The sequence below is a fragment of the Tenacibaculum crassostreae genome (assembly GCF_964512405.1).
In the GTDB taxonomy this organism is placed as follows: domain Bacteria; phylum Bacteroidota; class Bacteroidia; order Flavobacteriales; family Flavobacteriaceae; genus Polaribacter; species Polaribacter crassostreae.
Genome location: NZ_CAZELE010000007.1, coordinates 403,699 through 461,369, shown reverse-complemented (window position 1 = coordinate 461,369; position 57,671 = coordinate 403,699). Strand labels below are relative to the sequence as shown.

The window sequence follows — 57,671 nt, the reverse complement described above, 5'->3', positions numbered from 1 at the left end:
GTTAGCGGTTTTATTAAAGGTACATTTTAAAGAATAATCAATAGTTGTTGATTTGGTTTGAAAAAAGGCTAAAAACTCAATTGTTTTTAGCCTTTTTAGTTGTTCAGCATTTTACTAGCCAATTCTGTTTGTTTTCAAACAAAACAAGCTGTTTTTGTTTAATTTATTAATTGCAAAATTATTCGTAGTTTTGAACTTTGATTTTAAATAACTAAAATAACAAAACAAAATGGCAGATTTTGGTATTAAAGAAGCTTTAGCTCAATTAGGCTTAAAAGATATAAACAACGGAACATCAACAGGTTCGGTAAACTTCGCTAACGGAGAAATTATCGAAAGTTATTCACCAGTAGATGGTAAGTTAATAGGTAAAGTAGTAGCAAGTACTAGAGAAGATTATGATAAGGTGATGGAAGCAGCTACTTCAGCTTTTAAAACTTTTAGAGCGATGCCTGCTCCACAAAGAGGTGAGATTGTTCGTCAATTTGGTAACAAATTAAGAGAATTAAAAGCTCCATTAGGTAAGTTAGTTTCTTACGAAATGGGTAAATCTTACCAAGAAGGTTTAGGTGAGGTTCAAGAAATGATTGATATCTGTGATTTTGCTGTTGGTTTATCGCGTCAGTTAAACGGACAAGTTATTCCTTCGGAAAGACCAGGACACGTTATGCGTGAACAATGGCATCCGTTAGGAGTAGTAGGTATCATTTCTGCATTCAACTTCCCAGTAGCGGTTTGGTCTTGGAACACTGCTTTAGCTTGGATTTGTGGTAACGTATGTGTATGGAAAGGATCTGAAAAAGCGCCTTTATGTTCTGTAGCATGTCAAAACATTATTGCAGAGGTTTTAAAAGAGAATAACTTACCAGAAGGTATTTCTTGTATCGTAAACGGAGATTACAAAGTAGGTGAGTACATTACTGAAGATACACGTATTCCTTTAGTATCTGCAACAGGCTCTACAAGAATGGGACGTATTGTTGGTGCAAAAGTTGCTGAGCGTTTTGGTAAATCTTTATTAGAATTAGGAGGAAACAATGCAATTATCATTACTCCAACTGCTGATTTAAAAGTTGTTGTTCCTGGTGCTGTATTTGGAGCTGTCGGAACAGCAGGACAACGTTGTACTTCAACGCGTCGTTTAATTATTCACGAATCTGTTTACGATAAAGTAAGAGATGCTATTGTTGGTGCTTACGGACAAATTAGAATTGGAAATCCATTAGATGAAAATAATCACGTTGGTCCATTAATCGATAAAGATGCGGTAAATACTTATTTAGCAGCAATTGAAAAAGCTAAAACCGAAGGAGGTAAAGTATTAGTAGAAGGTGGCGTTTTAGAAGGAGAAGGATACGAAAGTGGATGTTACGTTAAACCAGCAATCATTGAAGCAGAAAACCATTTCGAAATCGTTCAACACGAAACATTTGCTCCAATTTTATATTTAATGAAGTATTCAGGAGATGTTGAAAACGCTATTGAAATCCAAAACGGAGTAGCTCAAGGATTGTCTTCTTCAATCATGACAGCTGAAATGAAAGAAGCTGAAAAATTCTTATCATTTGCAGGATCTGATTGTGGTATTGCAAACGTAAACATTGGTACTTCTGGTGCAGAAATCGGTGGGGCTTTCGGTGGTGAAAAAGAAACAGGTGGAGGACGTGAGTCTGGATCTGATGCTTGGAAAGTGTACATGCGTCGTCAAACAAATACTGTAAACTATTCTGACGAATTACCTTTAGCACAAGGAATTAAATTCGATTTATAAGAAAACATAGTTTTCAAAATATAAAAAAGTCTCATCATTTCGATGAGACTTTTTGTTTTTATAATAAGTTGGTTTTATTATTTTTCTAAAGCATTAGCAATTACTTTATAAGATTCATGCGCTTTCGACATTTTAGCATACTCTAAAGCAGTAAATCCGTTATCAGATTTCACTTTTAATTTAGCTCCTTTGTCAATTAACAATTTTACAATGTCTGTTTTGTTATATCTAGCAGCAAACATTAGCGGAGTTAATCCTGTAGATTTTCTGTTAATATCTGTTCCGTTTTCAACCATAGCTTTCACAGCTTCAAAGTTTCCAGCTCTAATTAGTTTACAAAAAGTGCTCACATTGTCGTATTTAACAATAGTTTTTACAGGAGCATCTAAAGAAGTTGATGCAGTAATAGTTCCGAAAGATAAAGCGATTGCTAAAGCAGTAAATACAAATTTTTTCATGATATAATGTTTTTATTTTAAGATTAGGTTACAGCTAAAAGACGCTACTTAAAATAAAACGTTTCAAGAAAAACACAGACTTAACAGTTATTTAAGATAAGCTCTTAAAAAAAACTTAACAGATTAAGTATTTTTTAATAAATTAACATTCAATTAATTAACTAATAAAATAATGAGTAAAAAATCAACTTACTTATTAGGCATTTTGTTAACTATAATTATTGGTACTTTGTTGTATTGGTATTTATGCTGCAGTATTTGTTGTAACAAACAAAGCTGTGAAGTAAATAAAAACGAACAAGAAGTTACTAGTGATTTAAGTACAGAGCCTGATGTAAAAGAACCAACTTTTTTTCCATTTAGTATTAAAGATGCAAATGGCGACCTCTCACTTTCTTTTGATGAAAGTTTTAATTTCGAAAAATCGAAGTTTATAATTCTCGACTCTATTTCAACAGAATTAAACGATGTAATAGTTAACATTAAAGAATATTTTGATGCTAACGGAAACAAACGATTTAATATAACAGGATTTTATACCAGTGATGAAATCAACAATTCGGCGTTTCCTAATTTAGGGTTAGCAAGAGCGAATTCTGTTAAGAATTATATGGTTTCTAAAGGAATATCATCTAAACTCATCAATATTTTTGGAGAGTTGAACGACGAAATGGTAACGGATGCCAATAATGTTTTTAACGGACCCGTTAAGTTTGATGTTTTTACAAGAACAGAAGAATCTTCAGCTAAAGATGAAGAGTTAAAAGCTGCTTGCGAAGCAATCAAAGAAAATCCGTTAATGTTATATTTTAAAACCGGAGCCGCTTCTATCAACTTAACTGCAGAACAACGCCAAAAGTTTGCAGACATTGCTCGATGTGTTGATAAACTTGACTTAAAAATACAAGTAGTAGGTCATACCGATAATACGGGAACTCCAGAAGGAAATATGACTTTAGGTCAAAACCGAGCAGATTTCGTGAAAGATTACTTAGTAAGCAACGGAATTTTACAAGAAAACATTCAAACTTCTTCTGAAGGTCAAAATCAGCCTATTGCAGATAACGTAACTGAAGAAGGAAGAGCAAAAAACAGAAGAATTGCAGTAACTATCAACTAAAAAACAAAAATAAAATTATGAATTGGTGTATATTAATCCCACTATTAGTAGGTCTTATCTCAGCTATTTTAGGCTATTTGTTAGGTAAATTATTAAGCAAAGGAAGCGAGAATAACGATGAGGTAACTATTTTAAAAAATAAAGTCGCATCGTTAGAAGCTGCGTTAAAAACTTGTAGAGAAAGCAAAGTTAATTTAGAAGAAGATTTAAAATTAGCAAAGTCTAATTTAACGTCATCATTTGCAGCTACGACTCTTATTCCTTTTAATGCCGATGCCGCAAAAGCTGCTTTTGGTAAAAAAATAAAAGAAAACGATTTAAAAATTGTAGAAGGAATCGGTCCTAAAATTGAAGGATTGTTCCATAATTTTGGAATTAACACTTGGAAAGCTTTAGGAGAAGCTTCGGTAGAAAAATGTCAAGAAGTTTTAGATAGTGGAGGAGAACGTTATAGAGTTCATAAACCTACCACGTGGCCACAACAAGCGAAACTAGCTTATGAAGGTAAGTGGGAAGATCTTGTAAAATGGCAAGATGAGTTAGATGGCGGAAAATAAAAGCGAATTTTACTTACACAAAAGAAAACCTCACATTTTGTGAGGTTTTTTACTTTAATATCTTTTCTATCATATAAGTTTAGTTTGATTCTTAAACTTTAAAACGATAATTTCGCTATCGCAACGATATCAATTATTAAAACGACGGATATTTTAACGTTAGGCAACATTTGAGAAATGAGTAACGCAATCAAATTTGGAATACTGAATTCAATTATCGGACTTATACTCGGAATTTACATTGCTTATTCAGCAATTGGAAACGGATATTGGATTTTGGCAATTGGAGCACCAATATCAGCTTTTATTTGCGGATTTTACTTTTGGAAACTGATTTTTAAAAAATCAACTGAAAATCATAATGGAAAACTGATTTTAATCGGACTTTTGACTGGAACTGTTTCTCATTACTTGTGTTGGATTTTACTGAATGTCGGAATGAATATTTGCTATTGGGCTACTGGAAATTGTACGGGTTCATTAGGAGAACCACCTGTACAAATATGGGAAATGCTGATTTTCAGAATTGCAACGACTGGTTGGAGTCTATTGTTTTATGGCTGGATAACAGTCCCAAGTTCAATCGGAATCGGATTTTTAGTTGACCGAACAAATAAAAAAATGTTGCCTAACAACGTATAAAAATAATGCGTAGTTTAGTGCTTAATCAAGAGTTAGTGCAATTTTGTTACGTCTGATTTTCCGAAGGAAAATCCTCGCACACAAAACCGCACTATTATTATACAAGACCGATAGCGAAACCTTTTAATTATATTTCACTTTACGCAACACTCGTATTGCTTCTTTGTATTTTATGTAGGTAGTTTTATCCTCAAGGTTTTTAATATAATTTTTTGCTTTTTTAAGTTGTAAAGGCGCATTTAAAAAACCATTTAGATAACAAATTAAATAGGATGTAGGCATTCTGTACACATCTTCGTGTTCAGTAACCGATAGGGGCTTGTCTTTTACAATTTTTGCAACAATACAGTTGTTGTTATTGTAAATGTGTTGTAAAATGTTTTTGTCGTACTGAGGGGCTTCAAACAAAAATTCGGTAACGATATCATGCTTTCCGTTATCTTTAAAGTTGATAATCGTTTTTTCTAATGGATAACGTTTTTCACTCTTATCAATTCCTAAAACAATATATTCGGTAATAATAAACGATTGCTTGTTGTAGCTTATTTGCACATCATCTAACGAAGAAAAAAACAAACGAACTTGTTCGTTTATCAGTTCAATATCAACTCGAGTAAAAAAGGCTTCATCGTTAATGAGTTTCTTTTTTCCTGCCCAACATAACACGAATTGCTCGTTAAAAACTTTGTATTGCGGATTGTATTCTGGTTTATGTCTGTTTATAAAGTCAAAAACACCATCTAACGTAAGTTTAATGTTGTTGCTGGCATTTTTCTCAATAGCTTCAACAATAGATTTATTGATGTTTTTTAACTCAAAATTACCTTCAGCAGGCATAGAGTTACTTCCTCTGCGGTAAAATATAGTTCCTTTACGATATTTCCATGCATTTTTTGCTAAAGATGTAATTTGGTTATTGGGATAAATTGTTACCAACCCAATTACTTTATGACGTTGTAAACGAGGAAACGGAACATTTTCATATTCTATTTTAGGTGGATTATTCAAATAGGCATTTACCAAATTTTGTATTTTACTATCGTCGTAAAAATCTACCCCAACTATTCTATTTTCTTCATCTTCAACACCAATAACAATGTAGGAATTATTGGTTGGGTTCGAGTTAGAAAGCGCACAGACATGTTTTATAAATTTTGCTTTTCCTTCTTTTGAACCGAATGATAACTTTTGCTTTTTATCATAAAAACTATTCTCATCGTTATGAGACAGCAAGTTTTTAATTAAAAGACGTTTGTTAATCACAACTTAGGCGTTTTTATTTACAATCGTAGCACTTGCTTGTGCGGTAGGATATACAATTAAATCTTCAATATTTACATGATACGGACGCGTAACTACAAAATGAATAATATCTGCAATATCTTCTGGTTGCAGCGCTTTGTATCCTTGATACACTGTTTTAGCTCTTTCAGCATCTCCTTTAAAACGAACATCTGAAAATTCGGTTTCTACCAACCCTGGATGAATTGCACATACGCGAATGTTATGCTGATTCAAATCAATACGCATTCCTTTGTTTAAAGCGTTTACAGCAAACTTTGACGCACAATACACATTTCCGTTAGGATATACATCTTTACCAGCAATAGAGCCGATATTTACGATAAAACCGTTGTTTCTTTCCACCATTTGCGGAATGATACTTTTTGAAACGTATAAAAATCCTTTTACATTTCCGTCAATCATAGCATCCCAATCGTCAATATTTCCATTTTGTATGCTGTCTAATCCGTGTGCATTACCCGCGTTGTTAATGAGAATATCAATGTGTTTAAAATCGTTTGGTAAACTGTTTATTGCGTTTTGAACTTCATCATTATAACGAACATCAAATTGTAGTGTATGTACTTTGGTAAATTGTGATAATTCTTGTTGTAGTTTTTGAAGCTTTTCTATACGCCTACCACAAATAATTAAGTTGATGTTGTTTTTAGCAAAAAGTTGAGCGGTTGCTTTACCAATACCTGAGGTTGCACCAGTAATTAAAGCCGTTTGTTGCATGTGTTTTGTTTTTTATAAAGGTAGCTTTTTTTATGTTAAGCAATTATTATAAAATGAAAAACCGCCCCTCAAGGGGCGGTTCCTTTTAGTTGGCTACTACACCAACCAAAAATCAACTAACCAAACTTTATTTTTATTTCCTTTTCGGAACTGTTTCTCTTTCTATTTTAGTACGTTTTCTACCGTTATTCCTTACAGCAGGTCTGGTACTACTTGTTTTTTCTCCTTTTTTGTATTGTATAAATCCTCTACCTGAAAAAACATAGGTTGTATTGGAGTTTACGTGATATAACTTTATGGTTTCATCATTAATAACGGTTAAATCAAACTCTTCGGTATCTCCGTTATCATAATTAAGTGTTAAATATTTTAGGTTATCTTCACCTGCCACATTTTTAACAATATAGCCTCCAATATAATCCCAACTAATTCTTGCAATATCTGTGCCAAAAGGATCGTGAGATGAGTAGAATGTTACATCATTTTCTGGTGTGAACCTTAAGAAATTCTCATTATCAAAAGGGTTTGGAGTTCCACCAGCTTCATCTGTTCTTTCCCAAGCTTCAAATTCTTGTAAGAAATATTCTATATTATCGTAAAACAATTTATCATAATCAAAACTGTTTCTTTGGTATCCTATTAGATAGTAACTCACATTTTGTGATAAATCATCTATTCTAATTTCATTACTTGAAAGTTGTACAACATCAAAGTCATATCGTCCATCAATATCATGGCGTGTTTCTAAAACTGTTCCGATTGTATTGTAGTTTCCAACTGCAATTCCTAATCCGTTTCCTGTATGACCAATATCAACTATGTTATTGTTTGCATACATGGTTCCGTTTAAAAAAGAGATTGTAAAAGCTCTTGATAAAAATGGAACGTCGCCCGATCCGGTTGTTCTATGATAATCTACATACCATAAATCATAACTAGAAATGTATTGATGTAACGTTTCACTATCATCAACAAAATCATTTGTTACAACACACGACGTAAGTGTTACACTACTAACGAGTAGTACTAAAAGTAATTTTATACGTTTCATAAGCATTCATTTTATGGTTATGCTTATAAGTTTTCAAATTACGTGCCAAAAATAAAAAAACGCCTTTTTAAAGGCGTTCTTGGTTTGATTGAGGTTTAGCAGAGGGCATTCTAACCGACTCTCCTTTAACTATGTTTTCAATTTTAACATAATAAATTTTATCGCCTTTAGCATAAGAAACTATGGCTTCATTTTCTTTCAGTTCGAAAGGAAAATTTTCTAAAGGTGTGTTTCCGTACTCTTGTTTTGGATCTGAGTGCAAAACAAGATCTTTTCTATCATCATCAGAAGAAGTTCTATAACGAGCTGCAATATATTGTTTATCTCCTTTTTGTTCAATTACAGCTTTTGTAATTCTGTTTTGAAAATACACATCTTTAAAATCAACTACTTCAGGAGACGTAAACTGAATCATTAAATTAAGTGTACTATTTCCTGGCATACCACCCGTTACATGGTTATAAGTAGCTGCTTCTACTTTAAAAGGTGGATTTTTTTCCATTTTTACGCTAGCACATTGGCTAAAACTCAAGGCTAGTACTAAGATTCCGATTAGTTTCATAGTATTACTTTTTTAATGTTTAATTTTAGGCATTCAAGTAGTGTGCCAAGTCACAAATATAATCAGATTTATATGAAATTGAATTTCAGTTATTGGGAGTTAAAAGAGTGGTTTACAAATGTAGATTTTACAGTAGTAGGGAGTGGTATTGTAGGGTTAAACTGTGCGTTGCAACTACGAGAAAGGTACCCATTAGCAAAAATTATAATTCTTGAAAAAGGAATTTTACCTCAGGGAGCAAGTACTAAAAATGCAGGATTTGCTTGTTTTGGAAGTTTATCAGAACTGATAGACGATTTAAATACGCACACCGAAGAAGAAGTTGTTAGTTTGGTAAAAAAACGTTGGGAAGGATTGCAACTTTTGCGAAATACCTTAGGTGATAAAAACATCGATTTTCAACAAAATAATGGATATGAATTGTTTTTAACAACAGAGTTGTACGAATCGTGTTTAGAGCAAAAATCGAGAATTAATAAATTACTAAAACCATTATTTTCTTCTGACGTATTTACTGTTGATAACAATAAGTTTAGGTTTAAAAACATTCACGAAAACTATATTACAAATCAGTTTGAAGGACAAATTGATACAGGTAAAATGGCTGCAAAACTGTTAGAAAAAGTGTTGTCATCAGGAATAAAAATCATCAATAACATTCAGGTTCAAAGTTTTGTTGAAAACAACGAACAAGTTGAGGTAGTAACCAATCAAATAAATTTTAAAACAACCAAATTATTTGTTGCGACTAACGGATTTGCAAGTCAACTATTAAACGAGAACGTTCAACCAGCAAGAGCTCAGGTTTTAATTACCAAACCAATTAAAAATCTACAGATTAAAGGGACATTTCATTTAGATAAAGGCTACTATTATTTTAGAAATATTGATGATAGAATTTTATTTGGAGGAGGTAGAAACCTAGATTTTAAAGGAGAAGAAACTACCGATTTTGGACAAACAGCAATTATTCAAAATAAACTAGAAGAAATTTTAAAAACAACAATTTTACCCACCACAGAATTTGAAATAGAACATCGTTGGAGTGGAATAATGGGGGTAGGAAATCAGAAAAAAGCAATTGTAAAACAAATTTCAAACAATGTTTTTTGTGGTGTTCGTTTAGGCGGAATGGGTGTAGCCATTGGTAGTTTGGTAGGAAAAGAATTAGCTGAATTAGCAGAGTAATAAGTTTGTCAAAAAATGAATATAAAAGAAGAATTATACAAACAGTGTGAGTTGTATGTAAACAAACGTTTAGAGACTGTTGAAAAAACAATAGCATCTCATCAAAAGGCATTGCAATCTGAAACGAAAAGTTCTGCAGGAGACAAGCATGAAACTGGGCGTGCAATGTTACAGCTAGAAATGGAAAAAGCTAGTCAGCAATTAAGTGGAATTGCCCAAATGAAAGAAACCTTAGCAAAAATAAATACAAATTCTACTTCTGAAGTAGTTCGATTAGGCAGCGTAGTTGAAACAACCTCAGCCAATTATTATATAAGTATCAGCGCAGGTCTTATAACTATTGGTAAAACAAAATACTTTGCAGTGTCTTCTTCTTCACCTATTGGTAAACTTATTTTAGGAAAAAATGAAGGAGAATCCTTTGATTTTAATGGAACAAAAAGCATCATCAAAAAAAAATTTTAAAAAAAGGTAGGGTAAATTAAAAAACAACTGTTTTATGTTCAGGAAAGGTTGTTATTAAAAACCCTCACAGAAAAAGAAACCATAATACACTTTTATCTTTTGGTGTTTAAACGGTAAGAGTGTATTTTTTTTAAGACAAAAATTTATTTTAAGATAGTTGAGTAATAATTATGAGATAGTTATTATTGGTTTAAACAGTCTCTTTTAATTTTAAAAGAGACTGTTTTTTTATGCGCTATTTTTTCTGTGTGATTTATGAAAACCGACTGATTTTTATAAGAAACTTCAATTAACCAATAATTTCCTCTAAAATAAGATTGTAAAACTACTCCCTCTAAACTTGATTGACCTTGTATTATTTCTAGTTGATTAGGATATAACAATACGTTCTCTTCGTTTATCAACATTTCATTTACATCATCAAACAACGAAGCAATATATTTTTCTCTAGGATTTTTGTATAAGTTGAAAGGACTATCATAAGCAAGCATTTGGTGACTTCTAATAACCATCATTGTATCAGCAAATGACAGCGCATCGTTACCGTCGTGAGTAGCAACTATACACGCAATGTTTTTCTTTTTTAAGTATGCAAACAAGCGTCTACGCAACGAGTTCTTTTTAAAGTTATCTATTTGGCTAAAAGGCTCATCAAGTAACAATAATTCAGGTTCTTTTGCCAACGCCCTAGCAATAGCCACACGTTGTTGTTGACCACCACTTAAGTTTTTTACTTTTTCGTTAGCAAAATCAGTCATTTCAATAACTTCTAAAAGCTCTTGGGTTCTTTCTTCGGCTTCTTTTGGATAAAATCGAGATAAAAACTTTTTAATATTTTCACTTACCGAAGTAAAAGGCATTAAATCGAAATCTTGAGCAACGTATTTAAAAAACTCCATTCCAGGAACTAAATGATGCTTAGGTCCTAGAATTTGTATGTCATCCCAAAATAATTCTCCTTTATCAACATCTAGTAAACCATAAATAATTTTTAAAAGTGTCGATTTACCACAACCGCTTTCACCCATAACACATAAATGTTCCCCTTTTTCTAATTTAAAACGAATGTTTTCAAGGGTTTTGTTTTTTGATGGATAGGTAAAGGAAATAGTATTTACTTGTAGCATGGTTGCAAAAGTAACGGATTCGTAACAAACAAAAAACCGATGCTTTTGCATCGGTTTGTATAGTTAAGCACTTCTTTCTACGTATCGAATAATACTTTTTGCAATGTCTTTTCCGGTGGCTTTTTCAATGCCTTCTAAACCAGGTGAAGAGTTTACTTCTAAAATTAACGGACCTCTATCCGATTGTAACATATCAACTCCAGCAACACCTAAACGCATAGCTTTGGCAGCTTTTAAAGCAGCATTTTCTTCTTCATCAGTCAACTCAATAATTTCTGCAGTACCACCGCGGTGTAAGTTCGATCTAAATTCACCTTCTTTTCCTTGACGTTTCATCGCACCAACCACAACACCATCAACCACAAAAGCACGAATATCGGCACCTTTTGCTTCTTTAATATATTCTTGAACAATTACACGAGCTTGTAAGCCGTTAAATGCTTCTAAAACTGATTCAGCAGCTTTTTTTGTTTCAGCTAAAACAACACCTAGTCCTTGTGTTCCTTCTAGTAATTTTATAATTAATGGGGCACCACCAACTTTTTTAATAATTTCTGAAGTATCTTTAGAGTAATTAGTAAAAACTGTTTTTGGTAACCCTAAATTAGCTCTCGATAATACTTGTAAACTACTTAGTTTATCTCTTGAACGGACTAAGGCTTGTGATTCTACAACCGAAAAAACTTTCATCATTTCAAACTGACGTACTACAGCAGTACCATAAAAAGTAACCGAAGCTCCAATACGTGGTATAATAGCATCTACATCGGTAATTAATTCATGATTGTACACGATAGCAGGTTTCTTTTTCTCTATAATTAAATCACATTTTGTGTGGTCTAACACCAACATTTCATGTCCTCTTTTTTCACCAGCCTCAACTAAACGTTTGGTTGAGTATAATTTTGAGTTTCTTGAAAGAACAACAATTTTCATTTTTTATGCTTCTTTTTGTGTGATGTTTTTTTTCGAAACATCTACTATAAACTTTTTGTTTAAAAACTTTCTACCGATTAAAACAGGATATGTCATTTTTCCTCTATCAGATAAAGATAGTTTTATTTTATATTTTTTTTCGTAAAAAAGTACAGATGTTGAAACTATATATCTTTTTTGCTTTTTTCCGTTAGAACTTCTAATGCTTTTTACTTGATATTTAGTGGTTTGTAATAACTTGTTATTATACTTTTCGGTCTTTGGACATAAGAGTATAAATTGTAATACGCCATCTACCTCTTCAATGTGTTTACAATGAATAGCAGAAGTATAAGCACCAGTATCTATCTTTGCTGGTAAATCTTCAATATCCCATTTTAAAAAGGATATTTTTTCAATCCTTCCTATTAGTTTCATTTTTCAAAAATTAAGGCTGGCGAATTACTCACTATTTTTTGATATATACAACATCTATAAATAAAATTTTGTAATAAAAAAACCAGAGCTTAAGCTCTGGTTTAAAGGTATTTATTTTTTGACAGAAATTACCAAATTCTTACACGATCTTCTGGTTTTAAATACATGTTATCACCTTCTTTAACATTGAAAGCTTCATAAAAAGCATCTACGTTTTTAAGTGGCATGTAAGCTCTGTACTTTCCAGGAGCGTGAGGATCTGTCATAATTTGATTTTTCAAAGCTTCATCACGAATCTTAGTTCTCCAAACAGTAGCCCAAGAAAGGAAGAAACGTTGTTCTGGAGTGTATCCATCAATATTTTCTGGACGCCCATTTTTATTTAAGAAAATTTGTAACCCTTCATAAGCAGCTTGAACACCACCTAAATCACCAATGTTTTCTCCTAAAGTAAACTCTCCGTTTAAGTGCATGCTGTCAATAGCAACAATGTCACTGTATTGTTTTATTAATTTAGCCCCAGCTTCTTTAAATTTCTCAGAATCTTCTTCTGTCCACCAGTTTTTAAGGTTTCCGTCACCATCAAAACGAGCACCTGAATCATCAAAACTATGAGAGATTTCGTGACCAATAACTGCTCCAATTCCCCCATAATTTACAGCTTCATCAGCTTTGTAATTGTAAAAAGGTGGTTGTAAAATTGCTGCTGGGAACACGATTTCGTTGTTTACAGGATTAAAGTAAGCATTTACAGTCTGTGGAGACATTCCCCACTCAGATCTGTCAACTTCTTTACCTAATTTAGCGATGTCTTTTTCAAAGTTCCACTTGCTTACATTTATTGCATTATCAAAGTAAGTACCTCCTTGTTTTAAACCTTTTACTTGTAAAGTAGAGTAATCTTTCCACTTATCAGGATATGCAATTTTAACAGTTAACTTGTTTAATTTTTCTAAAGCTTTTTCTTTAGTTTCTTCACTCATCCAAGGTAACTGCCCGATACGCTTTTCAAATCCTAACAACACGTTGTCAATCATTTCTTTAGCTTTTTTCTTAGCTTCTGGCGGGAATTTAGCATCAACATATAACTTACCTAAAGCTTCACCAATAGCGCCGTTTAAGTTTCCTAAAGCACGCTCATCTCTTGGACGTTGTTGTTTAGCACCACGCATTTCTTTGCTATAAAACTCCCAGTTAGCTGTTTCTAAATCGGTAGATAATAAGCCTAAAGAGTTGTTAATTGCATTCCAACGTAATGATAATTTAACCGTCTCAATAGGACTGTTCTTAAGAACATCGTTCATCGCTTTAAAGTAATTAGGATCTGTAACGATAACTTTGTCGATATTATCAACACCAATTCCTTTTAAATGCGCATCCCAATCAATTGCAGGAGCTAATTCTGATAATTCAGCTACTGTCATAGGATTGTAGATTTTACGAGTATCTCTACGCTCTTCTTTTGTCATTCTTGGCTCAGCTAAACTCTTTTCGAAAGCAACGATAGTAGCTGCATTGCTTTTAGCTGTAGCTTCATCATCACCAAATTCTTGTAACATTTTAGCTACAAAAACCTCGTATTTTTCAAGTTTGTCTTTTACTTTTTCATCTACATAGTAATCTCTTGATAAACCAAGTCCGCCAGCTCCCATGTAACCAGCATTCATACTACTGTTTTTTAGGTCGTTAAACACCCCAAAACCATAAAAACCAGCACCACCATAAGGAGCCATGTTGGTAATAAATGTTTGAACGTCGTTTAAGTCTTTAATTTCTTCAATTTTTTGAAGGAATGGTTGCACAGGTGCTTTACCAGCTTGGTTTCTAGCTACGGTATCCATAATGGTTTCGTAGTAGTTTACCGCTTTTTCTTGATCAGAATCTATTTCGTTTCCATCAGCATCTTTTATTTTTTCAAAGTTTCCTTCTTCAATAGCTTTGTTTAAGATTGCCAACACGTCTTTAGTAGTTGTTTTTCTTAGCTGATTGAATCCTCCCCAAGAAGTTTCATCAGCTGGAATTTCGGTTTTTTCAACCCATGTACCGTTAACGTGTGTAAAGAAATCATCGGTTGGTTGCACCGAAGTTTTCATGTTTTCTAAAACAATTGCTTGTACCTTTTCTTCAGGTTTTTGGTCTGTTTTACAAGAAACAACAGCGAAAGATGCTACTGCTGCCGATGCAAACAAAACTTTGTGTATGGTTTTCATTGATATTTAATTTTGGTTGATATTAAATCACTCTTATTAAATAAGAGTGATTTTTTAAAAAATTGTTACAGATTTTAACTTTTAATTTTTGATTTAGGCGGATTTGGTAACGTATCAAACCCCATGTTGAATAAGGTAAATCCGAAAATATCTGAGTACTGTTCAATAGTTTTAGAAACGGGAGTTCCTGCACCATGACCCGCATTGGTTTCAATACGAATTAAAACAGGATTGCTTCCTTTATGTTTGTTTTGTAGTTCAGCAGCAAATTTAAAACTATGTGCAGGCACTACACGATCGTCGTGATCTCCCGTAGTTACCATTGTTGCAGGATATGACACTCCTTCTTTTACATTATGAACAGGCGAATATCCTTTTAAATACTTAAACATTTCTTTGCTTTGTTCAGCTGTTCCGTAGTCGTACGCCCAACCTGCACCTGCAGTAAATGTATGGTAGCGTAACATATCTAAAACTCCAACAGCTGGTAAAGCCACCTTTATTAAATCTGGACGTTGCGTCATGGTTGCACCTACTAATAAACCTCCGTTAGACCCTCCTCTAATTGCTAAATAATCAGAAGAAGTATAGTTTTCTTTAATTAAATATTCAGCAGCAGCAATAAAATCGTCAAAAACATTTTGCTTTTGTAATTGAGTACCTGCAACATGCCATTTTTTACCATATTCACCTCCACCACGTAAGTTAGGTACTGCATACACACCACCTTGCTCCATCCAAACAGCATTAGCAATACTAAAACTTGGAGTTAAACTGATATTGAATCCCCCATAACCGTATAAAATCGTAGGGTTTTTACCATTTAACTCTAATCCTTTTTTATAGGTGATAATCATAGGAACTTTTGTTCCGTCTTTTGAAGCATAGAAAACTTGTTTGCTTTCATACTCATCAGAATTGAAAGAAATTGCAGGTTTCCAGTATAATTCATATGTTCCGTCTTCTGGATTGAATTTGTATGAAGAGCTAGGTGTGTTGTAATTTGTAAAAGAAAAGTATAATTCTTTAGCATCCGTTTTTCCATTAAAACCTCCAGCTGAACCTACACCTGGTAATTTAACTTCACGGATTAATTTCCCATCAAAATCATATTGCAATATTTTTGAAACCGCATCTACCATGTATTCTGCAAAGAAATATCCGGCTCCTGTTGATGGAGATAATACATTTTCGGTTTCAGGAATAAAATCTACCCAATTTTCTTGCGTTGGATTAGCAGCATCAACAATAACTACCTTTTTATTTGGTGCGTTTAAATTGGTAACTAAATATAACTTACTTCCTCTGTTGTCAATTACATAGGTATCACTATCAAAATTATTAATGATAGGAGTTAGCTTGTTTTCAGGATTAGTTAAATCTTTTATAAACAACTTATTTCCTGATGTTGAGGTAGAGGCAGTTACTAATAAATAATTGTCGTCTTCGGTTAAATACCCGCCCACGTAACGATGTTTCTCTTCAGCAGTACCACCAAAAACAACTTCATCTGTACTTTGTGGAGTTCCTAGTTTATGGTAATATAATTTGTGTTGATCGGTTTTTGCTGATAATTCACTTCCTTTAGGTTTGTCGTAACTAGAGTAGTAGAACCCTTCGTTGCCTTTCCAAGAAATTCCAGAGAATTTTACATCAACTAAAGTATCTCCTTTAATTTCTTTAGTCTCAGCATCCATTACAATTACTTTTCTCCAATCGCTTCCTCCTTCAGAAATTGCATAAGCAACTGTTTTTCCGTTTTTAGTAAAACTTACTGAACCTAATGAAGTAGTACCATCTTCAGCAAAAGTGTTAGGGTCTAAGAAAACTTCTTCGTTTCCGTCTTTATCTTTTCTATAAAGAACGTACTGATTTTGTAATCCATTGTTTTTATAAAAATAAGTATACTCACCTTCTTTAAAAGGAGTACCTACTTTTTCGTAATTCCATAATTCTGATAAACGATCTTTTAATTGTTCACGATACGGAATTTTACTTAGATAATCGAAAGTAACTTCATTTTCAGCTTTTACCCAAGCCTCGGTTTCTGCACTTCTATCATCTTCTAGCCAACGGTAATTATCGGTTACTTTCGTGCCAAAGTACTCATCTACTACAGGTTTTTTAGCTGTTTCAGGGTAATTCACGGTTATATTTCTTTGGGTTTGTTGTTCTTCTTTACAAGACACAAGTAGTGTACTTGCTGCAAGAATAGGAAGGATTAGTTTTTTCATTTATATATAATGATTAGTTAATGTCTTCAAAATTAGAAGAAAAAACCAATGAACAACTATATTTTAAGAGGATTTTAACACTAAACAATGAATTGTAATCTTTCAAAATAAAAACGACTACCTTTACAGTAATTTGATAAAATATTATGACTGAAAATTTAAACAAAGAAAGCTTTTTTAAGAAAATTTTTAATTATGAAGAAAATAAAGAGTGGAAGTTTGAAGGAGAAATTCCTGCAATTATTGATTTTTATGCAGATTGGTGCGGACCATGTAAAGCATTAGCCCCGGTTTTAGAACAATTGAGTGAAGAGTATGAAGGAAAAATCAATATTTATAAAATAGATACAGAAGCTGAACAAGAATTATCAGCTGCTTTTGGTATTAGAAGCATTCCTTCAATGTTATTTTGCCCAGTAGGAGAGGAGCCACAAATGGCTCACGGTGCTTTACCACAAAAACAGATAGAACAAATAATTGCTGATGTTTTAAAAGTAGAAAAATAAATACAGGTTTTTATAAAATAGACCTTTACAAAGTGATGCAAATTTGCATCACTTTTTTTGTGAGATAAATTAAAATAAGAAACCCAGTGATAATCACTTGTCAAGCAAAATTTTAAATTTTAAAGCATTGTTTTTTAAGGTTTTATAAAAGTGTTTAAAAAGTAAAAACCAAGTAAATTTCTGCAATTTGTTAAAAACTTCAAGGGATTTGTGAATAAGTATACCTTTCAATTTTTAGCATTTTTTTCAATCTTTGTTTCTCCCCTCAGTAAGAAAAATAACACACTAAAAAGAGCTTAAAAAAGCATGGCATCTATCGAACCAATTTTACAAGAAAACAAAGACAGATTTGTAATTTTTCCAATTCAACATAACGATTTATGGGAATGGTATAAAAAACAACAAGCTTGTTTTTGGACTGCGGAAGAAATTGATTTACATTCAGACTTAAATGACTGGAATACGAAATTAACAGATGATGAGCGTTATTTTATCAAACATATTTTAGCGTTTTTTGCTGCATCTGACGGAATTGTAAACGAAAACTTAGCAGAAAACTTTGTAAACGAGGTTCAATATTCAGAAGCAAAATTCTTCTATGGTTTTCAAATCATGATGGAGAACATTCACTCTGAAACCTATTCATTATTAATAGATACTTATATTAAAAATGAAGAGGAAAAAAATAAATTGTTTAAAGCAATTGAAGTTTTTCCAGCCATTAAAAAGAAAGCTGATTGGGCATTAAAATGGATTGAGTCTGATTCGTTTGCAGAGCGATTAATAGCTTTTGCTGCGGTTGAAGGGATTTTCTTCTCAGGGTCGTTCTGTTCAATTTTCTGGTTAAAGAAACGTGGGTTATTACCAGGATTAACATTCTCTAATGAGTTAATTTCTCGTGATGAGGGAATGCACTGTGATTTTGCGGTACACTTACACAACAATCACTTAATAAACAAAGTGCCAAAAGAAAGAATTAGAGAAATTATCATTTCAGCTTTAGATATTGAAAGAGAGTTTATTACCGAATCGCTTCCAGTAAGTTTAATTGGTATGAACGCTACGTTAATGACGCAATATTTAGAGTTTGTAACAGATAGATTGTTACTAGAATTTGGTTGTGAAAAAGAATACGAAGCAACCAATCCGTTTGATTTCATGGAAATGATTTCATTAGAAGGAAAAACAAATTTCTTTGAAAAAAGAGTATCAGAGTACCAAAAAGCTGGTGTAAAATCAGGTGGTACAGGAAGCATCAGCTTTGATGCAGATTTTTAGAAACCAATAGACTGCTATTTTTCCCCTACATGCAGTATTACTCAGCTAAAGCACGATTAAAGTGCTTTAGCTTATAAATCGTTTCGAGTAAGAAACAACCAAATTATTAACATTTTGCATGTTGCCAAAAACAATGTGTTTTAGCAACACTATTAACCAACTAAAACCAATTTTAATATGTATGTAGTAAAAAGAGACGGGAGAAAAGAGCCTGTGATGTTCGACAAAATCACAGCAAGGGTTAGAAAAATGTGTTACGGATTAAACAATATTGTTGATCCTGTAAAAGTTGCCATGCGAGTTATTGAAGGGTTGTATGATGGGGTAACAACTTCTGAATTAGATAACTTAGCAGCAGAAGTAGCAGCAACCATGACAACTGCACACCCAGATTATGCAAAATTAGCTGCAAGAATTGCCGTATCTAACTTACATAAAAACACAAAAAAGTCATTCTCAGAAACAATGACTGATTTGTACAATTATATAAATCCACGTACAGGAAAAAAAGCACCTTTATTAGCAGATGACGTATATAAAATCATCATGGATAATGCTGATAAGTTAGATTCTACAATTATTTACAGTCGTGATTTTAACTACGATTATTTTGGTTTTAAAACATTAGAACGCTCTTATTTATTAAAGTTAAACGGTAATATTGTTGAGCGTCCTCAACAAATGTTAATGCGTGTTGCTATTGGTATTCACAAAGAAGATATTGATGAGGCTGTTGCTACATATGAGTTAATGAGTAAAAAATACTTTACCCATGCAACCCCAACCTTATTCAATGCAGGAACACCAAAACCACAAATGTCGTCTTGTTTCTTATTACAAATGCAAGATGATAGTATCGATGGAATTTACGACACCTTAAAACAAACAGCTAAGATTTCACAATCAGCTGGAGGTATAGGGTTGTCTATTCACAATATCCGTGCAACAGGATCTTACATTAGCGGAACCAATGGAACTTCTAACGGAATCGTACCGATGTTACGTGTATTTAATGACACTGCTCGTTATGTAGATCAAGGAGGAGGAAAACGTAAAGGTTCTTTCGCGATGTATTTAGAACCTTGGCATGCTGATATTTTTGATTTCTTAGATTTAAAGAAAAACCACGGAAAAGAAGAAATGCGTGCGCGTGATTTATTCTATGCAATGTGGATTTCTGATTTATTCATGAAACGTGTTCAAGAAGATGGAAATTGGACGTTAATGTGCCCACACGAATGTCCACATTTATACGACACCTATGGTGAAGAGTTCGAGCGTTTGTATACAGGATACGAAGCTGCTGGTAAAGGAAGAAAAACTATCAAAGCACGTGATTTATGGGAGAAAATCTTAGAATCACAAATTGAAACAGGTACACCATACATGTTGTATAAAGATGCGGCAAACCGTAAATCGAATCAAAAGAATTTAGGAACCATCCGTTCTTCAAATTTATGTACCGAGATTATGGAATACACTGCAGAAGATGAGGTTGCTGTATGTAACTTAGCATCAATTGCAATTCCAATGTTTGTAGCTGAAGATGAAAATGGAAACAAATTTTTCGACCACAACAAGTTATTTGAGGTAACTAAAAAAGTGGTTAGAAACTTAGATACAGTAATCGATCGTAACTATTACCCAGTAAAAGAAGCAGAAAATTCTAACTTCCGTCACCGTCCGGTAGGATTAGGTATTCAAGGATTAGCCGATGCTTTTATCATGTTACGTTTACCGTTTACAGGTGATGAAGCTAAGAAGTTAAATCAAGAGATATTTGAAACTTTATACTTTGCAGCAGTAACTTCTTCAATGGAAGTAGCTAAAGCAAAAGGAGCCTACTCAACATTTAAAGGTTCACCAATGTCAGAAGGAGAATTCCAACACAACATGTGGGGAATTAATGACGACGAATTAAGTGGTCGTTGGGATTGGGGTAAATTACGCAAAGAAGTAAAAAAACACGGAGTGCGTAACTCGTTATTAGTAGCGCCAATGCCAACAGCTTCTACTTCTCAAATCTTAGGAAACAACGAAGCTTTTGAACCATATACTTCTAACATTTATACTCGTAGAGTATTATCAGGAGAGTTTATCGTGGTAAACAAGCACTTATTGGAAGATTTAGTAGAGTTAGACTTATGGGATAACGATATGAAAGAAGATATTATGCGTGCAAACGGATCTATCCAACATATTGAAACTATTCCACAAGAGCTAAAAGAGTTATACAAAACAGTTTGGGAAATGAGTATGAAAGATATCATTGATATGGCACGCCATAGAGGGTATTTTATCGATCAATCTCAATCGTTAAACTTATTCATGCAAGATCCAGATTTTGGTAAGTTAACATCAATGCATTTCTATGCATGGAAATCAGGATTAAAAACAGGAATGTACTACTTACGTACAAAATCTGCAGTAAACGCGAAGCAATTCACGTTAAATGTAGAAAAGAAAGAAGAAGACAAACCAATGAGTCCTGAAGAATTTAAGGCAATGGTAGAAGCTTCTAAAAACGCAGGTCCAGACGATTGTTTAATGTGCGGATCTTAAAAAGTTAAGTGTTTTTATTTGAAGGGTAAAAACAATTAGGTTAATAAACGGTAAAGAGAAGTCGAAAGGCTTCTCTTTTTTAGTATTTTCGACAAAATTTTAGTTAAAATGATGAACTGGGAGCAACTACTTTCATTAAAAAGATTTGGAGACACTCAAAAACGTAAACGAATAGATCAAGATGAAACTCGTTTAGGTTTTGAGGTAGATTTTGATAGAATTATTTTCTCTTCGGCTTTTCGAAGTCTGCAAGATAAAACACAGGTAATTCCACTATCAAAAACCGACTTTGTGCACACTCGTTTAACACACAGTTTAGAGGTGTCGGTTGTTGGACGTACTTTAGGAAGACGTGTAGGAAAAGTGTTGTTAGAGCGTCATCCGAAGTTACAAGAACTAGGGTATACGTTTAACGATTTTGGAGCTATCGTAGCAGCAGCATCGGTAATGCACGATATCGGAAATCCACCGTTTGGGCATTCTGGAGAAAAAGCGATTGGAGAATATTTTAAAACAGGAAAGGGACTTCAGTATAAAAATGAGCTAACCGATTTAGAATATCAAGATTTAATTGATTTTGAAGGAAATGCGAACGGATTTAAAATTCTTACCGAAAGTAGAGAAGGTATCGAAGGTGGTTTGCGTTTAAGTTATGCAACCTTAGGGGCTTTTATTAAATACCCGAAAGAAAGCCTTCCGAAGAAACCAACAAAACACATTGTAGATAAAAAATATGGCTTTTTTCAATCTGAAAAATCAGCTTTTTTAGAAGTTGCTGAAGATTTAGGCTTATTGAAAAAAGAACCTGAAGGAATTTCTTTTTACCGTCATCCACTTGCATATTTAGTTGAAGCAGCAGATGATATTTGTTATACAATTATCGATTTTGAAGACGGAATAAATCTTGGTTTAATAGATGAAGACTATGCTTTAGAGTACATGATTAAACTAGTAAAAGATGTAATTGATAGTAAAAAATATCATTCGCTTAAACATAAAAAAGATCGTATAAGCTATTTGCGTGCCTTAGCTATTGGAGTTTTAATTAATGAAGCAGTAACCATCTTTTTAGAAAACGAGGAAGCTATTTTAAACGGAGCTTTTGATAAAGGATTACTTGATAAATGCAAATACGAGGCACAAATAAACGATATTATAAAAATTAGTATTGATAAAATATACCGAAGCAAAGAAGTAGTAGAAAAAGAAGTAGCAGGGTATAAAATTATAGCTGATTTATTGGATGTTTTTGTTACAGCTCTTAACAATAAGTTTGATGGTACTCAGTCAAATTACGATAAATTAGTATTGAATTTACTACCAGAAGAATACCAACAAGAGAGACCAAAACTATATGATAGAATTATGCAAGTATGTAGTTATATTGCTGGTTTATCTGACGGATTTGCAATTCGTTTACATAGAAAGTTAATGGGGAATATTAGTTAGAACATGTTAAAAATCAGTTTTTTGTGTTGAAAACTATCAGTTTAACATATTATTGCAAAAATTATTAGGGTAAAGCAAGAATAACTTGTTATACTAGTTCATTAACCATTGTATTATGAATAAAAAAATACTTTTATTTAGCTTTTTATTAATAGCTATAACTGGAGTTGTTTTTAAAATGTCAGTTACTAATGAAACTGAAATTGATAAATTAAGAAAACAACATGCAGAATACTTAAAGAATCATCCTTATCAAAAAACAGCAGAGCTTCCAAAAAAACAAAGAAAAGCTCAAGGGTTACCACCTAATGCTTATTTTGAACAAAAATATTTAAGTGAGATCAATCCAAGTACAGGAAAAACCCATAAAGAAAACATCTACAAACTTCAAGAAGAATTAAACAAGCGTAGAGCAGGTTTAAAAGTTCCTGGTGATGCAGACAACGCTTGGGTAGAAAGAGGACCTGATAATGTAGGAGGAAGAACAAGAGCTTTAATTTTTGACCCAAATGACACTACTAATGAAACCGTTTTTGCGGGAGGTGTTAGTGGAGGTTTATGGAAAAACACGAATATCTCTAACCCAAGTTCAAAATGGGTTCGCGTAGGAATTCCAGAGAACTTAGCAGTTTCTTGTATTGCTGTTGATCCTAACGATAACAAAATCTTTTATGTTGGTACTGGAGAAACATATGTTAATGGAGAAATTAACGGTGATGGTTTATGGAAGTCTACAGATGGAGGTAATACATGGAATAGGGTATTAGGAAGAGAATTAAATAGCTCTACAGTAGAATATAATGTAAAGTTAACGGTTAATTCTCCTGCTGCAATAGCAAAAGATTATGTAGCTGTATTATCTAAAGCTTTTGGAGAGAAAATACCGACTCCAATTACTAGTTCAATTGTTTTAGCTGTGGATGATAATTCTGATGCATCATTTTCATCAACCGATACTAGTGATGCCTGTGATGTTATAACGAATGCCTCAGACTTAAATGGAAAAATAGCTATCGTTAGAAGAGGTTCTTGTAATTTTTCATTAAAAGCATTAAAAGTTCAACAAGCAGGTGCAGTAGCTATAATTGTTGTAAATAATCAAGATACTAACCCTTTTAATATGGCGGCAGGTGCAGATGGTCCAGATGTAAATATTCCTTCTGTAATGATTAGCAAAGCAGATGGCGAATCGTTAATTTCGACTTTAGAATCAGAAAATGTAGAAGTTACTTTAACAGGTGGGAATTTTGATGCAGTAAATGGTATTTCTACGGTTTCAGGAATACACCACATTAATGATATCGCTGTAAGGAATAATGGAGGAGTATCTGAAGTTTACATTGCAGTTGGTGATGTTTTCTATAGACATGGTTTCACTTCTCTAGGTGGTGATTCTATTGGGGTATATAAATCTACAGATGGCGAAAATTTTACTAAATTGAACTTACCAAGAACAGATCTTGGAAATAATTACGTGCCTAACAATATTAAACTAGCATTTGATAACTCTATTTATGTTAGCACAACAAGAAGTTCATCATTTGGAGATGGAGGAGGAGCTATTCTTAAATCTATTAATGGAAGTGACTTTACCTTAGTACAAACAATAGAAAAAGGGTTAAGAACAGAAATAGCTACCTCACCTACTAATGCTGGTACAGTTTATGTATTAGCACAAATGAATGATAGTTCTGCACCAGTAAAGATTTTTAAAACAACGAATGGATTTGCTACTATTAATGAAATAGCGCTACCAAATGATGCAGATAATGATATTCCGGCAAATGATTTTACTAGAGGTCAGTCTTTTTATGATTTGTTAATTAAAGTTGACCCTAACAATGAAAATATAATTTATGTTGGAGGTATAGATTTATTTAAGTCCGTTAACGGAGGTGCTATTTGGCAGCAAATTTCGAAATGGTCTAACAATCCTGGATTAAATACATTAGGTGCTTCGTTGGTGCATGCTGATCAACACGGTTTAGCATTTGCTTCTTCTAATAGAATGATATTTGGTAATGATGGAGGTGTTTATTTTTCCAACAATTCAGGTGCTACTATTGAGGCAAGAAATAGTAATTATAATACCGTTCAGTTTTATACTATAGGAGTAGCTCCAACTACGGCATTTGATGGAGAAGAATTTTTTATTGCAGGAGCCCAAGATAATGGAACACAGTTAATAAAAAATGCATCATCTGGTATTAATAGCTCAGATAGAGTTGCAGGAGGTGATGGTGCGGCAAGTTTTTTTGATGTTGATGGTTCTGATAAATATTATATAACTAATTATGTGTATAATGGTTATATAACACTAAGAAACTTAGTTAACAATCAAGGTATTATTATTAACGATGAAGATGAGTCTAATGGAGACTTTATTAATCAAGAAGAATTAGATTCTCATCTAAACATTTTATACTCTAATTATTCTTCAGGAAATAATTATCAAATAAGAAGATATGCTAACTTATTGGGGGCTATATCTAAAAATATATTAAAAAATGGTTTAATGAATTCTGAACCATCAGTTTTAAAAATCTCTCCATACACAGTAAATTCTAGCAAGTTATATGTTGGATTGAAAAACGGAAAGCTTCTTAAAGTAGAAAATGCTAATTCAGGATTAGGAAATTGGTCAGAAATTACAGGAGATGAATTTGTAGGGTCAGTATCTGATATTGAGTTTGGTAAAAATGAAAACCAAATTTTTGTAACCATGCATAATTATGGTGTGAAAAGTATTTGGTATTCTAGTGACGGAGGAACGAATTGGGTAAGTAAAGAAGGGAATTTACCAGACATCCCTGTAAAAACAATATTACAGAATCCACTAAGTACTAATGAAGTAATTGTTGGAACTGACCTAGGAGTTTGGAAAACAAGTAATTTTAATGACGTTTCACCTAACTGGACTCAGTCGTATAATGGAATGAGTAATGTACCTGTGTTAGATCTAGATCTTAGAGATGATAATACTGTTTTTGCTGCAACATATGGTAGAGGAATTTTTTCTGGAAAATTCATATTAGATCCTAATGGAGACGCAGATGGAGATGGAGTAAAGAATAGTGAAGATAATTGCCCAAATACTCCTAATGCTGATCAAAAAGATAGTGATTCAAATGGAATTGGAGATGTTTGTCAAGATACTGATGAAGATGGTATCTTAGATATTAATGATAACTGTCCAACTAATGCAAATTCTGATCAAAAGGATACTGATGAGAATGGAGTTGGAGACGCTTGTCAAGATACCGATGGAGATGGTGTTATGGACGATGTAGATAACTGTTTAACTACTAAAAATCCAGATCAGAAAGATGGAAATGGAGATGGAGTTGGTGATGTTTGTGATACGAGCTATAAAAACAGAGACAACATTACAGTAAAAACTACTTCAGAAACATGTTCTGATCAAAACGATGGGAAAATAACAGTAAGTGTTAAACAAACGTTTGTGAGTTATACTGTGACAGTTAAAAATACATCGACAGATTTAAGTAAACAATTAACAACAACGTCAGTAGAGTTTACTGATTTGGCTCCAGGTACTTATGAAGTATGTGTAAAAGTAAACGAAAGAGACGATTATACTCAGTGTTTTGAAGTTACTATTGGTGAATCAGCTCCTGTTGCTTTAAAAGTAGCTAAAAATGCTGCATCAAAAAATTATACGGTAAATGTTACTTCAGGTACTGCTCCTTATACAGTGTATTTAAATGGTAATTTAGTTGATACTTTTAATACATCTACATTTAATGTTAATGTAGAAGGTAGTGGAGTTTTAGAGGTTAAAACTGCTAAAGCGTGTGAAGGAAAATCAAATGTTATTATTGATAATATTTTCCTAAAACATAACCCGGTTTCTAATACTATAGACTTATTGTTACCTAATGACGCTGAATCTAAATTGAATATTAGATTATACGACATCAAAGGAAAAATAATTTTAGAAGGAGCTTTTGAAAAACAAGGAAACGAATTATCAATTCCATTTGATGGATTTAACTCAGGAACTTATTTATTAAAAGTAGGAAACAATAACACAAACACATTTAAAGTATTAAAACGATGAGAAAAGTAATAAAAACAATCGCCTTATTTTCACTTCCTTTATTTGTTGCTTGTGGAGGTGGAGGAAGTAAAGAACCAGCAAATGAAGCACCAACTACAGTAAATTTAGTGTATCCTACTGAGAATTTATTGTGTATTAACAATACAATTCCGTTTGATTGGTCAGATGCTACAGATCCTAATAACGATAATATCAGCTATAAAGTTGAAATAGCGAAGAACAGAGAGCTTACTAATGAACCAACAACAAGAACAGCTAGTGCCTCTCAAGTCTCTATTACTTTAAATAAAGGAGTAGCTTATTATTGGAGAGTAACTGCAGTTGACAGTAAAGGTAAAGAAGGAACACCATCTTCTGTATTTGCTTTTTATACTAAAGGAGAAGGAGAAAGTAATATTGCTCCGTTTACTGCTGAATTAGTAAAACCAGCTGATGATAGTTCAGTTTCTGGAACTACTGTAACTCTAGAGTGGAAAGGTGCTGATTCTGATTCAGACGATAATACATTGAAATATGATGTGTTTTTTGGAGAAGATACTAACCCAAGTATAAAGGAAGAAAACACTTCAGCAAAAACTTTAAATGTTGATGTTGAAACAGGTAAAACGTATTATTGGAAAGTAAATACAATTGATGTTGCAGGAGCAAAATCAATAGGACAAGTTTGGAGTTTCAAAGTAAACTAATAAACCAAGATAATAGTTATAAAAAACGACGCTTTAAAAGCGTCGTTTTTTATTTAATAAGGTTATCTTTTTATTTGTGATTCGGCAACATTTTCCAGTTCATCGTACCAGTTTTGTCCAAATTTTCTAATCAATGCTTGTTTTACAAATTTATATACAGGTACTTGTAATTCTTTACCTAATGAGCAAGCATCATCACATATTTCCCACTTATGGTAATTAACTGCTGCAAATTCACTGTAATCCTTAACACGAACAGGGTATAGGTGACACGAAACGGGTTTTTTCCAATCTATAAGACCCTGGTTATAAGCTTCTTCAATTGCACATAAAGCAGTTCCTTTATTATCAAAAATAACATAAGCACAATCAGCATCGTCAATTAAAGGAGTTTCTAGTTCGTCAAAATCGCTAGTAATCCATGTTCCTTGTTTTTCAATAGCAGCAATTCCTTCTTTCCTTAAAAAAGGTTTTACTTTAGGGTATATTTCTTCTAAAATTTTTGTTTCCTCTTTTTCAAGTGGAGCACCCGCATCACCGTCAATACAACAAGCACCTTTACACGCAGACAAGTTACAGACAAACTCTTTTTTTATAAGATCTTCTGAAACAATGGTTTTTCCTAATTGAAACATAAAATGAGTTTAAAAATGAAAGTTTATAACAACTTCACGTAAATTTAAATGCAAAAATACTAGATTGTAACATTACTTATATAATTTTGCACACGAAAAACATCAACTATGGACTTTAACTTTAAAGAAATTTTTACAGCCTTTATGGTATTATTTGCGGTAATTGATATTGTGGGAAATATTCCTATTATTATTGATTTACGTAAAAAAGTAGGACACATTCAATCAGAAAAAGCCTCTGTAATTGCTGGGTTTATTATGATTTTGTTTTTATTTGTAGGACAACGATTATTAAACCTAATAGGTATCGATGTGCATTCATTTGCAGTTGCAGGATCATTTATCTTGTTTTTCATTGCTTTAGAAATGATTTTAGGGATAACCTTATATAAGGAAGATGAAGAAGAAGCGTTAAGCGCAACTGTTTTTCCATTAGCATTTCCATTAATTGCAGGACCTGGTAGTTTAACAACCTTACTTTCATTACGTGCAGAATTTAACTTAGAAAATATAATTGTAGCTGTTTTCTTAAATGTTATTGTAATATATATAGTGTTAAAAACATCATCTAAGATAGAACGAATGATTGGTCCTAACGGAATTAAAATTATTAGAAAAGTATTTGGTGTTATCTTATTAGCTATTGCTGTTAAGTTATTTGCAGCAAATATTAAAATGTTATTAGCTTAAAAATGGTTTTTGACATACTTATTGTAGGAGGAGGAGTATCAGGAATGCAGTGTGCCTTAGTTTTAGGTTCGGCGCTTAACAAAGAGTATGCTAAAGAAAAAAAAGTGGGAATAATCTTGCATCAAAGAGCTTCTCATTTACAAGATGCTTTATTTAACAATGTCTTAGGGTTAACTCCAGGAACTTTAGGAAAAGATATTTTAGAAGAAGGAAAGAAGCAATTAAGCGAACTATACCCTGAAGTAGTACAGGTAGAAAATGAAAAAGTTATTGCTGTTTTAGAAGAAGGAGAGGCGTATAAAGTAGTTACTAATAAAGCAGAGTACATTAGCAAAATGGTAGTAATAGCATTAAATTATTCAAAGCCATTTGAAATCGCTGGATTAGAGCAATATGTAGAAAGACATATTCGTGCAAATGCAATGAAAGATAGAATACAATTGCGTAACTTTAACCACTTAATTAAAGACGGATTATATGTTTGCGGTACACTAGCAGGTTGGAGAAGTCAATTTGCTATAGCTGCAGGTAGTGGAGCAAGTGTTGCAACCGATATTTTAACAGTGTGGAATGAAAATGTACCAACTAAGGTGCATGATAAGAGAGTAATAAATTAAATAATTAAAAGGAGTAGATTATGAAGAAAGTATTAGGACTTATAGCAATGTTAGCATTGTTTATAAATTGTGGAGGTGGAAGTGAGGATGAAATAGTACCACCTGTAGAAGTAATATCTAATGGTAACTCAGGAAGTTTTACAATACCTTCTGATATTGTTGATTACTACAAAGACATTGATTTTACTAAAACAGGAAGCTCATTAAAAGATGAATTAGCTACAACAATAATTAATTCTCACACAACTAATTTAACATACACACCGGGAGTTTGGGATGCGTTAAAGCAATCAGATTTAGATCCTACTAATAGTAATAAAGTGGTGTTAATTTATGGGTATGATGATAACGATGCTAGTCTTGTAAATGATAGAACTCGTGATAAAGATTCGAATGGTGGTAATTCTGGTGATTGGAATAGAGAGCATGTATACCCTAAATCTTTAGGTATTCCAAATTTAGGAACTTCAGGACCTGGGGCAGATGCGCATCATTTAAGACCTTCTGATGTTACTTTTAATTCTCAAAGAGGAAATAAACTATTTGCTGCAGGAAGCGGTACTGCAGGAGATGTTTCTGGTAATTGGTACCCTGGTGATGAGTGGAAAGGAGATGTAGCCCGAATGATGATGTATATGTATTTACGTTATGGTAGTAGATGTTTACCAAAGAATGTAGCAGTTGGTTCTGTAGCAACTTCAGATAGCAATATGGTTACTTTATTATTACAATGGAATGCTGATGATCCGGTTTCAGAATTAGAAAAACAACGTAATAATGTGTTGGCTACTATTCAAGGAAATAGAAATCCGTTTATAGATAATCCGTATTTAGCTACGGTAATATGGAACGGTGATGCAGCAGAAAACACTTGGGAATAATCCCGTTTTATAGATAACCTATTGATTCTTTTAAAGAGTCAATAGGTTGTTTTTATAAGTTCTTCCTACAGGGATTTTTTCACCTTCTATGTATGCAGTTGTTCCTGTATATTTTTCAACTTTTTCAAGATTTATAATGTATGATTTGTGTATCTGAACAAATTGTTTTTGATTCAATGTTTCTTTCCAGTTTTTCAAAGAATCTATAATGGTTAGCTTTTTTGTCGAGGTTACAAAATGAATATAATTTCGGTCAGATTCTAAATACAAAATATCTTCTACATATATTTTGTGTATAGTTTTATCAATATTCAAGTAAATAGCTTCTTTTTCTGAAGCTTTTGGTTTTACCAACTGACTTTCAACTTTACTTATAGCTTTTAAAAATCGATCAAAAGAAAATGGTTTCACCAAATAATCTACAATAGTATCTAATTCGAAACTGCGCACAGCATAATCAGGATAAGCGGTTGTAATAACTATTTTAGGCGGATTTTTAACTGTTTTTATAAAATCTAATCCAGAAATATCAGGTAAATTAATGTCGAGAAAAACAACATCAGCGGTGTTCTCTTTAAAAAATTCATTTGCTTTCATTGCTGTTTGAAATGTATTGAGTAATTCTGTATCAGGAATTTTACTCAAATACTTTTTCAATATAACTTGTGCTGGTAATTCATCTTCAATAATTATACATTTCATAGTTGCTGTATTTTGAGTTCAACAGTATACCTGTTTTCTTCTTTAACTATTGAAAGCGTATGGTTTTTAGGATAAATTAACGATAGTCTTTTCTTCAAATTTTCTAATCCAATAGCGTTACTATTCTCCTTAATACTGCTGTTATATTGATTACTACTTACCAAAGTTAATTGCTGGTTTTCTGCATTGATTATTATATCAATTTTACTATGAGCAACGCTATGTTTAAAAGCATTTTCTATAATAGTAATTAACAAAAGCGGAGCAATACGATATTGCTCACTATCTGTGTTGAATTGATACTTAATTTCTTTTATCCCTTCAGTTCGTATTTTTTGAAAATCGATATAATTTTGTATAAACTGTAGTTCTTTATCTAACGAAACGGTTTCTGTGTTGGTTTCGTAAAGCACGTGTTTTAAGTTTTCAGATAGTTTTAAGATTAAATCGGGGGTTTGGTTAGGTTTGTCTATAGAGTAGGCGTAAATCGTGTTTAAATTGTTTAACAACACGTGCGGATTTATCTGTGATTTAAGGAATTTTAATTCCATTTCTGTTCGTTCTTGTGCTGTTTGTGCTAGTTTTTCTTGTCCATCTAAAAATTTAAATAACATCCATGTAAATGAGAAAAATAATAACGGAACCAATGTTTGCCATAAATAATCGCTTAAACATTTCATGATAGAGCATCCGCAACGCGCAAAAACATTGCAATACAATTGTGTTGCAACTACAGAAATAAGTAAAAAAACAGCTCCGTACAAAACATACCATTTCTTTTTTACAAACAACGGAAGTAAAAAAAGGTTGTTTGTATAAACTATAATCAGCAGAATGAAAAAGTATTGTAAAAACGGATTTTCAGCCCAATAATATGGTGTAAATACAAACAGTGAAATGAATGTAAATAACACCCAAAATAGTAGGTGAATTAAGATTTCTGCACTATGTTTTTTTATAAAACTCATTCTTTCTCAAAGTAACTAAAATATAGGGTAGAATCAAAGTAGAAAGTATCAACTACACGTTGTTAGGTACAAACAACGTTTGGTAAGTTGTTTATACAGGTTTATAAGTAGTGTGTACTTTAAATTTTTTCATCAATAGGTTGTCATGTAAATTCGAAACTAAATAAAACAAGAGTACTAACTAAAAAACAATAAAAATGAGAACAATTGTAGTATGTATAGCCGTTTGTTTGATAGCTTTCACAGCAAACGCACAAGAGTTTCAATTTGAAACAGCATCAATCGATTATGGTAAAATTACAAAAGGCGATGACGGAGTTCGTGTATTTGAATTTACCAATATTGGTAATGCTCCTTTAATTATTAAAGACATTAAATCTGCTTGTGGATGCGCAGTTCCAAAAAAACCAGAAAAGCCAATTATGCCTGGAGAGAAAGGTAAAATTGAAGTTTCGTATGATACAAAGAGAGTAGGAGGGTTCTCTAAAGCGATTACGATTATTTCAAACGCAAAAACATCAAGAAAGATGTTGAAAATTAAGGGAATTGTTACTGAAGAAAAAAATTCAGAAAAAGAAAAGGTATAGTTCTAATAAGCAAAAAACCGAAGCAAAGCTTCGGTTTTTTATATCTATTAAACTGATAAATTCTTATCCTTTTAAAGTTGCTTTTAAGAATTCAGAGTTCATACGAGCAATGTTTTCTAAAGAAATTCCTTTCGGGCATTCAACTTCACATGCTCCAGTATTGGTACAGTTACCAAAACCTTCTAAATCCATTTGCGCTACCATGTTTTTAACACGCTCAGTAGCTTCAACTTGTCCTTGAGGTAACAACGCATATTGAGATACTTTTGCTCCTACAAATAGCATTGCAGATGAGTTTTTACAAGTAGCTACACAAGCACCACAACCAATACAAGTAGCAGCATCCATCGCTTTATCAGCATCTTCTTTCGGAATTAAAATTGCGTTAGCATCTGTAGTATTACCAGAAGTGTTTACAGAAATATAACCACCCGCTTGTTGAATACGCTCAAAAGAACTTCTATCAACCACTAAATCTTTAACTACAGGGAAAGCAGCTGCTCTCCATGGCTCAATAGTAATTGTATCACCATCTTTAAACATACGCATGTGTAACTGACATGTAGTTACTCCACGATCTGGTCCGTGAGCTTCACCGTTAATGTACATAGAACACATACCGCAAATTCCTTCACGACAGTCGTGGTCAAACGCTACAGGCTCTTCGCCAGTGTTAACTAATTGCTCGTTTAATACGTCCATCATTTCTAAGAAAGACATATGCTCAGAAATATCGGTCACCTTATATTCGACCATTTTTCCTTTATCACTTGCGTTTTTTTGACGCCAAATTTTAAGTGTTAAATTCATAATTCTCTCTTATTTGTATGAACGTTGTTTTAATTCAATATCGTTAAACTCTAATTCTTCTTTGTGTAAAACAGCATCAGCTGGTTCTCCTTTATATTCCCAAGCAGAAACGTATGCAAAGTTTACATCATCACGTTTTGCTTCTCCTTTTTGTGGACCATCTAACTCAACAGATTCTTCTCTAAAGTGACCTCCACAAGATTCGGTTCTGTTTAAGGCATCTTTAGCGAATAATTCTCCTAATTCTAAGAAATCAGCTACTCTTCCAGCTTTTTCTAATTCAGGGTTCATTTCGTTAGCATCACCAGGAACTTTTACGTTTTTCCAGAAATCTTCACGTAACTCTTTAATCTCAGCCATTGCTTCTTTTAAACCTTGTTCGTTACGCGCCATTCCACATTTATCCCACATAATCTTTCCTAATTTCTTGTGGTAGTAATCTACAGAATGCTCTCCTTTATTGTTGATGAAGAAATCGATACGATCTTTAACCGCTTTTTCAGCTTCTTCAAATTCTTTAGTATCTGTTGAAATTTTTCCAGTACGAATATCATCCGATAAATAATCACCAATAGTGTATGGTAATACGAAGTATCCGTCAGCTAAACCTTGCATTAAAGCAGAAGCTCCTAAACGGTTAGCACCGTGATCAGAGAAGTTAGCTTCACCAATAGCATAACAACCAGGAATAGTCGTCATTAAGTTATAATCTACCCAAATTCCACCCATTGTATAGTGGGTTGCAGGATAAATCATCATTGGTGTTTTGTATGGATTGTCATCTACAATCTTCTCATACATTTGGAATAAGTTTCCGTATTTAGCTTCTACGATAGCTTCACCTAATTCAGTGATTTTAGCTGCTGAAGGATTCTCAATACCTTTCAATTTAGCTTGCTCTTTACCGTAACGCTCAATTGCTGATTTAAAATCTAAATACACCGCTTCACCAGTAGCATTTACACCGTAACCAGCATCACAACGTTCTTTTGCAGCACGAGAAGCTACATCACGAGGTACTAAGTTACCAAAGGCAGGATATCTTCTTTCTAAGTAGTAATCTCTATCTTCTTCAGCGATTTGAGTAGGCTTTAATTTTCCTTCTCTAATAGCTAACACATCTTCCATTTTCTTCGGAACCCAAATACGACCATCGTTACGTAACGACTCTGACATTAAGGTTAATTTAGACTGATAGTCTCCCGAACGTGGAATACATGTTGGGTGAATTTGTGTATAACAAGGGTTTGCAAAGAATGCTCCTTTTTTATGAATTTTCCAAGCTGCTGTTGCGTTAGACCCCATTGCGTTGGTTGATAAGAAATATACGTTTCCGTATCCACCAGAAGCAATTACTACTGCATGTGCAGAGTGACGCTCAATTTCACCAGTAACTAAGTTACGAGCAATAATTCCACGTGCTTTTCCATCAACAATAACAACGTCTAACATTTCATGACGATTGAACATTTCAATCTTACCACGAGCAATTTGACGGTTCATTGCTGAATAGGCTCCTAATAATAACTGCTGACCTGTTTGCCCTTTCGCATAGAATGTACGAGATACTAACACCCCACCAAACGAACGGTTATCTAACTGTCCACCATAATCACGTGCAAAAGGAACTCCTTGTGCCACACATTGATCGATGATGTTTGCAGAAACTTGTGCTAAACGATACACATTTGCTTCACGAGAACGGTAATCTCCACCTTTTACTGTATCGTAAAATAAACGGTAAAAAGAGTCACCATCTCCTTGATAGTTTTTTGCTGCGTTAATACCTCCTTGTGCTGCAATAGAGTGCGCACGACGAGGAGAATCTTGGTAAGCAAACGCTTTTACGTTGTACCCTAATTCTGCTAATGTTGCAGAAGCAGAACCTCCTGCTAAACCTGTACCTACTACAATTACGTCAATTAAACGCTTGTTAGCAGGGTTTACCAAGTCGATTTTATCTTTATAAGTTGTCCACTTATCTTTTAATGGACCTTTTGGTATTTTTGAATCTAAAATTGCCATAGTTAAGTGGTTTTATTAGTGATTGAAGTGGTGGAATAAAGCAATGATGATGAAACCTACAGGAATTCCGATTGCGTATATTTTACCAAAAGTTTTCAACCCTCTTGTATATTTATTATTTGCACCTACCGATTGGAATGCAGAACTAAATCCGTGTAATAAGTGTAAGGCTAAGAACACAAAAGCAACGATGTAAGCACCAACTCTAATCGGGCTTAAGAATTTGTGTTGTAATTCGTGGAAGTATCTAAACTCTCCATCGTGTAAACCACTCCAATCACCTTGAATAAACTTAGTGTTGATTTCTGGAAACCAAAAATCGATAAAGTGTAATACTACGAATGCTAAAATAGCCGCTCCGCTGTAAATCATGTTTCTACTCATCCAAGAAGAATTTGCAGCTCCGTTGTTTTTAGCATAGCTTACGTTACGTGCACTTTTGTTTTTAATTTCTAGGATGAATCCCATTACAAAGTGAAAAACTACACCAAAAATTAAGATAGGCTGCATAACATACTGTACCAAAGCATTGGTTCCCATAAAATGAGATAGTTTGTTAAATGTAGCTCCGTTATCTGGAAAAATAGAGGTGATGTTAATTGCAAAATGTTGTAATAAGAAAAACATCAGGAAGAATGCCGAAAGTGCCATGGCAAACTTTCTTCCGATAGAAGATTTTAGTAATCCGCTCATTATTTTGTTTGTTGATTAAATAATAGCACAAATTTAATAGCTAAACACTACTTGAACAAACTTTGCGAATTGTTTTATTAAATATTTAGAATGGGTTTAAATAGAAGGTTTCTTTGAAGGAGTTTCGCTATCGTGTTTGTGTATGGTTAGTTGCGTAGGTTATCACTTAACTTCGCAAGTACACACAGAACTGAAAATCCGCAAGGATTTTCAGAAGTAGGCGAGAATATGGAAATACTTATAGCCAATGTAGGCATTAGTTATTTTTTCCGATTCATTTTTTCTTTACTCACGCATCCACATTGCGGGCCAATTATATTCTCTTGAAATGGCTCTTATTATTTCGTGAATCAAAGGAAAACCGTTATCTGAGTTTGTCATAATGACCGCTCCGCGTCCCGTGTCGGCGAAAGAGACTGCATAACAAACAAATCCTGCGTTTCCTCCCGTGTGTCTAAAACGAAAAGCTTTTCCTTCTCCGTCTATACCTATCCCAATTCCGCCTGCATTTGGTACTCTGGTCATCATTTTTTTCGCGGATTCTTGACTTAATAAGCTATTATCTTCTCCTCGATATGATTTTCCCAACGCTATCATAAAAAGAGCTAAATCCGTTGGATTAGTCCAAAGTCCTGCTGCTGCTTTTTCGGGATAGATATGATAGCCTCCATTTATAACGTTTCCGATTTCATCATAACCATTAGCTGTTAAACTGTTCAACTTTTCAGGAAGAGGATAAGCAAAGGAACTACTATTCATTTCAGTTGGCTTAAGAACTAAAATGTTTAGTAGTTGAGTAAATTCTTCTCCAGTTACATCCTCCATTAACATTTGCAACACTTCCATTCCACCACCTGAATATAATTCTGATTCTCCTGGTTTTTGAACAACACGTACAGGTTCCGAATTTGTTATTTCACTTCCTTGTAATATTTCTGTTAATGTTGGGATTGAATCATTTTTATTGTAACCTTGAAAACCAGATGTACCTAAACCAGAAGTATGACTCATTATTCTACTTGGTGTCACTTTTTCTATTTTGGTAAACTCATTATTTGGAACTTGCCACCTTTTCAATTTTGAGTTAACATCTTCATTAATAGAAAATTTGTTTTCTTCTATCAATTTAAATGCGGCAACACTTGTGACTGGTTTAGAAATTGATGCTGCTTGGAAGAGAGTATTCTCATTTACATCTTCTCCAGTTTCTTTATTTTTTTTACCATAACCTTTTGACCAAAGGATTTTATTGTTGTCGAAAACAGATATACTAATTCCCGAAACATTTAGAGTTTCCATTCTTGATTCAATGCTCGTGGCTGTAGAATCATTTTTACCATGTTCGTCTATTTTGTATATGTTATTTTCGACCTTTTGCTGAATAGAGGTTTCTTTATCTCTTAAATCGTCCGTAATTTCTTTTTTCTTATTTGATTGGCAAGATGATAATAGAACTATTGTAATTGCAATTAAGCTAAATTTCATTTTATTCATAATGTGATTGTTCTTTGGTTTTAGAAAGACGACAATTTTTTTTGGGTGTTGCAATTTTATAATTAATACCAAAGGTTAAAATATCCGTCGTTTTAATGATTGATATTGTCTGATAGAGAAGTTAATTGTTTAACAATTAAGAATCAAATCAAATTTAAAATATGAGCAAGTTCATTTGGTTTTTCTAACGGAATCATATGTCCGCAATTTTTTATGTTTATAAAAGTTCCTTTTTTAAGTTTTTTAGCAACTGCTTTTACTTCTAAAGACTCTATTAATACGTCATTTTCAGCAACAACACAAAGTATTGGAATAGGAAGCTCTAATACTTTTTCTGAGATATCTATTCGTTTTGAGGTGGCTTTTAGCTGGCGAATCAATACTTCTTTTCCTAAGTTGGCATCCATTTTTTTAATAATGTTCACTATTTCTAAGTTTTGGTGATTGTCTGGGTGTAAAAATTGCTGAATTCTAACTTGAGAAATTCCTTTGTAGCTATGCTTTTCTAAAAACTCAATGGTGCTTTTTCTAAGTTGAATTTCTTTGTTGTTTAAACCACGGGTATTTGCAGCTATAACTATAAGTTTTTTTACTTTTTGTGGGAATTGGGTTGCAAAATTCATTGCTGAAAATCCACCTAAAGAAAACCCAACAATAATTGCGGGTTCGGTAATAACCGAAAGAATAATTTCATTAATTTCTTCAAAAGAGTTGGCAGGTGTAATGTCTATATGAACAGGTTGTGTTTTTTCTAGTTTTGGAAACACAAATTGCCATAAATCAACCGTACACATGGTACCCGAAATAAAATATACTTGTTGCATTTACTGTTTATAATTAGAGTGTACCAAACATTTATTGTTTACCCATTTTCCTTTTAAAGAGTCAGGTGGAATTATGAATCCATCACAGGTTAAAAAATTTCCGTTAGCATCTTTCTTTATCACTTTTAATTTTCCCTTATGAATTAGGTTGATAATTTTATAAACCAATCCTTTTTTTGTTGATGAAATTGATAAACCAACTTCGTTATTGAACAAATCCATGTCAGAAGAAATTTTATCAGGTACAACACCATCTTCTAACTTTCTCTCTTTATAGGTTTGGTAATTCTCTTTTTCATGCGCTTTCCCTAAAGATCGAGCAGCGTTTTTGCCAATTTCTTTGCGCAAGCGCGCCATCCAATAAGCATGACGAAAAGCATCTACTTGTCCACCTGCTGCGTCTCCATCTAATAGCGGAGATTTTTTGATAGAATCGGCAACTCGATTGGCTTCTTTTGAAATTTCAAAGGCTCTTTTTGCTTTAAACGGATGAAAAAGTACCCACGTTTTTTTAGGAGACGATAATTTTTTGAATTGTTGCCAGTTGGATTGTGAAAAAGAAGAAAAACTAGACAATAAGAAAACAATCAATAGTAAATTTTTCACTAAATAACTTTTACTTCAAAGATACAATGGATTTGTTAGCTATTCACTTTTTTTCCGACCAAAACAAAAACTATGTAAACTAATGGCGGTTCAAGAATTAAAAAGTTATTCTTATCAAAATATATTTTCGTTACAAACAGTTCAGTTTGAAAAAGCATGTGTGGTAAACTCACCTCAACGAATAAATCAGTATAAAATATTCTGGATAAAAGAAGGAAAGGGAACGTATAATATCGATTTTAAAAGTTACTCTTTTGAAGACGGAGTGTTGTTTTTTTTATCACCAGGTCAAGTTTTTTCGGTAGCTTCAGAAAATATAAAAGAAGCCTATCAACTTAGTTTTATAAGAGATTTTTACTGCATTCAAACCCATGATGCTGAGGTTTCTTGTAACGGAGTACTGTTTAATAATGTTTATGAAACTCCGTTTGTAACTCCTTCAACAAAAGATATTAAAAAGCTAGATTTTTTACTTCAAAATTTAATTGAAGAGTTTGAGTTAGAAGAAACAGCACAGTATGATATGCTGCAATCCCTTTTAAAACAATTTATCGTGTATTCTGTGCGTATTAAAAAAGAACATGATGTTGTAAAAGAAGATGTAGAAACCAAACTTTTTAAAGATTTTAGCTTGTTGGTAGAGCAAAACTTTAAAAAATTGCACAGTGTTACCGATTATGCAAATCGTTTGGGGCTTTCACCAAAATCGTTGACAAAACACTTTCAAAAAATAGGAACGCAAACTCCGAGTGATTTTATAAAAAATAGAATCGTTACCGAAGCAAAACGCCATTTATTATACACCGATAAAGCAATTAAGTTTGTAGCTTTTGATTTAGGGTTTAACGATCCTGCTTACTTTTCGCGCTTTTTTACTAAAGCGACTGGTGAATCGCCAAAACAATTCCAAAAAAAAACTCGCAACACTTAGGGGCCACGAGTTATTAAGGGGTTCTTTTTTTTCAGGGGAAATATATAGGGGGTTATATATCTCATCATTTGATACTGCAAATTTATAGTGCTTTTACAATCAACACATTAACATAGGTTAATAAATAACAAAAAGTACACGTTTTATGAACTTTTGTCCATTTTTTAAGGAGTGATCTCGTAGCATCTTTGTATCAGAAATTAAAACAAAGAATTATGAGAGCAGAAGAACACCAATGCCCAAATTGTTGGGGATACCAAGAATACGACGAACAATTTCCTAATAGAGAATTGTGTAATTGTAATAAAACGAAGAAATAAATTTAAAATAGAAAAAAATGAGTACAAGAATTCAAACATTAAATCCAGAAACAACAACTGGAGAGTCAAAAGAGTTATTTAACGCAGTACAAAACAAATTAGGGTTTATTCCTAATTTAATAAAGGTAATGGGAAATTCTCCTGCATTATTAAAAACATATTTAACGGTTGGAGAGTTAAACGCTAACGGAAGTTTTTCAAACAAGTTTAGAGAACAATTAGCATTAGCTATTGCCGAAGAAAACGAATGTAACTATTGTTTATCTGCACATACAGCAATAGGAAAGATGAACGGTTTAACCGAAGAAGAAACCGAAGAAAACAGAAAAGGACAATCTATAGACGCTAAAGTACAAGCAGGATTATATTTTGCGCAGTTAGTAACCAAAAACAGAGGAAATGTAACTTCTGAACAACTTAAAGAAGTTAAAGAAGCGGGCTATACCGATGGAGATATTTTAGAAATTTTGTTAAACGTGGTAGCGAATACATTAACCAATTATGTGAATCATATCGCGGAGACAGAAATAGATTTCCCGAAGGTAGAAGCAGGAAAATTTTCAGTAGAAGTATAATAATTAAACAATAATAAAAATGAAAAAAGTAATCGCAATTGTAGTTTTAATCGTAGGATTTGCTTTTCAAATACAAGCACAAGAAGTTAAAACAATTTCTTTAGAGCAAACAAAGGGAGAATTTACTCAGAAAACACTAACCTTATCTGAAGGAACGTATGTTTTTGAAATTTCAAACAACAATGTAGGTCATGATGTTGGTTTTGTTTTAGCTCCAAAAGGAAAAACAGAAGAAAAGCATCATATTAAAAATGCATATGTAACGTCACTTGTAAAAAATAATGGCAAGTCAAAATCAAAGAAAGTAGCATTAACAAAAGGCGAGTATGTATATTTTTGTCCGTTAAACCCGACACCACAATATACATTACACGTGCAGTAAATAGAGATAGGTTTTTAAGATTAATGCTAAAACTCCCACAATTTGTGGGAGTTTTTTATTTACCGTGGTATTGCATGTTTGGTAGTGATTGGTTGTTTTTTAGATATTTGTTAAACCAATTTATTATCTGATAATCGACTTCATTTTTGTGCTCTTTTATACCGTGATCTCCTCCTTCAAACATAATTAATCTATAAGGAATTCTATGTTTTTCAAATTCAAGAGCAAGTTTAAGACTATGTTCTGGTTTCACTCGCCAATCTGAATTTCCATGAAGCATTAAAATCGGAACATTTTTAGGGAATTTATCTACCCATTTTATAGCTGATCGTTTATTTAACTCTTCTTTTTTGTTGTTTTCATAATTAGGGATTAATTCAGCAATAACTTTTTCTTCCATTATAGGTCGATTTTTTATTGTTAAATGTAAATCAGATACAGCCCCACCTACAACAGCAGCTTTTATTTTAGTTGTTTTTGTTAAAGCTATATAGGTCATTATTCCACCTCTACTCCAGCCATACATTCCAATTTTGTTGATGTCGGCATTTTTAATTTCTTTTAAAACGTCAGTTAAAACAAGAATGTCATTTACCTCCTTACCACCAAACTCTTCTTGTCCTTCACTACCACCGTTTCCTCTATATTGACTAGCAATAATAACGTAGCCTTCTTTAGCAATTTTACCAAGTTTAAAAAGTCCAGTTACAGGCTTTAAAGAACCAAATTCTCTGTTGCCACCTCTATTATAAATAATACAGGGATATTTTCCGTCTTTTTTTGGTTTAACTAAAAACCCATTAACCTTTAATCCATCACTTAAATATGTTATAGCATAAACATTAACACTGTCTATATAGTTTGGTTTGGGTTCGTTTGAAGTAAGCCTATTATAAATTGGGAATTTAGACCAATCAGAAATAAGTTCTTTTTTTAGTAATAATTTTTCTTGGGCTTGAATCGAAGATAAGAAGAAAAGGAATAGCAATATTTTTAAAAGTCGCATGTAGGATGTTTTAAAATAGTAAACATTTATATAAAACAAAAAAAGCCTTTCTAATACTATATTAGAAAGGCTTTTAACAAATATTTTACTTATTCATAATATCTTCAATCTCGTCTGCTTCAATAGGTATGTTACGCATTAAGTTGAAAGGATCACCCTTCTCTTGAATAACTACATCATCTTCTAAACGAATACCAAATCCTTCATCTGGAATATAAATACCCGGTTCTACGGTAAACACCATGTTTGCTTGCATTGGTTCGTGTAACAGCCCGTAATCATGTGTGTCTAATCCCATATGGTGAGAAGTACCATGCATAAAGTATTTCTTGTATGCTGGCCAATTAGGATCTTCATTCTGTACATCAGCTTTGTCTAATAATCCTAATCCTAATAATTCTGACGTCATTAGTTTACCGACTTCAACATGGTAATCTGCCCAAAGAGTTCCAGGAACTAACATTTTTGTTGCATCATTTTTAACACGGTTTACAGCATTATACACCGCTTTTTGCCTGTCAGAAAAACGCCCTGAAACAGGAATGGTACGAGTCATATCTGAAGAGTAGTTTGCATATTCAGCGCCAACATCCATCAACAATAAATCACCTGCTTTACATTGCTGATTGTTCTCAATATAGTGTAATACGTTAGCGTTGTTACCTGAGGCAATAATTGGAGTGTAAGCGAATTTTTTTGAACGATTTCTAATAAACTCGTGTATGAACTCTGCTTCAATTTCATATTCCCAAACACCTGGTTTTACAAAATCTAGCACACGTCTAAATCCTTTTTCAGTAATATCACAAGCAGTTTGAATTAAATCGATTTCAACTTGATCTTTAACCGAACGTAAACGTTGTAAAATAGGATTGCTTTTCGCAACCGAATGTGCAGGATATTTGTTTAATAACCATTTTGTAAAACGAGCTTCACGCGTTTCGGTTTCAACACTAGCACGATAGTGTTCATTAGTATTAACATAAACAGTATCGGCTAAAGCCATCATTTCCGCTAACACTTTTTCTAAATCTTGTAACCAATGTACGTTTTTAATTCCGCTAGTTTCAAACGCTTTTTCTTTCGTTAACTTTTCACCTTCCCAAACAGCAATATGTTCGTTAGTTTCACGTAAAAATAATACTTCACGTAAATTTTCTTTTGGGCAGTCTGGAAAAACAACTAGTATACTTTCTTCTTGATCTACTCCACTTAAAAAGAAAATATCGCGGTGTTGTTCAAAAGGTAAAGTACTATCGGCACTTACAGGATATATATCGTTAGAGTTAAAGATCGCTAAACTATTTGGCTTCATTTGAGCCATAAAATTCTTACGGTTTTTTATAAATAATTGGCTGTTTATTGCGTGGTATTTCATTTGAATTCGATTTTAGAATTAATCTGCTTTTCAAAAATACGGAAACAAACTTTGCAAATATTAGCCATTTGGCGCTATTTTATATTTTTTCGAATTCTACTCATATGTCGTGTAGAAATTCCTAAAAATGAAGCTAAATAGTGTAATGGTACTTCTTGAAGTAGTTCAGGTTCGTTAACAAGTAATTTTGTGTAGCGTTCTTCGGGAGATAAAGTGAGTAAATCAATACGATAATCGTCAATTAAAAAAATCTGATTTTCAATTAAATTGTAATAAAACTGATGAAAAGCTTTGTTGTTTTTTAATAAAGACTTAAAATTATTCACATTAATTACCCAAAGTTTACAAGCACTTAATGCTTTTATATTTTTAGGAGAAGAAGTTTGTTGTAAATAACTTTTTAAGGAAGAAGTAAAACTGTTTTTTAAGGCTAAGTAAGTCGTTTTTTCTTCTCCGGAAGCTAAAATGGAATGTTGTAAAATCCCGCTTTCGATAAAACAGAAATAAGGACAAATTTCACCTTCTTGAACAAAAAATTCGTTTTTTAACAAAGAAAATTCATGAAAACAATCAATAATTTCAGGAATAAAACCGTTAAGGGTTTTATCATTTACAATGTTTTGTATGTGTTGTGTTAATATATTTTTTGAAGCTTCCATTGTAGAAATAAATACAGGTAAAAATAAAAAAAGGATGCTTTTAAAGCATCCTTTTTAATAAATTCTTATGGATTTGTTATTCTAACTCAACGGTTCCCATATTAGTGTTTTCTCCTAAAACTGATACCACACCTTCTACCGTTTTTGGTGACAATCCTGAAGCTTCATCAGGAGTAAAAGTTACACTGTAAGTACCAGCAGGAACTCCGTGTAACATAAATTTACCTTCTTCATTGGTTAAGGTAACAATAGGTTCTTCTGCGCCAGTTACTGCGCTAACTTCTACTTGATAATCAAAAGGATTTACCATTCCTGAAATTGCACCAGAAGTTGCTTCTGTAATAACTCTAATCGTTGGTTTTAAGCTATAATCACCGTTGCCTTCTACTACGATAGACTTATCAACCATAAAATCTAAAATAAACGTGTATTTTACACCACCTACTAAATCTTGGTGTACGTTTAACTTTAATCCAGATTGTTGTGCGCTAGGGGTTGCTAAAGGGAATGTTTCTCCATTAACAACAACCGAATTGTTGTCTCCTAAAACTAAACGGATTTGACTTATTTTTCCTGAAGGAACTTCTGAATCTACTAACAAAGCGTCAATTCCTCCAATCAACTCTAATAAGTTGTATACATTAGGAGTAACATTACCGATACTTTGCCAACCATTATCGCCATCATTTCTGTTAATCATTACATCTTGAATGTCGACGTTAACAGCATCATAATCACCAGGAGCATCTACCAAGCGAACTTCAACTTGGGATGTTTTAGGATCATCATTAGAACAACTAATAAAATTGACAAATAACGCTGCAAAAGCAGCAAGTAATAAAACATGTTTTTTCATAATTATTGGTTTTTTGTAATACAAAGGTTAAAAAACAATTCATTAGAGTTTAACTCAATAAAAATTTAAATTAACTCAGATAATATTATTTTTTTATACACTAACTATAACAAGTTTTATACCTAAATATTGTATTGTTTAATTGATAAAGCGTTGTTGTGTCTAACAACTAGCAAGTTAAATTTGGTTATTGAGATGTCTTATTATTATTTCTTCTATTACGGTTGTTTCGCTTTCTAGGAGTATGTTTTTTTGAGCTTTCTGCTGAGGTCTTTTTTGTTTTTTTCTTTGGATCAGAAGACGCTTTAAACGTTTTTTTAGCTGGTTTATTTCTAGGTTGTTGCTTTTGTCGTTCAGTTTTAATTTCATCTTTTATGTTAGATAAATCAAAACCTTCTAACTGAGAAACAATTATTTTTTGTCCTAATAACTTTTCGATACTTTTTAAATATGCTTCCTCTTCTTGAGCTACTAAAGAAATGGCTTCTCCGCTAGCACCAGCTCTTCCTGTTCTACCAATTCGGTGTACATAATCTTCAGGTACATTAGGTAATTCAAAATTAATAACGTGTGGTAATAATGGAATGTCTAATCCACGTGCAGCAATATCAGTGGCTACCAATACTCGAATAGAATTGTCTTTAAACCCTTTTAAGGCTTTGGTTCTTGCTCCTTGGCTTTTGTTTCCGTGAATAGCTGCGGCAGAAATCCCTCGTTTAACTAGTTTTTCAGTCAATCTATTAGCACCATGTTTAGTTCTAGTAAAAATTAAGACTTGACTCCAATTTCCTTTTGAAATTAATTGACCAACTAGTTCAGTTTTCTTGCTTTTCGGAACTTTGTATAACTTTTGATTTACTTTTTCAGCGGTCGTATTTTCAGGAGCAGCTTCAACCATCACAGGATTGTGTAAAATACCTTGCGCTAATTTTTTTATTTCTTTAGAAAAAGTAGCTGAAAACAATAAGTTTTGACGTTTTGATGGTAAAAATGAGATGATTTTTTTTATATCTCGTAAAAACCCCATGTCTAGCATCCTGTCAGCTTCGTCTAAAACTAAAACATCTACACGTTTTAAAGAAAGTTGATTTTGTTCGTGTAAATCTATCAACCTACCAGGAGTAGCCACTAAAACATCAATTCCGTTTTTAAGAGTTGCTATTTGAGAACTAGGTTTTACTCCACCAAAAATAGCAGTAGATTTAATATTTAAATGCGTACTGTATTCACGTACATTATCATATACCTGTGCCGCTAACTCTCTTGTAGGTGTTAGAACTAATGCCTTAATAGGGCGATATTTTGGGTTCTTTTTTTCAGAAATATTTTGTAAAATAGGTAAGGTAAACCCAGCGGTTTTACCTGTTCCGGTTTGTGCAGATGCTAAAACGTCTTTGCCTTCTAAAATAACAGGAATAGCTTTTTCTTGGATAGGAGAGGGTTTATCATATCCTTTTTCGGTTACAGCTTTCACTAAAGCTTTTGATAAACCTAACGATGTAAATGTCATATATAATTCTTCAGTAGTATATTAGATAAGATACTACTATGAGCCAGCAAAGGTACAGCTATTTATTTGGCTTCGTCTATAAAAAAAATACGCCTTATTAAAGCGTCTTTTTTTAAAGTTTTATTTTGATTAGCTTTTTCCCATTGCACTCTTAATAAGCCCTACAATTACCATTAAAACAGCTCCACCAACACCACTACCAGCAATGTTTCCGATAATACCAGAAATATCAATATCTAACATTCCTAATAATTGGGCACCAAGCCCACCACCTAAAATTCCTACAACAGAATTCCATAGTGTACCTAATGAAAACTTTTTTAATAAAGCACCTGCAAGGTTACCACCAACAGCACCGCTTAATAAGCTAATAATTAATTCCATAATTTTTGATTTTTGAATAGTTAATAGGTACTAAAGAAAGTGAAAAATAATTAATGAACCAAATTTCTGTTTAAGATAAAATTAACACAATCAGTAAATTAAATGTGTAATTTTGATAAAAGTCAAATATTATGAGGTCAGCAATACTAATTTTATCTATTTTATTTTCAATAACAGTTTCTTCCCAAGAGCAAGAAATAGCAGTAAAAAAAGTTACCGAAGCTGCTAACAATTATATAGACACCTTTTACAAGGTTGATACAACTTTAGCATACAAAAGTGTGCACCCTAAACTTAGAAAAGTTGGATGGTGGTTTAATAAGAAGAAGAATGAATATGCAGATGCATCTGAAATGCCTTTTGAAAGGTTGATTAGTTTAGCAAAAAGATGGAATGCAAAAGGAGATAGAGCCAATGAAACAAGTATTCATAAAGTTGATGTTTTAGATGTTTGCGATAAAATTGCTGTAGCAAAAGTTACCGCAATTTGGGGAATAGATTACCTAAATATGGTTCATACAAATGATGGTTGGAAGATTATTAATATTGTATGGCAATCTGAACCTAAATTTTCTACAAGGGATAAAAATTAGCTTCCGAAGTGAAATAAAGCATCTCCCATATTTACTATTGGAAAGTTGTTTTTTGCAATAATATAGCCGTCAGAAGGTGATTTAATAGCAAAATTAGTTTCTCCATAAGTATCCATAATATGCCCTAAAACTTGACCTTTTTTAACTTTTGCACCATTCTGAACTACCGAATTGAACAAACCAGCAACTTTAGCGCGAATCCAGTTGCGTTTGTTAACTTGAATAGATGTTGAGTTGTGAGGGGTATAAACATTGTCGTTAATCATTTTAAAATGTTTTAAAACGCGTAATGTTCCGTTAATTCCTTCTTGAATTGCATGTTCATTTAAGCGTAACGATTCGCCCCCTTCATATACAATAACAGGAATATTGTTTTTGTAACATTCGTTTCTAAAAGACTTCGCAATGAGTTTAGATTCAAAAATAAAAGGCGCGTTGAATAATTTAGCAAGTTCATAACCTCTTGTATCTTCAGGAGTATAACGTATTTGAGGAAAATTACTTCGTTGCGCACCTCCTGTATGAAAATCGATAGCAAAATCTACATTTTTAGTAAGTTCTTCTATTAAATAATACGCCATTCTACTCGCTAACGAACCAGTTAAAGAACCCGGAAAACTACGATTTACATCTTTTCCGTGCATATCTCTTGATAGATTTAAGAACCCGAAAACATTCAATAGCGGAACTACAATTACGCAACCCCGATGAATTTTGTAAGATTTATCAATTAACATTCGGCGTACGAGTTCTACACTGTTTACTTCGTCTCCGTGTAACCCACCTTGCAGCAAAATAGTAGGGCCTAATTCTTCCCCATTAAAAACATATACAGGAATTTCAATAAGAGTTCCAGTAGGCAATCTATCAACTGGAATTGTAATTAGTTTAGATTCGCCTAAACCAATTTTTTCGCCTCTAATTTCTACTATTTCGTTTTTAAATCCTGATGTAAACATGTGTTATCTAAAAATTTTACAATCTCTTTTGCTATATTGTCTTTGGTGTATGCTTCAATTCCTTGTAAACCCGGGGTAGAGTTTACTTCTATTAATAAAGACCCTCGGTCAGATCGTATTAAATCAACCCCAGCAACGGTAAGTCCTAAATAGTTGGCTGCATTAATCGCCATAGTTTCTTCTTCTGGAGTTAACTTCACTTTTGAACCACTTCCTCCTTGATGAATATTAGAACGAAAATCGTCTTCAACACCTTTTCTTTTCATGGCAGAAACTACTTTATCACCAACTACAAAAGCTCGAATATCTTCTCCGTTACTTTCTTGTATAAACTCCTGAAGTAAAATTCGTGTATGGGTACTATACATCGTATCAATAATTGATTTTGCTGACTTTTTACTTTCTGCTAAAATTACTCCTGAACCATGGGTACCTTCTTGTAGTTTTATAATAATAGGAGCGCCTCCAAGTAACGCTATTTGCTCTTCAATGTTTTCTGGATTTACAGAGAATACGGTGTTGGGAATCGGAATCTTTTGCTGGTTTACAATTTGTAACGTTTGTGCCTTGTTCTGTGCAATTAAAACTCCTGAAGCACTCGCTGTAGAATATACACCATTCAACTCAAACTGTTTTACAACTTCTGCTCCGTGTTTTGTAGCCGATGTTCCTATACGCGGAATAATAACATCAGCATCGTTACTAATATTTCTTCCCTCGTAAATAATCTCAGCAGTTCCGTTGGTAAGTTTTATAGAGCATTTTAAATGGTTTACAATTTTAACATTGTGTCCACGTCGTTTCGCTTCTTTATAAATTCTTTGGGTAGAAAATATATAGTCAGCCACAGAAAGAATAAAAATATTCATAGCCAAAATTAAATTGTACTCATACAAATCTACTCTTTATATTTATAAAATAGAGTAGCTATTGACTTTTGTGTTAATTTTTTTGAAGAACCAATGTTAAGTAGTAACTTCATCACTTCCAAACACTAACTAACATGAAGCAATTATTTTGTGCAGTCTTTTTAACAGGAACACTTTCACTTTTTGCACAGCAACCAGCAACATCAGCAGAAATCATAAAAAAATCATTAGAACAAAAAGAACAATTAACTAAGACCTCAATAGTTAAAAATATTCCTTTTGAAAACATTGGGCCAACTGTGATGAGTGGTCGTGTTGTTGATGTTGACGTAAATCCAGAGAACACCACCGAGTTTTATGTTGGGTATGCTTCTGGTGGAGTATGGTACACCAACAACAACGGAACTACTTTTACACCAATATTAGATACTTCTCCAACTCAAAATGTAGGTGATATCGCTGTAGATTGGAAAAGCGGAACGATTTGGGTGGGTACTGGCGAAAATAATTCTTCACGCTCGTCGTATGCAGGTATCGGAATTTTAAAATCAACCGATAAAGGAAAAACTTGGAGTAATGTTGGGTTGCACGATTCGCATCATATCGGTAGAATTCTAATCAATCCGAACAACCCTGATGAGGTAGTAATAGGAGTAATCGGTCATTTATATTCTCCAAATACCGAAAGAGGTATTTTTAAAACTACTGATGGAGGAAAAACCTGGAATAAAACCTTGTTTATTAATGAAAGTACAGGAATTATCGATGTACAACACGCTCCGAATAATTTTAGTGTTTTGTATGCAGCAGCTTGGGAACGCGATAGAAAAGCGTGGAATTTTGATGGAGACGGAAAAAATTCAGCTATTTATAAATCGACAGATGCTGGAACTACGTGGACAAAAATTTCTGATAACAACGGGTTTCCGAATGGAGATGGAGTAGGTAGAATCGGATTGGCTGTTTTTGATGAAAACACGGTGTATGCGTTTCACGATAGTCAATTCCGAAGAAAAAAAGATGAGGATAAAAAAGAGGACTCAAACTCTTTAACCAAAGAGGATTTTAAAACCATGTCGGTCAGCGAGTTTTTAAATTTGAAAGACAAAAAACTGAATTCATATTTAAAAACAAACGGATTTCAAGAAAAATACCGAGCAGAAAATGTAAAGCAGATGGTGCGTTCAGGTTCGGTAAAACCAATCGATTTAGCTAAGTATTTAGAAGACGCCAATGCGATGTTGTTTGATACGCCTGTGGTAGGTGCAGAAGTTTTTAGAACGGATAATGGTGGAAAATCGTGGAAGAAAACACACGAAGGTTATTTAGATGATTTATATTATTCTTACGGATATTATTTTGGTGAAGTGCGCGTAGATTCTCAAGATAAAAATGCCATTTATGTATTGGGAGTTCCTATTTTAAAATCGAAAGATGGCGGAAAAACTTTTACATCTATCAGTAAAGAAAATGTACATGCTGACCATCAAGCATTGTGGGTAAACCCTAAAAAACAAGGTCATTTAGTAAATGGAAACGACGGAGGTTTAAACATTTCTTATGATGATGGAGAAAGTTGGATTAAATTAAACCAACCAGCAGTGGGGCAGTTTTATACGGTGTATGCCGATAATCAAGAAAATTATAATGTTTACGGAGGATTGCAAGACAACGGTGTTTGGGTAGGAAATCATAACGCAAAAATGAATAAAGCGTGGCATCAATCAGGAAAAAATCCATACGAAAGTATTATGGGAGGTGATGGAATGCAAGTTGCAGTTGACGATAGAAATCCGAATATTGTATATACAGGATATCAGTTTGGAAATTACTATAAAATTGATAGAAAATCAGGTAGTAATAAATACATCCAACCGAAACATAACTTAGGCGAAGCTCCGTATCGTTTCAATTGGCAAACACCTATTCAGTTGTCAAAACACAATCAAGATATTTTGTATTTAGGAGGTAATAAATTACATCGCTCGTTAAATCAAGGAGATGATTGGGAAACCATTTCTAACGATTTAACACAAGGAGGAAAAAAAGGAAATGTTGCTTACGGAACCTTAACTACAATATCTGAAAGTCCTTTTCAATTCGGGTTATTATACGTGGGTTCTGATGACGGGTTGGTTCATGTATCTATAAACGGAGGAGGAAGTTGGGAACTAATTTCAAATAGTTTTCCAAAAGATTTATGGGTAAGTCGTGTAATTGCTTCAAAACACAAAAAAGAACGCGTATATGTAACCTTAAATGGGTATCGTTGGGACGATTTTACTCCGTATGTTTTCATGTCTGACGATTACGGGAAAACATGGAGAAACATCAGTAATAACTTACCTACATCATCTGTAAATGTGATAAAAGAAGATCCAGAAAAAGACACTATTTTGTATGTAGGAACTGATAATGGTTTGTATGTTTCTTTTGATAACGGTATAGAATGGCAATCGTTTAAAAAAGGCTTGCCAAACGTAGCTGTTCACGATTTAGTTATTCAACCGAAAGCAAAACATTTATTGGTGGGAACGCACGGTCGTAGTTTATACAAAGCTAACATAGCACCGCTGCAAGAATATAAAAATGAAGAAGCAATTTTTACAATTAAAAACATAAAAAAACGTAATTCTTGGGGAAGTTCTTGGAGCAAATGGTTAGAGCCAAATACACCAGAAGTTACCATTCCTTTTTATGTAAATTCGAATGGAGAAGTTACTGTAAACGTTTATTTTGAAGATGTAATCGTAAATTCATTTAAAACACCAACATCAAAAGGATTTAACGAAGTGGTTTATGATGTTTCTTTTTCTGAAAAAGGAAGAAAAAACTATTTAAAAAAACAGAAAGATGCAGAGCTTAAAAAAGCAAAAAATGACAAATATTATTTGTTAAAAGGAAAATACACTGTTGAAATTAATGGTAAAAAACAAACTTTTGAAGTTAAGTAGTTTGTAACATTTTTAACTTTTAACACACTAATAAAATAAAAGCAAAAAAATGAACAAACCATTAAACTATACTTGTCCTAAATGCAACAACCACACTTATGATGTAAGTGAAATGCGCGCTACAGGCGGAACATTTTCTAAAATTTTTGATGTTCAAAACAAAAAGTTTACCAGTGTAACTTGCCAAAGATGTAGTTATACCGAGTTTTACAAAGCAAGCACAAGTGCTTTAAGTAATATTTTTGATTTCTTTACTAGTTAACATTGGTATCTTTGCTTTTATGGGAATTATACGTGTAAACAACATCCGTCTATTTACCAACCACGGATGTTTAGAAGAAGAAGCTAAAATAGGTTCAGAATACCGAGTTGATGTTGAGGTAAAAGCAGATTTGTCAAAATCAGCAACAACTGATGAATTAGTGGATACGGTAGATTATGTTCATCTTAATCATATTGTAAAAGAAGAGATGGCGATTCGTTCTAAATTATTAGAACATGTTGCACAAAGAATTTTAGATAGAATGTTTAAAGAAATACAACTTATTGAAGAAGCGGAAGTTAGCGTAGCTAAAATAAACCCACCAATTGGCGGTAATGTTGAAGAAGTTGTAATTGTTTTAAAAGAAGTGCGTAAAAATTAAAAAAAGCTTGTAAAAAACGATAAAAACTGTAAATTTGCAGTCCTTAATTGGTTTAAGGTGTCGTGGCCGAGTGGCTAGGCAGTGGTCTGCAACACCATCTACAGCGGTTCGAATCCGCTCGACACCTCAAAAAAAGCACATCTATTAGATGTGCTTTTTTGTTTTTCTTAACAAAAAGTTTCGTTAAAATTCTGCATCTTTGTCGTTATGCGAATTTATCCGATAGAAACAGGTAATTTTAAATTAGATGGAGGTGCCATGTTTGGCGTGGTTCCAAAATCGATTTGGGAAAAAACAAACCCTGCTGATGAGAAAAACATGATTTCCATGAGCATGCGTTGTATGTTAATTGAAGACGGTGATCGATTAACATTAATCGATACTGGAATTGGAAACAAACAATCTGACAAGTTTTTCGGATATTATTATTTATATGGAGATTTTTCTCTAGATGCATCATTAGCAAAGTACGGATTCCACAGAGATGATATTACGGATGTGTTTTTAACACATTTGCATTTCGATCATTGTGGCGGTGCCATTCAATGGAATAAAGATAGAACAGGATATGAGCCAGCTTTCAAAAACGCACGTTTTTGGAGTAACCAACGTCATTGGGATTGGGCAGTACATCCGAATGCACGAGAAAAAGCTTCTTTTCTAAAAGAAAACATTTTACCAATTGAAGAAAGCGGACAGTTGAATTTTTTACATCTAAACGCAAAAGATTACGTTGGTTTTGATGTGCTGTTTAAAGACGGACACACCGAAAAACAAATGCTGCCTAAAATTCAATATCAAGATAAAACCTTAGTTTTTATGGCAGATTTACTGCCAACTGCAGGACATGTTCCGTTACCGTATGTTATGGGGTATGATACACGTCCGTTACTTACGCTAAAAGAAAAAGAAGCATTTTTAAAAGAAGCTGCCGATAAAGAATTTTACCTGTTTTTAGAGCACGATGCTTATAACGAGGTAATAACTGTTAAACATACCGAAAAAGGAGTTCGTTTAAAAGAAACATTTAAATTTACAGATATTTTTAATTAAGATAGAGATTATGAGAGTTTTAAAGCCCGTATTTTACTCGGCAATTGCAGTAGCTACCTTAGCTAGCTGTAAAACAGTAAGCAAAATGCCTGTACCAGCAGGAAGTAATACAGTAGTTAATATTCCAGCAAAAAAAGGAGCGTTAACTGATTATGAACAAGAAAATTGGCAACATTTAGACTTAGCAACTGATACCATTCCTGGTATGAGTGTTAATAAAGCCTACGAATTCTTAAAAGGAAAAAAGAACGTTCAAGTTGTGGTAGGTGTAGTTGATTCGGGTACCGATTTAAAACACGAAGATTTAGTTGATGTAGCTTGGGTTAACGCTAAAGAAGTTGCAGGAGACGGAATTGATAATGACAAGAATGGGTATGTTGATGATATTAACGGATGGAACTTCTTAGGAGATTCTTACAAAGAACATTTAGAATATGAGCGTATTTTAATGAATCCTTCTATTGCTGATGCTGAAACATTAGCTGAGGTGAAAGCTTTTCAAGCAGAAAAAATTGAAGGAGCTAAAAAGAATAAAACAAGGTATGAAGGCCTTTTAACAGCTGTAAAAGATGCTAAAGAAGCTTTAACTAAATATTTTGGTAAAGAAGAATTTTCTCAAAAAGAAATAGAAGCTATAAACACTCAAGATGAAAAATTAACTGCTGCTATTGCAACAGCAACTAGAATGAATGGTTTTGGATTATCTTTAGATGAAGCTAAGAAGGAATTAGGAAAGCTTGTTGAAAACGCTCAAAAAACAATTGATGGTGATAACTTAAAGACTGATTACCGTACAGTTGTAGGTGATAATGCTTATGATATCAACGACAAACCAGGATACGGAAACGGTAACACAGGTCACTCAGAAAAAGGTGAAGCTCATGGTTCACACGTATCAGGTATTGTAGGGGCGACGCGTAACAATGATAAAGGTATGAATGGTGTTGCTAATAATGTAAAAGTTATGGCAGTACGTTCAGTTTCTGACGGAGATGAGTACGATAAAGATGTTGCTTTAGGTATTCGTTATGCTGTTGATAACGGGGCAAAAGTAATCAACACAAGTTTTGGTAAAGGATTCTCTCCAAACAAAGAGTGGGTTTACGATGCAATTAAGTATGCAGCGTCAAAAGACGTATTAATCGTAAATGCAGCGGGTAACGATGGTAAAAATATCGATGTAGAAAAAACATTCCCTAACGATGCTCCAGATTTAGTAAACGAGGTTTCTGATAATTTCTTAACGATTGGTGCAATGAGTGCTAATTATAACGAAAAATTACCAGCTGGCTTCTCTAATTATGGTAAAAAGAATGTAGATGTATTTGCACCTGGAGTACAAGTATATTCAACTACACCTGATGGTGAATACAAGAAGTTTAATGGAACATCTATGGCTTCTCCAGCAGCAGCAGGAGTTGCAGCTTTAGTACGTTCTTACTATCCTGAGTTAACAGCTAGTCAAGTAAAGCACATCTTAATGAACTCAGGTACTAAGATTGATTTTAATGTTGTAAAACCAGGATCTCAATCTAGAGAAAACCCTAATGGAGAATTAGTTCCTTTCTCAGAATTATCAGTTTCAGGACGTGTTGTAAATGCTTACAATGCAGTTAGAATGGCTGATAGAATGGTAAACGGAAGAAAATAATCATCCAGATAAAAAATAAAAAAGAGCATTATTTTTGATGCTCTTTTTTTGTTAATAAACATTTATGCAGTTAGAGTTTAACAAAAACAGCAAAGAATTAACCATTAAAGATGAAGTGCCAACTCACACTTGGTTGATTATTGTTTTAATGTTAGTTAATGGAATAAATATGGGAGTACAGTTATTTTTGATGAGCTATCAAAATAACGAGTTCCTTTATATACTCATGTTTTTATTAGCGTTGATTTCTGTTATTGTAATTCTTTTCTTTCTTGTGAAAAGATCTTGGAAATCAAAATATCAGATTAAAAATATTGAAGGACTTGAAACTAGAACTGTTTTTGGAAGAGAGCGAATTTTTTTAAAACTTGTCAACGGAAAAAGACGTAGTCTTCCAATTTTAAAAAATGAAAAAGAAGTAACTAATCTAAAAAAGACACTAACCTCTATGGGGATTAAATCAGTTTAATATGAAGAAAATAATTTTTAGCCTTTTGTTGCTACCAATGATTTCGTGTGCTACTGTAAATAAAAGCACTACAAATACAAAACCTGTTAAAGCAACAGTACAAAACAATAACGGATATTGGCAACAACATGTTGATTATAAGATGGATATTGACATGGATGTGAAAACGTATCAATACAAAGGAAACCAAAAACTGGTGTACACTAACAATTCACCAGATGTGTTAGATAAAGTATTTTATCACTTATACTTTAATGCGTTTCAACCAAACTCTCAAATGGATATTCGTTCAAGAAATATTGCAGATCCAGACGGAAGAGTAGGCGATAGAATTAGTACTTTATCACCATCAGAAATTGGTTATATCAAAGTAAACTCTTTAAAACAAAACGGAACAGCAGTTCGTCATGAAACAGTTGGAACTATTTTAGAGGTAACCTTAAACCAACCTATTCAACCAGGTGAAAGTGTAACATTTGATATGCTTTTTGATGCACAAGTACCAAAACAAATCCGTCGCTCGGGTAGAGATAGTAAAGAGGGAGTGGCGTTGTCAATGACACAATGGTACCCAAAAATGGCTGAATATGATTTTGAAGGTTGGCATACACCACCATACATCGGAAGAGAGTTTCATGGTGTTTGGGGTAATTTTGAGGTGACACTTCACATTGATAAAAACTATGTAGTTGGAGGAAGTGGGTATTTACAAAATCCGCAAGAAGTAGGTCATGGTTACGAGAAAAAAGGAGAGCAGTTAAATTTACCTTCAGGAAATAAATTAACTTGGAAGTTTACTGCGCCAAATGTACATGATTTCACTTGGGCAGCAGATCCTGAGTATATTCATGATACGTACAAAATGGATAACGGAATCGATTTACACTTCCTGTACAAGAAAACATTAGAGCCTGTGTTTTTTGAAAACTGGAAGAAATTACAACCTAAAACTGCTGAATTAATGGAATACTTCAGTGCTAATATTGGTCAGTATCCTTACAAGCAATACTCGGTAATTCAAGGTGGTGATGGAGGTATGGAGTATGCAATGTGTACTTTAATTACTGGGAAACGTAAATGGGGAAGTTTATTTGGTGTAACGGCACATGAATTGGCACATACGTGGTTTCAATTTTTATTGGCAACTAATGAAAGCAAGCATCCATGGATGGATGAAGGTTTTACAACTTATATCTCGAACAAAGCAGAAAATGAAATTTTAGGAGAAGGAAAAGAAAATCCGCATGAAGGTTCGTATAGAGGATATAACTATGTTGTAAAAAATAATATTGAAGAACCATTATCTACGCACGCAGATAGATACCACACAAACACAGCGTATGGTGTGGCTAGTTATTCGAAAGGAAATATCTTTTTATCTCAGTTAGAATATATTATCGGAGCAGAAAATGTGGCAAAAACCTTAAAAAAGTATTTTGAAGATTTTTCATTTAAGCATCCAATACCAAATGATATTAAGCGTACTGCAGAAAAAGTATCTGGTATTCATTTAGATTGGTATTTAAATGAGTGGACGCAAACGACGCATACAATTGATTACGGAATAAAATCTGTAAACGGTAAAGAAGTTACCTTAGAACGTATTGGAAAAATGCCAATGCCA

The 57,671-nt window shown here is 33.1% G+C and carries 54 protein-coding genes and 1 tRNA gene (1 of these 55 running past the window's edge); 28 read left to right on the top strand and 27 right to left on the bottom strand.

Annotated features, from left to right (window positions below; genetic code table 11):
• The first annotated feature begins 229 nt into the window (after positions 1-229).
• Positions 230-1,771, top strand: a complete 1,542-nt coding sequence (gene amaB / locus ACKTST_RS12445; protein WP_408048067.1) for an L-piperidine-6-carboxylate dehydrogenase — start codon at positions 230-232, stop codon at positions 1,769-1,771.
• 77 nt (positions 1,772-1,848) lie between these two features.
• On the opposite strand, the gene ACKTST_RS12440 is transcribed toward amaB, so the two are convergent.
• On the bottom strand, positions 1,849-2,229 hold the full coding sequence (locus tag ACKTST_RS12440) for an ankyrin repeat domain-containing protein (protein WP_408048066.1): 381 nt from the start codon (positions 2,227-2,229) through the stop codon (positions 1,849-1,851).
• Between the two features lie 172 nt (positions 2,230-2,401).
• Here ACKTST_RS12440 and ACKTST_RS12435 point away from each other — a divergent pair, with 172 nt between their 5' ends.
• The 3 genes from ACKTST_RS12435 to ACKTST_RS12425 all read left to right on the top strand — a co-directional run bounded on the left by ACKTST_RS12435 (position 2,402) and on the right by ACKTST_RS12425 (position 4,548).
• Positions 2,402-3,349, top strand: coding sequence for an OmpA family protein (locus tag ACKTST_RS12435; RefSeq protein ID WP_408048065.1), 948 nt, complete (start codon positions 2,402-2,404; stop codon positions 3,347-3,349).
• Positions 3,350-3,366: 17 nt separating this feature from the next.
• Positions 3,367-3,906: a hypothetical protein gene (locus ACKTST_RS12430; RefSeq protein WP_408048064.1), complete on the top strand. Its 540-nt coding sequence runs from the start codon at positions 3,367-3,369 to the stop codon at positions 3,904-3,906.
• Between the two features lie 177 nt (positions 3,907-4,083).
• Entirely contained in the window at positions 4,084-4,548 is a 465-nt protein-coding gene (locus tag ACKTST_RS12425; protein WP_408048063.1) for a hypothetical protein, read from the top strand.
• A 123-nt stretch (positions 4,549-4,671) separates the two neighbouring features.
• Here the strand turns inward: ACKTST_RS12425 and ACKTST_RS12420 are convergent, their stop codons facing one another.
• The 4 genes from ACKTST_RS12420 to ACKTST_RS12405 all read right to left on the bottom strand — a co-directional run bounded on the left by ACKTST_RS12420 (position 4,672) and on the right by ACKTST_RS12405 (position 8,183).
• Positions 4,672-5,811: an ATP-binding protein gene (locus ACKTST_RS12420; protein ID WP_408048062.1), complete on the bottom strand. Its 1,140-nt coding sequence runs from the start codon at positions 5,809-5,811 to the stop codon at positions 4,672-4,674.
• A gap of 3 nt (positions 5,812-5,814) precedes the next feature.
• Positions 5,815-6,570, bottom strand: coding sequence for an SDR family NAD(P)-dependent oxidoreductase (locus tag ACKTST_RS12415; RefSeq protein ID WP_408048061.1), 756 nt, complete (start codon positions 6,568-6,570; stop codon positions 5,815-5,817).
• Positions 6,571-6,703: 133 nt separating this feature from the next.
• A complete protein-coding gene (locus ACKTST_RS12410; RefSeq protein WP_408048060.1) occupies positions 6,704-7,621 on the bottom strand; it encodes a hypothetical protein in 918 nt (305 codons plus the stop codon).
• Between the two features lie 67 nt (positions 7,622-7,688).
• On the bottom strand, positions 7,689-8,183 hold the full coding sequence (locus tag ACKTST_RS12405; protein WP_408048059.1) for a hypothetical protein: 495 nt from the start codon (positions 8,181-8,183) through the stop codon (positions 7,689-7,691).
• Positions 8,184-8,261: 78 nt separating this feature from the next.
• On the opposite strand from ACKTST_RS12405, the gene ACKTST_RS12400 reads away from it, so the two are divergent.
• Both ACKTST_RS12400 and ACKTST_RS12395 read left to right on the top strand, forming a co-directional pair.
• Complete coding sequence (locus tag ACKTST_RS12400) at positions 8,262-9,371, top strand: NAD(P)/FAD-dependent oxidoreductase (protein WP_408048094.1); 1,110 nt, start codon at positions 8,262-8,264, stop codon at positions 9,369-9,371.
• Positions 9,372-9,386: 15 nt separating this feature from the next.
• Complete coding sequence (locus ACKTST_RS12395; RefSeq protein ID WP_408048058.1) at positions 9,387-9,836, top strand: 3-oxoacyl-ACP synthase; 450 nt, start codon at positions 9,387-9,389, stop codon at positions 9,834-9,836.
• 182 nt (positions 9,837-10,018) lie between these two features.
• Here ACKTST_RS12395 and ACKTST_RS12390 read toward each other — a convergent pair whose 3' ends face one another.
• The 5 genes from ACKTST_RS12390 to ACKTST_RS12370 form a co-directional block, all read right to left on the bottom strand.
• A complete protein-coding gene (locus tag ACKTST_RS12390) occupies positions 10,019-10,963 on the bottom strand; it encodes an ABC transporter ATP-binding protein (RefSeq protein ID WP_408048057.1) in 945 nt (314 codons plus the stop codon).
• 63 nt (positions 10,964-11,026) lie between these two features.
• Positions 11,027-11,899, bottom strand: a complete 873-nt coding sequence (gene rimK, locus ACKTST_RS12385; protein WP_408048056.1) for a 30S ribosomal protein S6--L-glutamate ligase — start codon at positions 11,897-11,899, stop codon at positions 11,027-11,029.
• 3 nt (positions 11,900-11,902) lie between these two features.
• Positions 11,903-12,316: an ATP-dependent zinc protease family protein gene (locus tag ACKTST_RS12380; protein ID WP_408048055.1), complete on the bottom strand. Its 414-nt coding sequence runs from the start codon at positions 12,314-12,316 to the stop codon at positions 11,903-11,905.
• Positions 12,317-12,444: 128 nt separating this feature from the next.
• Positions 12,445-14,526 carry a M13 family metallopeptidase gene (locus tag ACKTST_RS12375; RefSeq protein WP_408048054.1) on the bottom strand — a complete coding sequence of 694 codons (2,082 nt, stop codon included), beginning with the start codon at positions 14,524-14,526 and terminating at the stop codon, positions 12,445-12,447.
• A 74-nt stretch (positions 14,527-14,600) separates the two neighbouring features.
• On the bottom strand, positions 14,601-16,760 hold the full coding sequence (locus ACKTST_RS12370; RefSeq protein WP_408048053.1) for a prolyl oligopeptidase family serine peptidase: 2,160 nt from the start codon (positions 16,758-16,760) through the stop codon (positions 14,601-14,603).
• A 146-nt stretch (positions 16,761-16,906) separates the two neighbouring features.
• Between ACKTST_RS12370 and trxA the strand changes: the two genes are divergently transcribed.
• The 6 genes from trxA (at position 16,907) to ACKTST_RS12340 (ending at position 27,322) form a co-directional block, all read left to right on the top strand.
• The gene (gene trxA, locus ACKTST_RS12365; RefSeq protein ID WP_408048052.1) at positions 16,907-17,266 is read left to right on the top strand and encodes a thioredoxin; all 360 of its coding nucleotides are present in this window, start codon (positions 16,907-16,909) and stop codon (positions 17,264-17,266) included.
• 306 nt (positions 17,267-17,572) lie between these two features.
• Complete coding sequence (locus ACKTST_RS12360) at positions 17,573-18,544, top strand: ribonucleotide-diphosphate reductase subunit beta (RefSeq protein ID WP_408048051.1); 972 nt, start codon at positions 17,573-17,575, stop codon at positions 18,542-18,544.
• Positions 18,545-18,721: 177 nt separating this feature from the next.
• The gene (locus tag ACKTST_RS12355) at positions 18,722-21,106 is read left to right on the top strand and encodes a ribonucleoside-diphosphate reductase subunit alpha (RefSeq protein ID WP_408048050.1); all 2,385 of its coding nucleotides are present in this window, start codon (positions 18,722-18,724) and stop codon (positions 21,104-21,106) included.
• A 111-nt stretch (positions 21,107-21,217) separates the two neighbouring features.
• A complete protein-coding gene (locus ACKTST_RS12350; RefSeq protein ID WP_408048093.1) occupies positions 21,218-22,555 on the top strand; it encodes a deoxyguanosinetriphosphate triphosphohydrolase in 1,338 nt (445 codons plus the stop codon).
• A gap of 115 nt (positions 22,556-22,670) precedes the next feature.
• Positions 22,671-26,636, top strand: coding sequence for a thrombospondin type 3 repeat-containing protein (locus ACKTST_RS12345; protein ID WP_408048049.1), 3,966 nt, complete (start codon positions 22,671-22,673; stop codon positions 26,634-26,636).
• The gene (locus ACKTST_RS12340) at positions 26,633-27,322 is read left to right on the top strand and encodes a fibronectin type III domain-containing protein (RefSeq protein ID WP_408048048.1); all 690 of its coding nucleotides are present in this window, start codon (positions 26,633-26,635) and stop codon (positions 27,320-27,322) included. The genes ACKTST_RS12345 and ACKTST_RS12340 overlap by 4 nt, the downstream gene beginning before the upstream one ends.
• 62 nt (positions 27,323-27,384) lie before the next feature.
• Here ACKTST_RS12340 and ACKTST_RS12335 read toward each other — a convergent pair whose 3' ends face one another.
• Positions 27,385-27,957 carry a DUF3109 family protein gene (locus ACKTST_RS12335; protein WP_408048047.1) on the bottom strand — a complete coding sequence of 191 codons (573 nt, stop codon included), beginning with the start codon at positions 27,955-27,957 and terminating at the stop codon, positions 27,385-27,387.
• A 108-nt stretch (positions 27,958-28,065) separates the two neighbouring features.
• Between ACKTST_RS12335 and ACKTST_RS12330 the strand changes: the two genes are divergently transcribed.
• From ACKTST_RS12330 to ACKTST_RS12320, 3 genes are read left to right on the top strand one after another with little or no spacing between them, the layout of a single operon-like run.
• Positions 28,066-28,647: a MarC family protein gene (locus tag ACKTST_RS12330; protein WP_408048046.1), complete on the top strand. Its 582-nt coding sequence runs from the start codon at positions 28,066-28,068 to the stop codon at positions 28,645-28,647.
• Positions 28,648-28,649: 2 nt separating this feature from the next.
• Positions 28,650-29,264, top strand: coding sequence for an NAD(P)/FAD-dependent oxidoreductase (locus tag ACKTST_RS12325; RefSeq protein ID WP_408048045.1), 615 nt, complete (start codon positions 28,650-28,652; stop codon positions 29,262-29,264).
• A gap of 20 nt (positions 29,265-29,284) precedes the next feature.
• On the top strand, positions 29,285-30,145 hold the full coding sequence (locus tag ACKTST_RS12320) for an endonuclease I family protein (protein ID WP_408048044.1): 861 nt from the start codon (positions 29,285-29,287) through the stop codon (positions 30,143-30,145).
• A gap of 30 nt (positions 30,146-30,175) precedes the next feature.
• Here ACKTST_RS12320 and ACKTST_RS12315 read toward each other — a convergent pair whose 3' ends face one another.
• Positions 30,176-30,847 carry a LytR/AlgR family response regulator transcription factor gene (locus ACKTST_RS12315; RefSeq protein ID WP_408048043.1) on the bottom strand — a complete coding sequence of 224 codons (672 nt, stop codon included), beginning with the start codon at positions 30,845-30,847 and terminating at the stop codon, positions 30,176-30,178.
• Positions 30,844-31,815 (bottom strand): sensor histidine kinase, encoded by a 972-nt coding sequence (locus ACKTST_RS12310; RefSeq protein ID WP_408048042.1) that lies wholly within the window; start codon positions 31,813-31,815, stop codon positions 30,844-30,846. The genes ACKTST_RS12315 and ACKTST_RS12310 overlap by 4 nt, the downstream gene beginning before the upstream one ends.
• 197 nt (positions 31,816-32,012) lie before the next feature.
• On the opposite strand from ACKTST_RS12310, the gene ACKTST_RS12305 reads away from it, so the two are divergent.
• On the top strand, positions 32,013-32,402 hold the full coding sequence (locus ACKTST_RS12305) for a DUF1573 domain-containing protein (protein WP_408048041.1): 390 nt from the start codon (positions 32,013-32,015) through the stop codon (positions 32,400-32,402).
• Positions 32,403-32,465: 63 nt separating this feature from the next.
• Here the strand turns inward: ACKTST_RS12305 and ACKTST_RS12300 are convergent, their stop codons facing one another.
• The 6 genes from ACKTST_RS12300 to ACKTST_RS12275 form a co-directional block, all read right to left on the bottom strand.
• A complete protein-coding gene (locus ACKTST_RS12300; protein ID WP_408048040.1) occupies positions 32,466-33,212 on the bottom strand; it encodes a succinate dehydrogenase/fumarate reductase iron-sulfur subunit in 747 nt (248 codons plus the stop codon).
• Positions 33,213-33,221: 9 nt separating this feature from the next.
• Positions 33,222-35,237 carry a fumarate reductase/succinate dehydrogenase flavoprotein subunit gene (locus tag ACKTST_RS12295; protein ID WP_408048039.1) on the bottom strand — a complete coding sequence of 672 codons (2,016 nt, stop codon included), beginning with the start codon at positions 35,235-35,237 and terminating at the stop codon, positions 33,222-33,224.
• Positions 35,238-35,252: 15 nt separating this feature from the next.
• On the bottom strand, positions 35,253-35,930 hold the full coding sequence (locus tag ACKTST_RS12290; protein WP_408048038.1) for a succinate dehydrogenase cytochrome b subunit: 678 nt from the start codon (positions 35,928-35,930) through the stop codon (positions 35,253-35,255).
• A gap of 285 nt (positions 35,931-36,215) precedes the next feature.
• Positions 36,216-37,229 (bottom strand): serine hydrolase domain-containing protein, encoded by a 1,014-nt coding sequence (locus ACKTST_RS12285; RefSeq protein ID WP_408048037.1) that lies wholly within the window; start codon positions 37,227-37,229, stop codon positions 36,216-36,218.
• A 338-nt stretch (positions 37,230-37,567) separates the two neighbouring features.
• On the bottom strand, positions 37,568-38,248 hold the full coding sequence (locus tag ACKTST_RS12280) for an alpha/beta fold hydrolase (RefSeq protein ID WP_408048036.1): 681 nt from the start codon (positions 38,246-38,248) through the stop codon (positions 37,568-37,570).
• Positions 38,249-38,854 (bottom strand): DUF6973 domain-containing protein, encoded by a 606-nt coding sequence (locus ACKTST_RS12275; RefSeq protein ID WP_408048035.1) that lies wholly within the window; start codon positions 38,852-38,854, stop codon positions 38,249-38,251.
• Between the two features lie 82 nt (positions 38,855-38,936).
• On the opposite strand from ACKTST_RS12275, the gene ACKTST_RS12270 reads away from it, so the two are divergent.
• The 3 genes from ACKTST_RS12270 (at position 38,937) to ACKTST_RS12260 (ending at position 41,062) form a co-directional block, all read left to right on the top strand.
• On the top strand, positions 38,937-39,785 hold the full coding sequence (locus tag ACKTST_RS12270) for a helix-turn-helix domain-containing protein (RefSeq protein ID WP_408048034.1): 849 nt from the start codon (positions 38,937-38,939) through the stop codon (positions 39,783-39,785).
• Positions 39,786-40,122: 337 nt separating this feature from the next.
• Positions 40,123-40,680: a carboxymuconolactone decarboxylase family protein gene (locus ACKTST_RS12265; protein WP_408048033.1), complete on the top strand. Its 558-nt coding sequence runs from the start codon at positions 40,123-40,125 to the stop codon at positions 40,678-40,680.
• A 19-nt stretch (positions 40,681-40,699) separates the two neighbouring features.
• Positions 40,700-41,062, top strand: coding sequence for a plastocyanin/azurin family copper-binding protein (locus ACKTST_RS12260; RefSeq protein ID WP_408048032.1), 363 nt, complete (start codon positions 40,700-40,702; stop codon positions 41,060-41,062).
• A 55-nt stretch (positions 41,063-41,117) separates the two neighbouring features.
• On the opposite strand, the gene ACKTST_RS12255 is transcribed toward ACKTST_RS12260, so the two are convergent.
• The 6 genes from ACKTST_RS12255 to ACKTST_RS12230 form a co-directional block, all read right to left on the bottom strand.
• Entirely contained in the window at positions 41,118-42,068 is a 951-nt protein-coding gene (locus ACKTST_RS12255) for an alpha/beta hydrolase family protein (RefSeq protein WP_408048031.1), read from the bottom strand.
• Between the two features lie 85 nt (positions 42,069-42,153).
• Positions 42,154-43,446, bottom strand: a complete 1,293-nt coding sequence (locus tag ACKTST_RS12250; protein WP_408048030.1) for an aminopeptidase P family protein — start codon at positions 43,444-43,446, stop codon at positions 42,154-42,156.
• Positions 43,447-43,520: 74 nt separating this feature from the next.
• Entirely contained in the window at positions 43,521-44,105 is a 585-nt protein-coding gene (locus tag ACKTST_RS12245) for a Crp/Fnr family transcriptional regulator (RefSeq protein WP_408048029.1), read from the bottom strand.
• Positions 44,106-44,181: 76 nt separating this feature from the next.
• Entirely contained in the window at positions 44,182-44,961 is a 780-nt protein-coding gene (locus ACKTST_RS12240) for a DUF4382 domain-containing protein (protein WP_408048028.1), read from the bottom strand.
• 187 nt (positions 44,962-45,148) lie between these two features.
• Entirely contained in the window at positions 45,149-46,471 is a 1,323-nt protein-coding gene (locus ACKTST_RS12235; RefSeq protein WP_408048027.1) for a DEAD/DEAH box helicase, read from the bottom strand.
• A 129-nt stretch (positions 46,472-46,600) separates the two neighbouring features.
• Positions 46,601-46,855, bottom strand: coding sequence for a hypothetical protein (locus ACKTST_RS12230; RefSeq protein WP_408048026.1), 255 nt, complete (start codon positions 46,853-46,855; stop codon positions 46,601-46,603).
• A 131-nt stretch (positions 46,856-46,986) separates the two neighbouring features.
• On the opposite strand from ACKTST_RS12230, the gene ACKTST_RS12225 reads away from it, so the two are divergent.
• Positions 46,987-47,448 carry a nuclear transport factor 2 family protein gene (locus tag ACKTST_RS12225; RefSeq protein ID WP_408048025.1) on the top strand — a complete coding sequence of 154 codons (462 nt, stop codon included), beginning with the start codon at positions 46,987-46,989 and terminating at the stop codon, positions 47,446-47,448.
• On the opposite strand, the gene ACKTST_RS12220 is transcribed toward ACKTST_RS12225, so the two are convergent.
• Both ACKTST_RS12220 and ACKTST_RS12215 read right to left on the bottom strand, forming a co-directional pair.
• Entirely contained in the window at positions 47,445-48,407 is a 963-nt protein-coding gene (locus ACKTST_RS12220) for a succinylglutamate desuccinylase/aspartoacylase family protein (RefSeq protein ID WP_408048024.1), read from the bottom strand. The two genes, ACKTST_RS12225 and ACKTST_RS12220, sit on opposite strands and share 4 nt — an antisense overlap.
• Entirely contained in the window at positions 48,377-49,276 is a 900-nt protein-coding gene (locus ACKTST_RS12215) for an ATP-grasp domain-containing protein (protein WP_408048023.1), read from the bottom strand. The genes ACKTST_RS12220 and ACKTST_RS12215 overlap by 31 nt, the downstream gene beginning before the upstream one ends.
• Positions 49,277-49,410: 134 nt before the next feature.
• On the opposite strand from ACKTST_RS12215, the gene ACKTST_RS12210 reads away from it, so the two are divergent.
• The 8 genes from ACKTST_RS12210 to ACKTST_RS12175 all read left to right on the top strand — a co-directional run.
• Positions 49,411-52,230 (top strand): VPS10 domain-containing protein, encoded by a 2,820-nt coding sequence (locus ACKTST_RS12210; RefSeq protein WP_408048022.1) that lies wholly within the window; start codon positions 49,411-49,413, stop codon positions 52,228-52,230.
• A 49-nt stretch (positions 52,231-52,279) separates the two neighbouring features.
• Positions 52,280-52,492 (top strand): zinc ribbon domain-containing protein, encoded by a 213-nt coding sequence (locus ACKTST_RS12205; RefSeq protein ID WP_408048021.1) that lies wholly within the window; start codon positions 52,280-52,282, stop codon positions 52,490-52,492.
• A 19-nt stretch (positions 52,493-52,511) separates the two neighbouring features.
• Entirely contained in the window at positions 52,512-52,874 is a 363-nt protein-coding gene (gene folB / locus ACKTST_RS12200; protein ID WP_408048020.1) for a dihydroneopterin aldolase, read from the top strand.
• 56 nt (positions 52,875-52,930) lie between these two features.
• Positions 52,931-53,001, top strand: a tRNA-Cys gene (locus tag ACKTST_RS12195).
• A gap of 80 nt (positions 53,002-53,081) precedes the next feature.
• A complete protein-coding gene (locus ACKTST_RS12190) occupies positions 53,082-53,927 on the top strand; it encodes an MBL fold metallo-hydrolase (protein WP_408048019.1) in 846 nt (281 codons plus the stop codon).
• A gap of 10 nt (positions 53,928-53,937) precedes the next feature.
• Positions 53,938-55,578: a S8 family serine peptidase gene (locus ACKTST_RS12185; RefSeq protein WP_408048018.1), complete on the top strand. Its 1,641-nt coding sequence runs from the start codon at positions 53,938-53,940 to the stop codon at positions 55,576-55,578.
• Positions 55,579-55,642: 64 nt separating this feature from the next.
• Entirely contained in the window at positions 55,643-56,047 is a 405-nt protein-coding gene (locus ACKTST_RS12180) for a hypothetical protein (RefSeq protein ID WP_408048017.1), read from the top strand.
• Between the two features lies 1 nt (position 56,048).
• A protein-coding gene (locus ACKTST_RS12175) for a M1 family metallopeptidase (RefSeq protein ID WP_408048016.1) crosses the window boundary here: on the top strand, positions 56,049-57,671 show its 5' portion. It continues 228 nt past the right edge of the window; 1,623 of the gene's 1,851 nt are visible here — the first part of the coding sequence; its start codon is at positions 56,049-56,051; its stop codon lies off the right edge, out of view.

Excerpts from the sequence above, each read along its gene's own strand:
- amaB (WP_408048067.1), top strand. The coding sequence starts at position 230 with ATGGCAGATTTTGGTATTAAAGAAGCTTTAGCTCAATTAGGCTTAAAA.
- ACKTST_RS12440 (WP_408048066.1), bottom strand. The coding sequence starts at position 2,229 with ATGAAAAAATTTGTATTTACTGCTTTAGCAATCGCTTTATCTTTCGGA.
- ACKTST_RS12435 (WP_408048065.1), top strand. The coding sequence starts at position 2,402 with ATGAGTAAAAAATCAACTTACTTATTAGGCATTTTGTTAACTATAATT.
- ACKTST_RS12430 (WP_408048064.1), top strand. The coding sequence starts at position 3,367 with ATGAATTGGTGTATATTAATCCCACTATTAGTAGGTCTTATCTCAGCT.
- ACKTST_RS12425 (WP_408048063.1), top strand. The coding sequence starts at position 4,084 with ATGAGTAACGCAATCAAATTTGGAATACTGAATTCAATTATCGGACTT.
- ACKTST_RS12415 (WP_408048061.1), bottom strand. The coding sequence starts at position 6,570 with ATGCAACAAACGGCTTTAATTACTGGTGCAACCTCAGGTATTGGTAAA.
- ACKTST_RS12410 (WP_408048060.1), bottom strand. The coding sequence starts at position 7,621 with ATGAAACGTATAAAATTACTTTTAGTACTACTCGTTAGTAGTGTAACA.
- ACKTST_RS12405 (WP_408048059.1), bottom strand. The coding sequence starts at position 8,183 with ATGAAACTAATCGGAATCTTAGTACTAGCCTTGAGTTTTAGCCAATGT.
- ACKTST_RS12395 (WP_408048058.1), top strand. The coding sequence starts at position 9,387 with ATGAATATAAAAGAAGAATTATACAAACAGTGTGAGTTGTATGTAAAC.
- ACKTST_RS12390 (WP_408048057.1), bottom strand. The coding sequence starts at position 10,963 with ATGCTACAAGTAAATACTATTTCCTTTACCTATCCATCAAAAAACAAA.
- rimK (WP_408048056.1), bottom strand. The coding sequence starts at position 11,899 with ATGAAAATTGTTGTTCTTTCAAGAAACTCAAAATTATACTCAACCAAA.
- ACKTST_RS12380 (WP_408048055.1), bottom strand. The coding sequence starts at position 12,316 with ATGAAACTAATAGGAAGGATTGAAAAAATATCCTTTTTAAAATGGGAT.
- ACKTST_RS12375 (WP_408048054.1), bottom strand. The coding sequence starts at position 14,526 with ATGAAAACCATACACAAAGTTTTGTTTGCATCGGCAGCAGTAGCATCT.
- ACKTST_RS12370 (WP_408048053.1), bottom strand. The coding sequence starts at position 16,760 with ATGAAAAAACTAATCCTTCCTATTCTTGCAGCAAGTACACTACTTGTG.
- trxA (WP_408048052.1), top strand. The coding sequence starts at position 16,907 with ATGACTGAAAATTTAAACAAAGAAAGCTTTTTTAAGAAAATTTTTAAT.
- ACKTST_RS12360 (WP_408048051.1), top strand. The coding sequence starts at position 17,573 with ATGGCATCTATCGAACCAATTTTACAAGAAAACAAAGACAGATTTGTA.
- ACKTST_RS12355 (WP_408048050.1), top strand. The coding sequence starts at position 18,722 with ATGTATGTAGTAAAAAGAGACGGGAGAAAAGAGCCTGTGATGTTCGAC.
- ACKTST_RS12350 (WP_408048093.1), top strand. The coding sequence starts at position 21,218 with ATGAACTGGGAGCAACTACTTTCATTAAAAAGATTTGGAGACACTCAA.
- ACKTST_RS12345 (WP_408048049.1), top strand. The coding sequence starts at position 22,671 with ATGAATAAAAAAATACTTTTATTTAGCTTTTTATTAATAGCTATAACT.
- ACKTST_RS12340 (WP_408048048.1), top strand. The coding sequence starts at position 26,633 with ATGAGAAAAGTAATAAAAACAATCGCCTTATTTTCACTTCCTTTATTT.
- ACKTST_RS12335 (WP_408048047.1), bottom strand. The coding sequence starts at position 27,957 with ATGTTTCAATTAGGAAAAACCATTGTTTCAGAAGATCTTATAAAAAAA.
- ACKTST_RS12330 (WP_408048046.1), top strand. The coding sequence starts at position 28,066 with ATGGACTTTAACTTTAAAGAAATTTTTACAGCCTTTATGGTATTATTT.
- ACKTST_RS12325 (WP_408048045.1), top strand. The coding sequence starts at position 28,650 with ATGGTTTTTGACATACTTATTGTAGGAGGAGGAGTATCAGGAATGCAG.
- ACKTST_RS12320 (WP_408048044.1), top strand. The coding sequence starts at position 29,285 with ATGAAGAAAGTATTAGGACTTATAGCAATGTTAGCATTGTTTATAAAT.
- ACKTST_RS12315 (WP_408048043.1), bottom strand. The coding sequence starts at position 30,847 with ATGAAATGTATAATTATTGAAGATGAATTACCAGCACAAGTTATATTG.
- ACKTST_RS12310 (WP_408048042.1), bottom strand. The coding sequence starts at position 31,815 with ATGAGTTTTATAAAAAAACATAGTGCAGAAATCTTAATTCACCTACTA.
- ACKTST_RS12305 (WP_408048041.1), top strand. The coding sequence starts at position 32,013 with ATGAGAACAATTGTAGTATGTATAGCCGTTTGTTTGATAGCTTTCACA.
- ACKTST_RS12300 (WP_408048040.1), bottom strand. The coding sequence starts at position 33,212 with ATGAATTTAACACTTAAAATTTGGCGTCAAAAAAACGCAAGTGATAAA.
- ACKTST_RS12295 (WP_408048039.1), bottom strand. The coding sequence starts at position 35,237 with ATGGCAATTTTAGATTCAAAAATACCAAAAGGTCCATTAAAAGATAAG.
- ACKTST_RS12290 (WP_408048038.1), bottom strand. The coding sequence starts at position 35,930 with ATGAGCGGATTACTAAAATCTTCTATCGGAAGAAAGTTTGCCATGGCA.
- ACKTST_RS12285 (WP_408048037.1), bottom strand. The coding sequence starts at position 37,229 with ATGGAAACTCTAAATGTTTCGGGAATTAGTATATCTGTTTTCGACAAC.
- ACKTST_RS12280 (WP_408048036.1), bottom strand. The coding sequence starts at position 38,248 with ATGCAACAAGTATATTTTATTTCGGGTACCATGTGTACGGTTGATTTA.
- ACKTST_RS12270 (WP_408048034.1), top strand. The coding sequence starts at position 38,937 with ATGGCGGTTCAAGAATTAAAAAGTTATTCTTATCAAAATATATTTTCG.
- ACKTST_RS12265 (WP_408048033.1), top strand. The coding sequence starts at position 40,123 with ATGAGTACAAGAATTCAAACATTAAATCCAGAAACAACAACTGGAGAG.
- ACKTST_RS12260 (WP_408048032.1), top strand. The coding sequence starts at position 40,700 with ATGAAAAAAGTAATCGCAATTGTAGTTTTAATCGTAGGATTTGCTTTT.
- ACKTST_RS12255 (WP_408048031.1), bottom strand. The coding sequence starts at position 42,068 with ATGCGACTTTTAAAAATATTGCTATTCCTTTTCTTCTTATCTTCGATT.
- ACKTST_RS12250 (WP_408048030.1), bottom strand. The coding sequence starts at position 43,446 with ATGAAATACCACGCAATAAACAGCCAATTATTTATAAAAAACCGTAAG.
- ACKTST_RS12245 (WP_408048029.1), bottom strand. The coding sequence starts at position 44,105 with ATGGAAGCTTCAAAAAATATATTAACACAACACATACAAAACATTGTA.
- ACKTST_RS12240 (WP_408048028.1), bottom strand. The coding sequence starts at position 44,961 with ATGAAAAAACATGTTTTATTACTTGCTGCTTTTGCAGCGTTATTTGTC.
- ACKTST_RS12235 (WP_408048027.1), bottom strand. The coding sequence starts at position 46,471 with ATGACATTTACATCGTTAGGTTTATCAAAAGCTTTAGTGAAAGCTGTA.
- ACKTST_RS12230 (WP_408048026.1), bottom strand. The coding sequence starts at position 46,855 with ATGGAATTAATTATTAGCTTATTAAGCGGTGCTGTTGGTGGTAACCTT.
- ACKTST_RS12225 (WP_408048025.1), top strand. The coding sequence starts at position 46,987 with ATGAGGTCAGCAATACTAATTTTATCTATTTTATTTTCAATAACAGTT.
- ACKTST_RS12220 (WP_408048024.1), bottom strand. The coding sequence starts at position 48,407 with ATGTTTACATCAGGATTTAAAAACGAAATAGTAGAAATTAGAGGCGAA.
- ACKTST_RS12215 (WP_408048023.1), bottom strand. The coding sequence starts at position 49,276 with ATGAATATTTTTATTCTTTCTGTGGCTGACTATATATTTTCTACCCAA.
- ACKTST_RS12210 (WP_408048022.1), top strand. The coding sequence starts at position 49,411 with ATGAAGCAATTATTTTGTGCAGTCTTTTTAACAGGAACACTTTCACTT.
- ACKTST_RS12205 (WP_408048021.1), top strand. The coding sequence starts at position 52,280 with ATGAACAAACCATTAAACTATACTTGTCCTAAATGCAACAACCACACT.
- folB (WP_408048020.1), top strand. The coding sequence starts at position 52,512 with ATGGGAATTATACGTGTAAACAACATCCGTCTATTTACCAACCACGGA.
- ACKTST_RS12190 (WP_408048019.1), top strand. The coding sequence starts at position 53,082 with ATGCGAATTTATCCGATAGAAACAGGTAATTTTAAATTAGATGGAGGT.
- ACKTST_RS12185 (WP_408048018.1), top strand. The coding sequence starts at position 53,938 with ATGAGAGTTTTAAAGCCCGTATTTTACTCGGCAATTGCAGTAGCTACC.
- ACKTST_RS12180 (WP_408048017.1), top strand. The coding sequence starts at position 55,643 with ATGCAGTTAGAGTTTAACAAAAACAGCAAAGAATTAACCATTAAAGAT.